This window comes from Pseudomonas sp. MT92 (assembly GCF_058792515.1).
In genome coordinates this window covers 168,731-226,401 of sequence record NZ_JBXAFA010000004.1, presented here as the reverse complement: position 1 = coordinate 226,401, position 57,671 = coordinate 168,731, and the positions used below count along the sequence as shown (strand labels likewise).

The following is a 57,671-nucleotide window of genomic DNA, read 5'->3' as shown; positions in this document are numbered from 1 at the left end:
ATTATGTACGTCAGCTCTACAACAAGCCTTTCAGCGTCTCCAGCGCGTGTTTGCAGTACTCATGAAAGGTTGGCGCCAACTGACCGATAGCCGACTCATCATTTTTCAGGGCCGCTTGTTCCAGTGATCTCAGAACGCCGGCCAAGGCACGAAAACCCAAAGAGTCGGCGCTTCCCGCCAAACGGTGGGCCAGATGTGCGATTTCAGTGAAGTCGTCGGCGTCAATCGCTTCGCGTAGCGCCTCGCGGTGTTGCAGGATCGAGTCGCGTAACACCGTCAGCAGCCCCTGCACTTTCTGTTCGCCGAGCAAGTTACGGTGTGTTTGCAGCAGCGGCCAGTCTATGGCGCCCTCTTCCAGCAGCGGTTTGGGCGCCATCAGCTGCCCGCCCATGACCTTGCGCAGAGAGTCCAGATTCAGCGGCTTGGCCAGCACGCCATCCATACCGGCGTCCAGATACCCACGAACCAGCGCCGGCTGCACACTGGCAGTCAGGGCGAAAATGCGTGCGGTACGATTCGGCCCGTCGAGGCTGCGGATCCGTTTGCATAATTCCACACCGGTCAGGCCCGGCAGATGCACATCCAGCAGTATCAGATCGAACCGTTGCGCGGCGCATTGGGCCAATGCCTGTTCAGCCTCTTCGGCCAGCCACACCTGATGGCCGTCCCGTTGCAGCAACCCCTGGGCCACTTCGCGATTGAGCGCCACGTCCTCAACCACCAGCACCTTCAATGCCGGCCCTGCCACTGTGATCGGTATTGGTGCGGTGACGCCTGCAGCGGGTTGCAACGTCAACTCGAACCAGAAGCAACTGCCCCGCCCGACTTCACTGGTGACACCGATGCTGCCACCCATTTGTTCGACCAGGTGTTTGCAGATCGCCAGCCCCAACCCGGTGCCGCCGTAGCGCTGTGCTACTTCTTCGCTGGCCTGGGTGAAGCGCTCGAAAATCCTCGCCTGCATTGGCGGGGCGATGCCGATTCCGTTGTCGGTGACACTCACCCGCAGACGATCGCCGCCAGGCCCTCCGGACTGCGCGAGCAACGCCACTTCGACACTGACCTCACCGCACTCGGTGAACTTGATCGCGTTGGCCAACAGGTTGCTCAAGACTTGCCGCAAGAATTGCTCGGCACCGTGGTGATACTCGGCAATGCGCTGATCCACCCGACATTGCAGGAGGGTGTCGTTATCCAGCGCCTTGGGCTCGAGCAGCGTCAGTACTTCATCGATCAATTGGCGAATCGAGAAATCCACCGGTTCGGGCAGGCTCGCGCCCTCCTCCAGTTTGGCGAAAAACAGCACTTCATTGAGGATGGTCAGCAATCCCTCGCCCGCCTTGTGCAAGGCATCCAGGCGTTTGCTGTCCAGCGGATCGAGGCTGGCGCCGCGCAACAACTCGGCCATGCCGAGAATACCGTTAAGGGGCGTGCGCAACTCATGACTCATGGTCGCCAGGAACCGTGACTTTGCCAGGTTGGCCGCTTCTGCTTCGTCCTTGGCGCGCATCAGGCTGGCGGTGCGTCGCTCGACCATTTTCAGCAACTCGTCACGGTTGTCCTGCAAGGCCAATCGATCGTTTTCACGGCGGTCGATATCGCTGAGGATGGCCCGGCGCATGTCGTCGAGGGCGTGGGCCACGGTGTCGATTTCGTCTTTGTGGACACTGCGCCGCTTGTGCAGGCGCAGCGGCTCATGCCATTCACCTGCGGCAATACGCCGGGCGAAATCAGCCATGACTTGCAGGTGACGGGTGACCAGGCGGTAGAACAACCAGGACAGCGCAATCGCAAGACCACACAGGAACGCCCCCATCCACAACAGGCTGGTCAACCCGGTGGCATACAGGCGCTGATACACCGCCCCCAAATCGGTGCTGACTTCCAGTTCGCCTAAATGCCGCAACGGGCCGGACGGCGGTTGGTAGTCCAAGGCGAAACGTTCGACGCGCAACGGCCCGAGCGGATCCGCATTGCCATGCAGCAAGTCGAAATCCGGGCTTTTCAAATGCACCCGCGCGACATCGGAGAAGTCCACCAGGCCGCGCAACTGCACATTCAGTTGCTCCTGGTTCAGGTCCCACAGGCTGCGCTCCAGGCTCGCCAGATAACCGGCGCGGATCAGCTCCATGCGCGAGTCGATGTCGCGCATTTCCCGACGGTATTCGATGTACAGCTGCACGGTACTGGCGAGCACGGTGAAGCACAGGCTGAATAACAGAATGAACAGCAGCAGGCGCCGCAACAGGCCACCGGGTCGCGGGCGCATCATTGTTCGTTCACCGGTAGGTTGATCATGTCGCGGTAAGTGACTTCGCTTTCATTGAGCAAGCGCTCGATGTCGCCGGCATCGACCATGCGCTGCAGTTGCGCATTGATCTGCGGCATATGACTGGCCAGCGGCGAGCGACGGGAAACCGCGACCCGCAGGTAGTCGACGCTCAGGGCCTTGGGCAGCGCGACGATGTCCTTGGCGCCCGCCAGGCTTTCGATGTAGAGCTGGCCGGTGCGGCGTTCCTGGGTGATGAAATCGATGCGCCCGCGAATCAGCTTGCCGAAGTTCTGGCGGCTGTCGGACACCCATTCGATGTTGTTGTTTTGCGCGACCATGCGATCGAATTCCACGCCGTAACTTTCACCGAACAGCAAGCCGCCACGGTAATGGGCCAGGTCTTCCAGGCGTTCGAATTGCACCGGGTGTTGGCGATTGATGAACAACGCGACCTCTTCGCGCAGCACCGGCACCGAGGAAAACAGCATGCTTTGTTCCCGTTGCGCGGTGCTGTAGGCCAGCACCACGTCGACCCGGCCTTCGGCGGCATCGAGCAGGCATCGTTTCCAGTTGCCCAGCACCACGGTTTCGACGTCGTAGCCCAACTCACCGAACAGCTTTTTCACCACACTCGGCGCCAGGCCACGGACCTGCTTGCCGTCGCTCCAGGAAATCGGCGGGTACACCGGATAATCGCAGTAGCGGACTTTTTCCCCGGCCAGGGCAATGCCCGCCAGCAGCGCCAACAGCAACCAGAGCGGTCGCCCCACGGCCGTCACGCCGCCAGGCTGGCAGTGAACAGGTAACCGGCGCCGTGGATGGTGATGATCAACTGCGGCTCGGCCGGGTCGTCGTGCAGTTTGCGGCGCAATCGGCCGACCAGCACATCGATGGAGCGGTCGTTGGGCACCCACTCGCGGTTGCGGATCTGGTCCATCAATTGGTCGCGGCTCAGGGTGTGGCCGCTGTTGCGCAGGAACACGCTGAGCAGTTGGTACTCGCCGTGGGTCAGCAGGGTTTCGCTACCGGAGGGATCGATCAGGCGCCGGCGGTCGGTGTCCAGCGACCAGTCGGCAAACTGTTTGACCGGTTTGGCGACCGCCGCCAAAGGCTGAGGCGTTTGCGCATGACGAACCCGGCGAATCAGGTTTTTCGCCCGGGACACCAGTTCCCGTGGATTGAGAGGTTTGATCACGTAGTCATCGGCACCGCATTCCAGGCCGACGATGCGGTCGATTTCGTCATTGCGCCCGGTGATCAGGATGATCCCGACCTCCGAACGCACCCGCAGCTCACGGGTCAGGGTCAGGCCGTCCTTGCCGGGCAAGCGGATATCGAGCATGACCAGATCCACGGTCTGGCTGGCCAGGAAGGTTTCGGCCAGTTCCGCCGTGGCTGCGCAATGAACCTCGTAGCCCTCCTGGGACAGGTAGGCGTGCAACAGTTCGCGAATCAGCGGATCGTCATCGACGATCAGTACCCGTGGCGTCATTACTGGATGTCCTGCCTGTGCCCGAAGGCGTATTTCTTATTAGAGTGTTTTTCTGCATCAGCGCCAGAGAGTAGCCATTGCTGAACAACCGATCAACAGCTGCTCGTCTGCACGCCGCTTGTTTTGATACAGAACCGTTGGCGACCGCCGGCCTGCAAACCATCGACCCAGGCCTCGCAAATCTGAATGCCCTGCTCCGGGGTAAAGGTGCCCGGGTTGAGTCCGGATTCCAGCCACAGACCGTCGAGCAAGGCACTGAGACTGATCGCGGCCAGTTCGCCATCGAAGTTTTCCCAGCCCTCTTCCTGCGCGAGTTCCATCAGCACTTTGCGCAAGATGCCGCGGTACTCGCCATAGGAATGATCGTGGGCCTGGTTGATCGCCTCGGCGGTTTTCACCGCGCCCCAGAACGCCAGCCAGGCGTCAATCAGTTGCGGGTCGAGCAACTCGGCGGAAAACGAGCCGCGAAAAAACGCCGACAAACGTTCGCGGGCGTTCGGTGCAGCCTGTTCCATGGCATCGCGCAGCAAGGTCATGACTCGCCCGGTGATCGCCATGTAGGCCTCGGCCACCAGTTCATCCTTGCCGGAATAGTGATGGCTGATCAGCCCCACCGAGACACCGGCCTCGGCGGAGATCTTGCGGATCGACGCACCCTGAAAACCGTGGCGCTTGAGGCACACCAGCGTCGCCTCGATCAGATTGGCCTTGCGCAACTCCGGTTCCATGCGGGAAAAACGGGCTTCCTGATTCATGGGTGACATGCTCCTGGATTCAATCATGGGGGCTCGCGTTACGCTTGAAAGCTGAACGACTGTACAGCAAGAGCCTGTCATGTCTCCAGTCTGGTGCTCAGTTCCGATACCCCGGTGCCACTCGCTCCAGCAAGCGCAACAACGCCGCCCAGGCCAATTGCATGGCATCCGGGTCGCTCAATTCACCTTCATCCAGCGGTCGGCCGGGGTCGTTGAACTGGCGCTCGGTATGTTCACAAACTTCAGCCGGTGGCAGCACCAATTCACCGGCTGCCTGCGCGGCCAGTTGGATTTCGCAGGCTTTTTCCAGGTAGTACATGCGCAAAAACGCTTGCCCCACGGTTTCGCCAACGGTCAACAAGCCATGGTTGCGCAGCATCAGCACCGGCTTGTCGCCCAGGTCCTGCACCAGCCGTTGCTGCTCGCTCATGTCCAGCGCCACGCCTTCATAGTCGTGATAGGCAACCCGACCGTAAAACTCCATGGAAATCTGATTCACCGGCAACAAGCCGCACTTCAACGCGGCCACCGCGCAGCCGGATTTTGTGTGGGTATGCAGCACGCATTGCGCATCTTCACGGGCGCCATGAATCGCGCTGTGAATCACAAAACCGGCCGGGTTCACCGGGAATGGCGACGGCTCAACGGCCTGACCACTGAGGTCGATTTTCACCAGATTGGACGCGGTGATTTCCTCAAACATCAACCCATAGGGATTGATCAGAAAATGATGTTCCGGGCCGGGAATACGTACCGAAATGTGGGTGAAAATCAGATCGGTCATGCGGTAATGCGCAATCAGGCGATAACAGGCGGCCAACTCTTCACGCAGGCGCTGTTCGGTAGCGCTGCGCTCGGGCGCGGCAGTCAGGTGGGTCTCGATTTCGTTCATTGTTTTAATCCTCCAGACGGGTCGGCCGGGCAGACAGTAAGGCTGGACGTGCAAGGACGTCCAGCCACAGGCGGTTATTTACTGGCCCAGGCGTTGAAGCGCTCTTCCAGCTCTTCGCCATGGTCAACCCAGAAGCCGACGTCCATCGACAACGCGCCCTTGAGGTTCTGCGGCGCCGTCGGTACCCATTGCGCGAGTTTATCGTCCAGGCGAGCGGCGGCCTCGGTATTGGTCGGGCCATAGGGAATCTGTTTCACGTAATTGACCTGGGCGTCCGGCTGGTTGGCGAAGGCGATAAAACGCTTGGCCTGATCGACGTGTTTGGACCCCTTGATGATCGCCCAGTAGTCCATGCCATACAGACTGCCGGGCCACACCAGCCCCAGATGACTGCCGGATTGCGCGGCGGCAGCGATGCGTCCGCTGTAGGTCGAGGTCATCACCACATCGCCGGCCGTCAGCCATTGCGGTGGCTGGGCGCCGGCCTCCCACCATTGGATGTAGGGTTTGAGCTGGTTCAGTTTGGCGAATGCTCGGTCCACGCCTTGCGGGGTATTGAGCACCTTGTACACGTCCTCGACTTTCACCCCGTCGGCCAGCAAGGCGAACTCCAGGTTGTACACCGCGCGTTTGCGCAAGCCGCGTTTGCCGGGGATTTTCTGCACGTCCCAGAAATCCGCCCATGAGGTGGGGGCCCGGGCCAGTTTGTCGGTGTCGTAGGCGATCGCCACACTCCACACCAACGCGGCCGAACCGCACTCCTGCGCGGCTTCGGGAATCAATTGATCGGCATGGCCCAGGCGGGTCCAGTCGAGGCGCTCATACATGCCCTCCTCGCAGCCACGCATCAGGTCCGGACCTTCGATCTGCACCACGTCCCAATCGACGTTGCCGGTGTCGACCATGACTTTGATTTTGGCCATCTCACCGTTGTATTCGCTCTGGATCACCTTGCTTTGATCCACCACGCTGAACGGTTGGAAGAACGCCACATCCTGGGCTTTTTGTCCGGCGCCGCCGTAACCGACCACCACCATCTCCGATGCCGCCTGAGCGCTGCCCAGGCCCATGGCCATGGACAACACCAAGGGATAAAAACCATGCTTGAGCGTTTTCGATTTCATCAGTGGTTCCTCGTGCAGGTGCCCGCCGAACTCAAGTCGGTGTGGCCCTTTTTTATTGTTGTGAGGTTCGCCCCAAGATGCGGGTGCCATTTCAAACTACTGCAAGGCCCAGTAAAAAAACAAGTTGATTTTTTACTTCGGGTAAATTTCTATAGAACAAAACAACAACACCAAATGCCTCTGTAGGAGCGAGCCTGCTCGCGATGGACCTGAGAGCGACGCGATCATCCAGGCAACACGCGTTATCGTTAACGTCCATCGCGAGCAGGCTCGCTCCTACAGGTCAGCCTGCCCGGAGTACCCGCACCATGCCGAGCCCGTCCCCAGCCTTTGCGCACCTGTTCGAACCCTTGCAGATCCGTGGCAAGCGCCTGAAAAACCGCATCATGTCCAGCGGTCACGACACCTCGATGCCCACCGACAACCTGGTCAACGAACAGTTGATCGCCTATCACCGGGCGCGGGCCGAAGGCGGTGTCGGGCTGATCGTGTTGCAGGTCGCCGGCGTGCATGACAGCGCGCGTTATACCTCCCATGTGCTGATGGCCACCGATGACGCCTGCATCGACGGCTACCGGAAAATCGCGCAAACCTGCCATGCCCACGGCACAGTGGTGTTGTCCCAGGTGTTCCATCCGGGGCGGGAAATCATGGAATCCAGCGATGGTTTGCTGGCCGTGGCCTACTCCGCCTCGGCGGTGCCCAACGAGCGTTTCCGGGTCATGCCGCGTGCGCTCGATCAGGGGATGATCGACGAGATCGTCGCCGGTTATGCCGCCGCAGCCCGGCGCCTGCATCAGGCCGGTATCGATGGCGTGGAAGTGGTCGCCAGCCACGGCTACCTGCCGGCGCAATTCATCAATCCACGGGTCAACCGCCGCACCGATGGCTATAACGGTGACCTGGAACAACGCCTGCGTTTCCTGCGTGAAGTGATTGCCGCCATCCGCGCCAGCACTGACGAGCAGTTCATCGTCGGCCTGCGCATTTCCGCCGACGAGCGTGACCCCGAAGGGCTGACCGAAGACGAGTCCCTGGCCGCCGTGCAATCGCTGCAAGCACAGCTCGATTACGTGCATATCGTCGCTGGAACCTCGGCCTCGTTGGGTGGCGCGGTGCATATCGTCCCGCCGATGGCGATCGAGGCCGCCTACCTGGCCAGGGAAGCCGGCACCTTCAAGGCGGGTTTGGACATCCCGTTATTCGTCACCGGGCGCATCAACCAGCCCCAGGAAGCCGAACTGATCATTGCCCGGGGCCAGGCCGATGTCTGCGGCATGACCCGCGCCCTGATCTGCGACCCGCAAATGCCCAACAAGACCGACGCCGGCCGCGCTGAAGACGTACGCGCCTGCATCGCCTGCAATCAGGCGTGTATCGGCCACTTCCACAAGGGCTTGCCGATTTCCTGCATCCAGCACCCGGAAACCGGACGCGAACTGATCTTCGGCGAGCGCCGACCAGCAAGCGCACGCAAACGCATCATGATTGCCGGCGGAGGCCCGGCCGGGATGAAAGCCGCGGCTGTCGCTGCCCAACGCGGGCACGAGGTGACGCTGTATGAAGCCAGCGCGCAACTGGGTGGCCAGGTGTTGCTGGCGCAATTGCTGCCACGGCGCAGCGAGTTCGGCGGCGCCAGCACCAATCTGCAACGGGAAATGGAACTGGCCGGGGTGCGCGTGGTGCGCAACACCCGGGTCGATCGCGCCCTGGTCGAACGGGAAAAACCGGACATGGTGATCGTCGCCACTGGCGCCGAACCTTACTGGCCGCATTTCGAACGCGGTGGTGAATTGCAGGTGGTGGACGCCTGGCAGGTGCTGCGCGACGAGGTGCAGGTCGGCCGGTCGGTGGTGGTGGTCGACTGGCGCTGCGACTGGATCGGCCCCGGCATCGCCGAGCGTCTGACCCGTGCCGGGCATCAGGTGCAACTGGCGGTCAACGGCACCCATTGCGGGGAAAACCTGCCGCTGTATGTGCGTGATCAAATGGCCGGCGAGCTGCACAAACTGGGGATTGCCATCACCCCTTACGCGCGTTTGTACGGTTGCGATGACAACACTGTCTACCTGCAACACACCGCCAGCGGCGAACCGATGCTGATGGAAAACATCGACACCCTGGTGCTGTGCCAGGGCCATCAGCCGGTGGATACCCTGGGGGCCGAACTGCAGGGCCTGGTGGAGTTCCGGCGCATTGGCGACTGCCTGGCGCCGCGAACGGCCGAAGAAGCGATTTATGAGGGCCTGAAAGTCGCGTGGGAGCTTTGAGGCTGTTTATACTCCGGGGCTTTGACTCCAAATGACTGCTCTTTGCAGGCGCGAGCACGCTCGCTCCTACAGGGGGCGGAGCGTAGCCACCGGCTCGGAATCGACCATGAGCAACAGCACCACCCCACAACCCGCCACCGCCAGCGCCGAACCGCATTTTCTCGGCACGCGGATTCGTGGCCTGCGTAAACGCCGTGGCATGACCCTGGCGGAGCTGGCGCAACAAAGCGAGCTGACCGCCGGCTACATCAGCCAGCTGGAGCGCAACCTCGCCTACCCGTCGATTCCGGCGTTGTTCAATATCGCCCGCAGCCTGGGGGTGACCATCCAGTGGTTCTTCGCCAGCGAAGCGGTCACCGCTCCCGAAGATGACGGCATTGTCGTGCGCAAGAACAGTCGCCTGAGCGTGCACTACGAAGACGGCATCATTGACCAGTTACTGACGCCACAGCCCAGTCAGCACCTGGAAATGCTGCATTCGCGTTTCCCTCCAGGCACCTACAGCCAGCAAAGCTACAGCCACGACGGCGAAGAAGCGGGTTACCTGCTCTCTGGGCGTTTCGAGTTGTGGGTCGGCGAGCGCTACTTTCAGCTCAACGAAGGCGACAGCTTCAGCTTCTCCAGCCAGGAGCCGCACCGCTACGGCAACCCTGGCGACGTCGATGCGGTGGTGATCTGGGTGATCACCCCGCCGACCTTCTAGCGACGCCCTCGGCCACTGGGCTGCGCGGCACTCACACGCTTGAGGGTGTCGCTGGGCAACTCCTTGAACAGCGCGCGATAGCTGCTGGAAAACCGCCCCAGGTGCCAGAACGACCAGTGCATCGCCACTTCGGCGACGGTGGTTTGCGACGGCGTGCTGATCAGCAACTCCCGGCGGGCGCTGTTGAGGCGACGCAGGCGCAACCATTGGGTCGGCGCCATGCCGGTGAACGTCTTGAACGCGTGCTGTAACTGGCGCAGTGAAACCCCGGCAACCTGGGACAGCTCCAGCAGATTGAGGTGTTCTTCCGGGGTATCCGCCGCCCATTCCCCGACCCGCTTCATGATTGCCCGCTCCCCCGCCCGGCGCTGCAACGCGCCCTGGTCCAGGCACACGCAGGCGTTGTCGAGGATGAACAGGCAATCGTCAAGCAACTGCTGGGTCAGCGCCTCGCGGCTCGGCGGATCGAAGGTCTGCGACAAGCGCGTCAGGGTGCCGCTGAGCCAGCGACTGAACAGCGCATTCTGCTGCGAATTGAGCGGGGCCATGAACAGCCCTTCGAGCCTGGCCACATCCAGCGCGTGACGCTGCACGAACTCCGGCCCGAACACCACGGCGATTTCCTGGTAGTTCTCGGGGGTGATCCAGATGTTGCGGCTTTCACCATTGAGCACATACAGCGCGTTGTCGCTGCGATCGAAGCAGAACGCCAGCGAGCCTTGCGGCGCACTGAAATTCTGCTCGACCCGGGTGTTCATGTGTTCCTCGTAAATCTCCACGCCTTGCAGGTCGAGATAGCGCACCAGACCGGCGAAATGCCCCGGTGACATTTGCTGGTAATGCTGGACCCAACCCGGTGTGGTGCGAATTTGCTCGGCCACATCGGCGGTATTGAACGCTTGAACCTGTAGCGGATTACAGACTGTCATGGCGTGGCCTTGCGCACTCTTTTGGTGCGCTTTGTGCTGCTTAAAGTGGATAGATGGAACGGCGAGGCTCGCCCAAGATAGTCGTCAACGCGCTACAGGGGAAGTGTCCGAAAGATGAAATCGGCTTCTCCTGGCGTTAATAAAACCAATAACGAGGTCTTTATGAATGTCCCTTTCGATCAGCTGTTCACGTGGCTGAAAGATCACAAGATTACCGAAGTCGAGTGCGTCGTCAGCGACCTGACCGGCATTGCACGCGGCAAAATCGCACCCACCAACAAGTTCCTGCATGAGCGAGGCATGCGCCTGCCGGAAAGTGTGCTGTTGCAAACGGTAACCGGGGACTTTGTCGACGACGACATCTACTACGACCTGCTCGACCCGGCCGATATCGACATGGTCTGCAAGCCGGTGTCCGACGCGGTGTACGTAGTGCCATGGGCCATCGAACCGACCGCCATCGTGATTCACGACACCTTCGACAAGTTCGGCAACCCGATCGAACTGTCGCCACGCAACGTGCTGAAGAAAGTCCTGCAGCTGTACACCGACAAGGGCTGGAAGCCGATCGTCGCGCCGGAAATGGAGTTCTACCTGACCCAGCGCTGCGAAGACCCGGACCTGCCGCTCAAGGCACCGATGGGCCGCTCGGGGCGGGCCGAAAGTGGTCGCCAATCGTTCTCCATCGATGCCGCCAACGAATTCGACCCGTTGTTCGAAGACGTCTACGACTGGTGCGAGCTGCAAGGACTGGACCTCGATACGCTGATCCACGAGGACGGCCCGGCGCAGATGGAAATCAACTTCCGTCACGGTGACGCCCTGGACCTGGCCGACCAGATCACGGTGTTCAAGCGCACCCTGCGCGAAGCCGCGCTCAAGCACAACGTGGCGGCAACCTTCATGGCCAAGCCGATTGGCGATGAGCCGGGCAGTGCCATGCACATTCACCAGAGCGTGGTGGAAATTGCCACCGGCAAACCGATCTTCGCCGATGAAGACGGCAACATGAGCGAGCTGTTCCTGCACCACATCGGTGGCCTGCAGAAATACATTCCGAAAGTGCTGCCGATGTTCGCGCCAAACGTCAACTCGTTCCGCCGCTTCCTGCCGGACACCTCGGCACCGGTGAACGTTGAATGGGGCGAAGAAAACCGCACTGTCGGCCTGCGTGTGCCGACCTCCAGCCCGGACGCGATGCGCGTGGAGAACCGCTTGCCGGGGGCCGACGCCAACCCTTACCTGGCCATCGCCGCCAGTCTGCTCTGCGGTTTCCTCGGCATGGTCGAGGGCGTCGAACCGAGCGCCGGCGTCCAGGGCCGCGCCTATGAACGTCGCAACCTGCGCCTGCCGATCACCATCGAGGAAGCGCTGTCGCAGATGGAAGAATGCGAAACCGTCGGCCGTTATCTGGGCAGCAAGTTCGTGCGTGGCTATGTCGCGGTCAAACGCGCCGAGCACGAGAACTTCAAGCGAGTCATCAGCTCCTGGGAACGTGAGTTCCTGATGCTCAGCGTCTGAGACCTGCTTCGCCCACACAGACCTCATCGCGAGCAGGCTCGCTCCCACATTTGAAACGCATTCCCCTGTGGGAGCGAGCCTGCTCGCGATGACGGCCGCCAGAACAATGAAGAAACGCCTGAAAATCCAATAATTCGAAGAGGTGTCGCTATGCGTCTATTGAAGTCCGTGGTTCCGGTCGCGCTGACTGTTTTGTTCAGCGCCGTGGCCCAGGCTCAGCCACAGGTCAGCGTCTACAACTGGACCGACTACATCGGCGAGACCACCCTCGCCGACTTCCAGGCCAAAACCGGGATCAAGGTGATCTACGACGTGTTCGACTCCAACGAAACCCTGGAGGGCAAACTGCTCGCCGGGCGGACCGGGTATGACGTGGTGGTGCCGTCGAACCACTTCCTCGCTCGCCAGGTGAAGGCCGGCGCGTTCCTCAAGATGGATCGCGAGCAACTGCCGAACTTCAAGAACCTCGACCCGAAACTGCTGGCCCTGCTGGAGAAAAACGATCCGGGCAACGCCCACTCGGTGCCGTACCTGTGGGGCACCAACGGCATCGGTTACAACGTCGACAAGGTCAAGCAGGTGCTGGGCATCGATCACATCGACTCCTGGGCCGTGCTGTTCGAACCGGAAAACATCAAGAAGCTCAGCCAGTGCGGCGTGTCGATCATGGACTCGGCGGATGAAGTGTTCCCGGCGGTGCTCAACTACATGGGCATGGACCCGCGCAGCGAAAACCCCGAGGACTACAAGAAAGCCGAAGCCAAGCTGTTGAGCATCCGTCCGTACGTCACTTACTTCCACTCCTCCAAGTACGTGTCGGACCTGGCCAATGGCGACATTTGCGTCGCGTTCGGCTACTCGGGTGATGTGTTCCAGGCCGCCAACCGGGCCAAGGAAGCCAAGAACAACGTGAACATCGCCTACGCCATTCCCAAGGAAGGCGCCAACCTGTGGTTCGACCTGCTGGCCATCCCGGCCGACGCCAGCAACCCGAAACAAGCCCATGCCTTCATCAATTACCTGCTCGATCCACAGGTGATTGCCAAAGTCAGCGCCTCGGTCGGCTACGCCAACCCGAACCCGCCCGCCAAGCAGTACATGGATGCGGAGCTGGTGAACAATCCCGAGGTTTATCCCTCCCAGGCAGTGCTCGACAAACTGTACATTTCCACCACCCCTCCACAGTCGATCATGCGTCTGATGACCCGTTCCTGGAGCAAAGTGAAGTCCAACCAATGAACCAGTACACCCAGGAACACACGCTCTCCTACTACGCCGCCTCGGCCAGGGGCATGGCGCCCCGGCCCGAGCTGGCCGGGGACCTGGTCGCGGATGTCTGTGTGATTGGCGGCGGCTTTACCGGCGTCAACACCGCCATCGAACTGGCTCAGCGCGGTCTCTCGGTGATTCTGCTGGAAGCCCGGCGAATCGGCTGGGGCGCCAGCGGGCGCAACGGTGGCCAGTTGATTCGCGGGATCGGTCATGACGTCAGCGGTTTCGCCCGGCACATCGGTGCCGACGGCGTACGCTATCTGGAGCAGGCCGGTGTCGAATCGGTGGCGCTCGTGGGCCAGCGTATCCGCGAGCATGGCATCGACTGCGACCTGCGCTGGGGCTTTTGTGAATTGGCCAACACCCCGGCGCAGTTCGCCGGCCTTAAAAGCGAATTCGCAGAGCTGAAAGAGTCGGGTTACGCCCATGAAACCCGCCTGATCGAACCGGGGCAGATCCGTGAGCAGGTGGTGAACTCCGGTGTGTATGCCGGTGGTTTGGTCGACATGGGCTCGGGGCATTTGCACCCGCTTAACCTGGTATTGGGTGAAGCGAGAGTCGCCGAATCCCTGGGCGTACAGATCTTCGAGCAGAGCCCGGTGCTGGAGCTGATCCATGGCAATACCGTACAGGTGCGCTGCGCCGGTGGTACGGTGCGTGCCGGCAGCCTGGTACTGGCCTGTAATGCACACCTGGAAGAACTTGAGCCGAAACTCAGCGGCAAAGTGCTGCCGGCGGGTAGTTACATCATCGCCACTGAACCCTTGTCCGCAGAGCTCGCTGCGCAGCTGATCCCGCATAACCTGGCCCTGTGCGACCAGAAAGTCGGCCTGGATTATTATCGGTTATCCGCCGACCGGCGCCTGCTGTTCGGCGGTGCCTGTCATTACTCGGGGCGCGATCCACGGGACATCTCAGCCTATATGCGTCCGCAGATGCTCAAGGTCTTCCCGCAATTGGCGAATGTGCGCATCGACTATCAATGGGGCGGCATGATCGGGATCACGGCCAATCGCTTCCCGCAGGTCGGGCGCTTGAGCCAGCATCCCAATGTGTTCTACGCCCAGGGTTATTCGGGCCATGGCCTGAACGTGACCCACTGGTGCGCCAGGTTGCTGGGTGAAGCGATTCACGCGGGTCACAGCCACGGCTTTGACGTGTTCAGCGCCGTGCCGCACATGACCTTCCCCGGCGGTCGCGTTCTGCGTTCGCCACTGCTGGCGCTCGGCATGTTGTGGTATCGCCTGCGTGAAGTGCTGGGCTAAGGTTGGCCTCAAGAGATAGACCCATCCTGTGGCGAGCCCCTCGCCACCGGTATCCGGCTGAGCAGCCAGTTTCATTCAGTCGTCAAATAGCCTTTCGATTTGCTCAATGGCCAGTCACTTCTATATTGAGGAGGTGCTCATTCATTCCTGCCTCCTGTCGAGCTTGGCCAATGGCGACGACTGCCCCACTGATCATTTGCGAGCACTGCGACTGTGTGTACGAGAAAGTCACGCTCGCCAAACACCAGAAAACCCTGTGCATCCGCTGCGGCGGGGTGCTGCAGCGCTATGACGGTTTGACGCTCCAGCAGCGTCTGGCATTGACCCTGACCGCGCTGATGCTGTGGATTTTCGCCAATTTCTACCCGGTCATGAGCATCAGTCTCAAGGGCCTGAAAAACAGCGCGACGCTCTGGGATTCGGTCATGGCCCTGAGTCTGGGACCCATCACGTTCATCGCCATGGTGGCGGCCATCGCCATGATCATCGCACCGATCTTTCAGCTGTTGCTGCTGATCTGGGTCCTCGGTTTCGCCCTCGCCGGCCAACGCTCGCCCGCTTTCAAGTTCTGCATGCGCTGGCTGGAAACCCTTCGGCCCTGGAGCATGCTGGAAGTCTGCCTGTTGGGGGCAATGGTCGCGGTGATCAAGCTCGCCGGCTTTCTCGATGTGTTGCCGGGCATCGGTCTGTTTGCCCTGGCCATCCTCAGCCTGATGATGATCCGCATTGCCGGGCGCGATATTCGCGAACTGTGGGACATCCTATGACAACACCTCCAGTCGCCCGAGAACTCGACCTGTGCCTGTGCCACAGCTGCGGACTGGCCTGCGACATGACCCACGAGCCCCACGAATGCGAGCGCTGCGGCGCTCCGCTGCACCGGCGCAAAACCAATTCGCTGACCCGCACCTGGGCCTACCTGTTCACGTCCCTGGTGTTTTACATCCCGGCCAACTTGCTACCGGTGATGAACACAAAGATGGTCGGCCATGGCGCCGACAGCACCATCATGAGCGGTGTGCTGGAGTTCTGGGAGGCCGGTGCCTGGGACATCGCCCTGATCATCTTTATCGCCAGTATCGCCGTGCCTGGCATCAAGTTCGTGGCCATTACCTTATTGCTGGTGACGGTGCAACGCGACAGCCACTGGGCGCGCAAGGAGCGATCACAGCTGTATCGCTTTGTCGAGGTCATCGGTTACTGGTCGATGCTCGACGTGATAGTGGTGGCCCTGGTGGCCTCGCTGGTGAAGTTTCAAGCCCTGGCCGATATCGAGCCACGGCCCGGCATTCTGTTCTTTGGCCTGGTGGTGGTGTTCACCATGCTGTCGGCGATGAGTTTCGATCCGCGCCTGATCTGGGATGAAAAACCGCAAGCCCCACACAATGAGGAGATCACGGATGAAGCAACTAGCCACTGACGGGGCACAGGTGCCTGGGCCGGCGCCGGTCAAGACCCGCCGCTTCAGCGTGTCACTGGTCTGGATCGTGCCGATTGTCGCGGTGCTGGTGGGCATTTCCCTGGTGGTGCACAGCATCCTGCAGGAAGGGCCGACCATCACCATCACCTTCAAGACCGGTGACGGCCTGACGGCGAACAAGACCGAGGTCAAATACCGCAACGTGGTGATTGGTCAAGTCTCGGACGTGGAACTGAGCAATGACCAGAAAAGCGTCAATGCGACCGTCAAGCTGGCCAAGCAGGCGGAAAGCTTTACCCGCGAAGACTCAAAATTCTGGGTGGTGCGCCCGCGTATCGGCGCTGGCGGCGTGTCGGGTATCGACACCCTGTTGTCCGGGGATTACATCGGCGCCGATATCGGCCAGGCCAATGCCCGGGCGAAAAATTTCAAGGGCCTGGAAAACCCGCCACCCATCACCTACGGCGAGCCCGGCAAGCGCTTCACCCTGCATACCCAGGACCTGGGGTCGCTGGATATCGGCTCTCCGGTGTACTACCGCAAGATCCCGGTCGGCCAGGTCGTGGCCTATGCCCTGGACCCTGACGGCAAGGGCGTGAACATCGACCTGTTCGTCCACGCCCCCAATGATCAGTACGTCACCGAGAACACCCGTTTCTGGAATGCCAGTGGTGTCGATGTGAACGTCGGCGCCAACGGCTTCGCGGTCAAGACCGAATCCCTGTCCGCCTTGCTGGTCGGCGGCATTGCCTTCCGTGCGCCTGAATACAGTCCCAACGACAAGCCTGCGGCCGAGGAATATACCTACGAACTGTTCGAGGACCAGCAAACCGCCCTGGCCCCACCCAACGGCAAGCCGCAGTACTTGGCCTTGCGCTTCGATCAGGCATTGCGCGGGCTCAAGGTTGATGCTCCGGTCGAATTCCAGGGCGTGGAGATTGGCAAGGTGGTCTCGGTCAATCTCGATTTCGACGCTCAAAAACACAGCTTCCCGGTCAATATCGGCATCGTGATCTATCCGCAACGCCTGGGTCAGGCTCACCAGAAAATGCTCAAGGCCTTGAAACATGACCCCAACGATGAGGCCGGCGGTGTGCGGTTGATCGGTTCCTTCATCGAAAACGGCCTGCGCGCCCAGGCTCGCACCGGCAATCTGTTGACCGGGCAGTTGTACATCGCCCTGGACTTCTACCCGAAAGCGGAAAAAGTCACCTTCGATGCCAATGCGCGCCCGGTCATGATTCCAACGATTCCTGGCAGTCTCGAACAATTGCAGGAAAAACTCGAAGCCATGGTCACCAAGATCAACCAACTGCCGATCGAACGCATTGCCAGCAATCTCGACAGCAACCTGGTTGAACTGCGCAAAAGCCTGGGGCAGTTCAATGCCAAGACTCTGCCTGGGGTGCATAACACGCTTACGGACGTGAGCAAGACCCTGCAAACAGCCAACTCGACGCTGCAATCGGCCCACTCCACCCTGGCTGATGATTCGCCACAACGGGAAAAACTGGACCAGACCCTGAACGAACTCGGGCGCACGTCACGTTCCTTACGTGATCTGGCGGACTACCTGGGACGGCACCCCGAATCCCTGATTCGCGGTCGCCCCGAAAACGCCGCCCCGATGGATCTGCAAGGACCACCGAGCAAATGACCACAGGAGCATCAACCATGGTTTTTCCACTGAAATTTGCGTTGATCGCTACGCTGGCATTGCTCGCCGCCTGTCGCAGCGATCCGATTCAGTTCCACACCCTGACCCCGGCTCAACTGAGCAGTCCGGGATCAACGACAGATATCCGGATTGAAAGCCTGATCGTCCCGCCTCAGGTCGATCGTCCGCAGATCGTCGTGCGCCAGGGCAATACGGGCATGGCGATCCTCGAAACCCAGTGGTGGGGGGCGAGCCTGGTGGATGAGTTACGCAGTGCCCTGCTTGATCAGATGGTCAACAGCAATCCGCAACGCAAACTCTCGGTGCGCCTGGAAGTACAGCGTTTTGATTCGATCCCAGGCCAATACGGACTCCTTGATGTGAAATGGCGTCTGCGCAACGGCGAGGAGATTCTGATGACCTGTCGCAGTACGTTGCAGACCCCTTCCGGGCCATCCATCGATGAGCTGGTGGCGGCACAACAGAACAACGTTAAACGCCTCGCTGCGCTGATCAGCCAGGCCGCCTCGGGGACCCGCTCGATTTGTCCGTCAGCCTGATCACCTGGCAGAGGCTGGGCGCTCAACGGTGACTGGATCGCCGTTGAGCCGGTTGATCTTCACTCAGCGCGACGGTGTCTCAAGCCCCGGTAAAAGATAAGAGTTACCAATAACAAGCAAAGTTATCCGTTTGAGCATCGTTGCGTTTTTTTCACATTCATTTCACCCCCCTGACACCTGCACGGATTTAGTTTTCACCGCGACTAAAACGCCCTCTTGGTTATGAGGCAATCATTCTGCGCAGTTTGAGTTCTGTCATTAACAGCACATTCAAATGCGCCTCTGCAGGTGGAAAGAACTTGATCAACAGCTTTTCGCACAAAGGGTCGCAGCCCCCCGTTCAGGCAAAGCGCCTGCTCAAATCGTTGCTGTCGCTCGGTGGTGTACTGTTGGTTGCCGCGCTGGTGACCGGTTTTGTCTGGTGGCAAAAATCCCCGGTCAATCTGGTGGACGCCGGAACGCAGGTCAGGACTCAACTGTTGCAGGAATGGGCCGCTGGCGAAGTGGTGGTTCTGGTGCGCCATGCTGAACGCTGTGACCGCTCAACCAACCCTTGCCTGGGGCCGCCTGACGGCATCACCCGCCTGGGCAGTGAAGCGGCCAAGGTGGTCGGGCAAGGCTTTCTGGCCCTGGGGATGACGCAGGCCGATGTCTTTTCCAGCCCGCTGACCCGTACGATGCAAACCGCACATTACATGTTTGGCAAAGACGCGCCGGCCCAGGATTGGTTAGCCACTTGTGGCAGTACCCTGCGCAATGACGTCGTGGCGCACAAGCGTGCCGGCCATAATCTGGTACTGGTGACGCACAGCGGATGCATCAGCGATTTTGAAGCCCAGACCGGTTTTAAACATGCCGCAACCAGTGAATATGGCAGTTCATTGTTCGTGCACATCGCGAACGATGGGGCGCTTCAGATAGTTGGCATTGTCAAGGCAGAAGACTGGCACTTGCTGTCTGATCAAAAACACTGAAACAACAATCATGCTTAGTTAAGCACGCACTTGTGAGTGCACTAGCCTTTATTGAGCGTTCGCCGAAACCAAATGATACATAATAAGTTCTGCACCGTCGGCGAACAACCTGAAACTGCCCATACTTGCAGGCAACTTCCGAGTACCAAGGACGAGCAATGACGCACCACCCTTCCTTACCCCGATCTGTTGACGGCTTGCCCCATAATGCCTCCCGGCCAATGCTTTTCAGTGAGCGCTGGATCCTGTGTGCGCTGGCTGTGGCGTTCGTGGCGTTCTACCTGCTGCCACTGATGACCCATGGCTTGTGGATTCCCGACGAAACCCGCTATGCCCAGATCAGCCAGGAAATGTTGCTGAGCGGTAATTGGGTCTCACCGCACTTCATGGGTATCCGTTACTTCGAAAAACCCATTGCCGGTTACTGGATGATCGCCATCGGGCAGGCGGTGTTTGGCGACAACCTGTTCGGGGTGCGGATCGCGTCGGCGTTGAGTACCGGCCTGAGCGTCTGGCTGGTTTACCTGATCAGCCGCCGTTTGTGGAACGATCCGCGCAAAAGTTTTGCGTGCGCGCTGTTTTACATGAGTTTCGGGCTGATCGCCGGCCAGGCCGGCTACGCCAACCTGGACCCGCAGTTTACGCTCTGGGTCAATTTGAGCCTGGTCATGCTGTGGTTCGCCATCGACAGTCGCACGAGCCGTGGTCGGCTGGTGGCCTGGGCGCTGTTGGGCTTTGCCTGCGGCATGGGCTTCATGACCAAGGGGTTTCTCGCCTGGTTGTTGCCGGCGCTGATCGCCCTGCCCTATATTCTCTGGCAGCGTCGTTTCAAGGAATTGTTGGGCTACGGCTCACTGGCGGTGCTCGTTGCGGTCATCGTGTGCCTGCCTTGGGTGCTTGCCATCCACCATCAAGAGCCGGATTTCTGGAACTTCTTTTTCTGGAACGAACACGTGCGCCGGTTCGCCGCCGATAACGCACAACACGCTCGTCCCTGGTGGTTCTACCTGCCAATGATGGTGGTTTCGAGTCTGCCGTGGGCAGCGTTGTTGCCAACGACCTTCATCCAGGCCTGGAAGAACAAACGCCAACCGGTCTTTGCTTTTCTCCTGCTCTGGCTGTTGTTGCCATTGGCCGTGTTCAGCATGAGCAGCGGCAAGCTGCCGACCTACATCATGCCGTGCCTGTTGCCGCTGGCATTGTTGATGGGACATGCCGTGACCGAATTGCTGGCCCATGCGCAAGGCCGGACGATTCGCTTCAACGGCTGGCTCAATGTCATCATTGCCACTGGCGCCTTGCTGGCTTTGCTCTACCTGCAAGCAACCAGGGAAATCTACGCGAATACCGAGATGTTCAGCCTGTCCATGGTGTACATCGTGCTGGTTGGCTGGATCATCGCCAACGCCTTGCAGATCTTGCGCCCCCTGGAGCTTTGGGCAATGCCGGCACTTGGCATCTGGCTGCTGGTCGCGCTGCTGCCTGCCGCCATGCCGAGCCAGATTGTCGACAGCAAAATGCCCGACCGGTTTATCGCCGAGCACCTGGACAGCCTGAAGCAGACCACGTCATTGCTCAGCAATGACCTGGGTGCGGCCTCGGCGCTGTCCTGGCTGGTCAAACGACCGCAGGTCGATCTCTACAATGTCATCGGCGAGTTGAAATACGGCCTCGAAGACCCGGCCATGGCTTCGCGCAAGGTAACCAAGGAAAACGTCGGGCAGTGGATGACCGAGGCGCGCAAAAAGGGTTCGGTCGGCGTGGTGATGCGGGTCAACAGTGTCGATGAAATTCAGGAAGTCGAATTACTGCCCATCGACGGCCAGCGTTTTCAACGCGGCAACCTGGAAGTGCTGATCTTCCCGCAAAGCCGGCCCTGACGGCGATTGATGTGAAAAACCGAGACCCTCGACGGGTTCTCGGTTTTTTTTGCGTCAGGGGTGCATTGGTTTTCGGGTCCAGGGCAACGCTGCGCGAACCCTTTGCGCAGAAGCCCGCGCTTGAGCCGTTACCGGCCTTCGCTGAAGCGTAAAATGACAGGAATTAACGATTTTTTTGACGTTTTTTTCTCATTCTCCGCACTACATTCGCCCGCCAAACATGCAAATGATTCCTATTGAACTACACTGAGCGACGCCCTATCCTCGTCAACTCTACGTGTTCGATCCTTAAAAGCCGGAGCTGCCACCGCATGATTTCCCGTTTGCCGTCATTCCTGAAAAAAGCCCTGCTGGCCACCGCCCTGGTGAGTGCCGGTCACGTGTATGCAGCCGACAGCGTCGGTATCGTGGTTTATAACGCGCAGCACGAAGGCCTGACCAAGGCATGGGTCGAAGGCTTTACCCAGGAAACCGGTATTCCCGTCACCTTGCGTAACGGTGATGACACCGAGATGGGCAATCAGATCGTGCAGGAAGGCGCCGCGTCGCCAGCCGATGTGTTCCTGACTGAAAACTCTCCAGCCATGGTCCTGGTCGATAACGCGGGTCTGTTCGCCCCTGTCGATAAAACCACCCTGGAACAAGTCGACTCCGCTTACCGCCCGGCCCACGGCAAATGGGTCGGGATCGCCGCACGCTCCACCGTATTCGTCTACAACCCGGGCAAGCTGCCGGAAACACAACTGCCGAAATCGATCATGGACCTTGCTGCGCCAGCCTGGAAAGGCCGCTGGGCCGCATCGCCGGGCGGTGCCGACTTCCAGGCCATCGTCGCCGCCATCCTGGAGCAGAAAGGTGAAGCCGCGACCCTTGAATGGCTCAAGGCAATGAAAACCAACTTCACCGCCTACCGGGGCAACAGCTCCGTGCTCAAAGCGGTCAATGCCGGGCAGATCGACAGCGGCGTGATCTACCACTATTACAGTCTGGTCGATCAATCCAAGACCGGTGAGAACAGCAAGAACACCGCTCTGCACTACTTCAAACACAAGGATCCGGGTGCCTTTGTCAGCATCTCGGGCGGCGGCGTCCTCGCCTCCAGCCAACACAAGGAACAAGCCCAGGCATTCCTCAAGTACGTGACGGGCAAGGAAGGCCAGGACACGCTCAAGAACGGCACTTCGTTTGAATACGCCGTGGGCAAGAATGCTCAATCCAACCCAAAACTGGTGCCTTTGCAGCAGCTTGACGCGCCAACTGTCGATGCTTCCAAACTCGACAGCAAGAAAGCCGTGGAGCTCATGACTCAGGCCGGACTACTTTAATTGTTGCCTGAAACCCTGCCGGTGGGTATCGCCGAGGCGATACCCACCCACCTGCGTCGCCGATCACGTGGCCGGTTCGCGAGCCGTGGCGGCGCGTGGGTCATCGGCTTGTCTGTGCTGGTTTCCCTGCTGGCGCTGCTCCCCATTGCGTTCGTCGTCGGCGTTTATCTGCAGACCGGCTGGTCCACCCTGGTGCCACTGGTGTTTCGGCCGCGCGTCGGCGAATTGCTGGTCAACACCGTGTTGCTGGTCGTTATCACCATTCCTTTGTGTATTGCTCTGGGGGTAGCGCTGGCGTGGCTGACAGAACGCACGAATTTGCCGGGACGACGCTGGTGGTCGTTGCTGGCCACCGCGCCGCTGGCGGTGCCGGCCTTCGTTCACAGTTACGCCTGGGTCAGCCTGGTGCCGCCGATACACGGCTTGTTCGCCGGGGTGCTGGTGTCGGTCATCGCCTACTTCCCGTTTCTTTACCTGCCGGTGGCCGCGACGCTGCGCCGACTCGACCCGGCCATCGAAGATGTTTCCGAGTCTCTCGGGCTCAAGCCCTGGGCAGTGTTTTTCCGCGTGGTGCTGCCGCAATTGCGCCTGGCCATTTGTGGCGGTGCCTTGCTGGTCGGCTTGCACCTGCTGGCCGAGTACGGCCTGTACGCGATGATCCGCTTCGACACCTTCACCACTGCGATCTTCGATCAGTTCAAGTCCACCTTCAACGGGCCTGCCGCCAACTTGCTGGCCGGTGTGCTGGCCCTGTGCTGCCTGGCGATGCTGACCGCTGAATCGGCCGCGCGCGGCCATGCGCGTTACGCCCGTGTCGGTTCAGGCAGTGCCCGGGAGCAACGGGTGGTGCAACTGAGCGCGCCTTTGAAGGCACTTGCGTTGTTCCTGCAGATCATCACCTGCGCCCTTGCGTTGGGTGTGCCGTTGTTCACCCTGGGTAAATGGCTGATTGCCGGTGGCGCCCAGGTTTGGGATTTGCCCGAGCTACTCCCGGCGCTGGAACAGACGCTGCTGTTGGGCGTGGCGGGGGCGGCGCTGACCACCTGCGCCGCGATCCCGATTGCCTGGTTGTCGATTCGCTCACCGGGCCGCCTGCAACGGCTGCTGGAAGGCTGCAACTACATCACCAGTTCGCTGCCAGGGATCGTCGTGGCGCTGGCATTGGTGACGGCGACCATCCACTTTGCCCGGCCGATTTACCAGACCACCATTACGGTGTTGCTGGCTTACCTGCTGATGTTCCTGCCTCGCGCCCTGGTGAGCCTGCGTGCCGGTATCGCCCAGGCGCCGGTTGAACTGGAAAACATGGCCCGCAGCCTGGGCCGCTCGCCCGCCCGGGCCCTGTGGCTGATCACCCTGCGCCTGGCCGCTCCGGGTGCTGCGGCGGGCGCCGCGCTGGTGTTCCTGGCAATCACCAATGAACTGACCGCCACCCTGCTGCTCGCCCCCAACGGTACGCGCACGCTGGCGACCGGGTTCTGGGCCATGACCAGCGAAATCGATTACGCCGCCGCAGCGCCCTACGCGCTGCTGATGATTGTCCTGTCGCTGCCGCTGACCGGGCTCCTTTATCACCAATCCAAGAAAACGGCTGGCCGATGAACGCTCTAGAACTGCATTCGATCTCTAAATCCTACGGTTCCCACCGGGCCCTGGATAACGTCAGCCTGTCGGTGCCGACGGGCAGCCGTACGGTGATTGTCGGCCCGTCGGGGTCGGGCAAAACCACGTTGCTGCGGATGATCGCCGGCTTCGAATTTCCCGATACCGGCCGCCTTACGCTCAACGGCCAGACGCTGGTCGATAGCACCCACGAGGTGCCGGCGCACCAACGCCTGATTGGCTATGTCCCACAGGACGGCGCCTTGTTTCCGCACATGACCGTGGCCGCCAATATCGGCTTCGGGCTGGCCAGCAAGGGCCGCGAACGGCAAGAACGCATTGCTGAATTGATGGACAGCGTTGCCCTTGACGCGCGCATGGCGGACCGCTGGCCCCATGAGCTGTCCGGTGGACAGCAACAACGGGTGGCGCTGGCGCGTGCCCTCGCCCAGCAACCGCGGCTGATGCTGCTGGATGAACCTTTTTCGGCGCTCGATACCGGCTTGCGCGCCGCCATGCGCAAACTGGTCGCGCGATTGCTGGCGGACGCCGGCGTGACCACCATTCTGGTCACCCATGACCAGAGCGAAGCCTTGTCCTTCGCCGATCAATTGGCGGTCATGCGTAATGGGCGGTTGGTGCAGTCCGGGCATCCCCTGGACCTTTACCGCTATCCCGAGGATGAAGAGACCGCGTTGTTTCTCGGTGACGCCGTGGTCATGCCCGCCCGAATCGAGGCCGGCTGGGCCCATTGCGATCTGGGTCGGATTCCGGTCAACAACCACCGCAACAACAGTTCGGCGCAAATCATGCTGCGGCCCGAGCAATTGCAGCTGGCCAGCGTCGTGCCCAACACGACAGAGGTTGCCGGTTGCAACGCGGTGGTGACCGAGCGTGATTTCAGCGGCAACACCTGTACGCTGACCGTGGAGCTGCAATCCTTGAGCCCCGACGACGCGCCAGGTCGATCACTGCTGGTGCGCAGCTCCGGCCTGTACGCGCCACCGACTGGCAGTACCGTTCAAGTCTCGACCATCGGTCACGCCCATGTCCTGAGCTGACCGTTCACCCTTCCCTTCAAAGGTCGAAGCGATCGACCGCCCGGCGCCGCTCATTGTCGTCACGTACATCGTAATTGGCCGTGGTCTGGATGTTGCTGTGGTGGGCGAGTTTCTGGGCAATCGACAAGTCATGCTCCTCGATGACCCGGGTGATGAACGAGCGGCGGAAGTCATGGGGCATGATCTTCACCCCTACCTGGGCGCCCCGCTGGCGGGCGATGTAATAGATCGCATGCTTGGTAATGCGCTCACGGGTGATGTGGCTGCCGCGCCGTATGCGGTTGAACAGAAAGGTGTCGTCGGCCTCGCCTTCCTTCAACTGTGATCGGCGCAGCTCCAGCCAGGCGTCGAGTTTGGCGAAGGCCCAGGCCGGGGCGTACTTGATTAACTGTTTGTTGCCCTTGGCGGTGACCCGAAGGCTGCGCTCGGTGAAGTCGATCTGATTCAAGTCCAGGTTCACCGATTCCGATTTGCGCATGCCCGAGCCATACAGAATCCCGATGATCGCCGCGTCACGCAGGCCCTGCGGTCGTGGATCGGCGGCACACACTTCCATCAGTTCCTGGATCAGCGTCCGGCGAAGATTGCGTCCCTGGGACAGGCGCGTGCCCGCGATGCCCTTGACCGAACGCATTTTCAGCAAGTGTTCCTGGCTGATCAGGCTCATGCGCCACGCCTCGTTCATCACACCGCGTACCGCATTGACGTACAGCGACGAGGTATTCGGTGCGTATCCATCGGCGCGCAGGGTGGCGACCAACGCAATCACATCTTCAGGTTGCAATTGATGCCAAGGGATCTCTTCGATGTTCACGTCTTCGAAGTCAAGACGATCGGCAGCGTCCTGCAGGACGTAACGCATGGTCAATTGGCTGGACGGCGCCAGTCGCGCCAGATACAGCGTCAGTGGATTGGTCTTGGGAATATTCGAGTCAACAACAGGTAAGTCAATCAAACGAAACGGCCTTGAATGAAAACAATTCAACGAAACAACTAAGGATGGAAAACAGACCATATACAGTGCGAGACTTCTGTCAGACTTTTCTGTTAAAAGCAGCGAGAAACCGTAAAAGTCTGAACAGTCGCTTAATAGCTTTTAGATAAACGATTCGCCGACCGTTTTTTCATGTTCCTTTCACAAAATCGGGCATACCCTCATGCGGCTCTGGCGACCCTCGGCATTTTTCCAACTTGCCGACCGTTGCAGAAAAAGTCAACGGGCGGTATTTCTAACCGACCTTAAGTAACTCGTTGACGTTTTTTTGCGTCTAGACTGCGACCGGGTCCATTTTTTTAGCCTCAACGGCTACACTTTTTTTCCGCCAAGAGGTGCGCATGAGTCAGGCTTTTCTTCCCTTCTCCCGTCCCAGTATCGGCGATGAGGAAATTGCCGCGGTAGAACAAGTCCTGCGCTCGGGCTGGATTACCACGGGGCCAAAAAACCAGGCGCTGGAAGAACACTTCGCCAATTATGTCGGTTGCCGTCATGCCGTGGCACTGTCCTCGGCCACGGGCGGAATGCATATCACTCTATTGGCACTGGGCATCGGCCCGGGCGATGAAGTCATTACGCCCTCGCAAACCTGGGTGTCCACCGCCAACATGATCAGCCTGCTGGGTGCGACTCCCGTTTTCGTCGACGTCGACCGTGACACACTGATGAGTGACGTGGCGAGCATCGAGGCGGCGATCACCCCGCGTACCAAAGCCATCATTCCCGTGCATTACGCCGGCGCTGCGTTCGATCTCGATCCGTTGTATGCACTCGCCGACAAGCACGGCATCACCGTGATCGAAGACGCCGCCCACGCGGCGGGTACGCGGTATAAAGGCCGCCATGTCGGTGCCCGGGGCACCGCGATTTTTTCGTTCCACGCCATCAAGAACATGACCTGTGCCGAAGGCGCGATGTTCGTGACCGACGATGAAGCCCTGGCCACGCAGGTACGCATGCTCAAGTTCCATGGCCTCGGTGTCGACGCTTACGACCGCCTTACCCATGGCCGCAAGCCCCAGGCGCAAGTCATGGAGCCGGGATTCAAGTACAACCTGGCCGACATCAATGCCGCCATCGCGCTGGTCCAACTGGAACGGCTGGACGAGATCAACGCCAAGCGCACGCTGCTGGCCAACACCTACCTGAAACGCCTGGAAGGCCTGCCGGTGCAACCGCTGGCCATTCCGGCCCATGCCCAGCAACACGCCTGGCACCTGTTCATTCTGCGTATCGATGCCGAGCGCTGCGGCCTCGACCGCGAAGCGTTCATGAAAGCCCTGCAGGAACAGAACATCGGCACCGGCATTCACTTCATCGCGACACACCTGCATACTTGGTATCGCCAGCGTTACCCTGACCTGTACCTGCCCAATACCGAATGGAACTCGGCCCGACTGTGTTCGATCCCGCTGTTCCCCGACATGACCACCGATGACGTCGAGCGCGTTGTCGGCGCCATAGAAAACTGCCTGGACACACGCCTGTGAGACCTTACCCAATCAACTTCGTTTCGATCGTGATTCCGGTCTACAACGAAGAAGACAGCCTGCCGGAATTGCTGCGCCGCACCGAAGCGGCGTGCGAGCAATTGCACCACCCCTACGAGATCGTACTGATCGACGATGGCAGTCGCGATGACTCCGCGCATATTCTGGAACAAGCCGCCTCCCGCCCCGACAGCCCGGTAGTGGCGGTCATTCTCAACCGCAACTACGGCCAGCACGCGGCGATCATGGCCGGTTTCGAGCAGTGCAAGGGCGACGTGGTGATTACCCTCGACGCCGACCTGCAAAACCCGCCCGAAGAAATCCCGCGTCTGGTGGCCCAGGCCGAACTGGGCTACGACGTCGTCGCCACCGTGCGTAACAACCGTCAGGACTCGGCCTTGCGCCGTTGGCCATCGAAACTGATCAACCTCGCCGTACAACGCTCCACCGGCGTGGCCATGAGCGACTACGGCTGCATGTTGCGCGCCTACCGACGCACCATCGTCGACGCCATGCTGGCCTGCCGCGAGCGCAGCACCTTTATCCCGATCCTGGCCAACAGCTTCGCCCGCCACACTACGGAAATCCTGGTGAACCACGCCGAGCGCGAACACGGCGAATCCAAATACAGCCCCATGCGCCTGATCAACCTGATGTTCGATCTGGTGACCTGCATGACCACCACGCCGCTGCGCCTGCTGAGCATCGTCGGCTTCGCGATGGCGGGCCTCGGCGTACTCTTCGCCTTCGCCCTGATCGTGCTGCGTCTGGCATTCGGTGCCGGCTGGGCCGGCGGTGGCACCTTTGTCCTGTTTGCCGTGCTGTTCGTGTTCACCGGCGGGCAATTCATCGGCATGGGCCTGCTGGGCGAATACCTGGGCCGCATGTACAGCGATGTCCGTGCCCGCCCGCGTTTCTTTATCGAAAAGGTGCTGCGTAGTCAGCCTGCCTCTCCTGTTTCCGTTGCCACCATCGATGGCCTCACCTCCACTTCTTCTGATCGGGTTCACCCATGAGCGCAAAAGCTGTTGTCTTCGCCTACCACGATATCGGTTGTGCCGGTATTGAAGCCCTGCTCGCCAGCGGTATCGAAATCGCCGCCGTATTCACCCACGCCGATGACCCCAAGGAAAACGCCTTCTACGGTTCCGTTGCGCAACTGTGTGCGAGCAAGGGCATTACCGTGCATGCACCGGAAGACGCCAACCATCCGCTGTGGATCGAACGTATCAGCAAGCTCGACCCTGACTACCTGTTCTCGTTCTACTACCGCAACCTGTTGAGCGAGCCATTGTTGGCCACCGCACGCAAAGGTGCATTCAACCTGCATGGCTCGTTGCTGCCAAGCTACCGTGGCCGCGCGCCGGCCAACTGGGTGCTGGTCAATGGCGAAACCGAAACCGGCGTGACCCTGCATCGCATGGTCAAGCGCGCCGACGCGGGTGCGATTCTCGCCCAGCGCGCCGTTTCGATCGAACGCAGCGATACCGCGCTGAGCCTGCACGGCAAATTGCGTCAGGCCGCCACCGACCTGTTGCGCGACACCCTGCCGTTGCTGCTGCAAGGCAAAGTCACTGAAACCCCGCAGGATGAATCCAAGGCCAGCGTATTCGGTCGCCGCACACCAGCCGACGGCAAGCTGGTATGGCAAAAACCGGCGGAAGAGCTGTTCAACCTGGTTCGGGCCGTGACCCAGCCTTATCCGGGCGCGTTCTGCGCGGTGGGCGAGCACAAGCTGATTGTCTGGAGTGCCGAAGTGGCCAAGGGCAATGAAGGCCAGGCCCCAGGCCGAGTGATCAGTGTCGATCCGCTGCGTATTGCCTGTGGCGAAGACTCGCTGGTGATCACCGCCGGTCAGCGCAACGACAACGGCCTGTACCTCAGCGGCCCGCAACTGGCCAACGAGCTGGGTCTGGTGGACGGTTCCGTGCTGCGCGGTGCCGAATCCGGCCGCGCCCCGCGTCGCACCCGCGTGCTGATCCTTGGCGTCAACGGTTTCATCGGCAACCACCTGTCCGAGCGTCTGCTGCGTGATGATCGCTACGAGGTTTATGGCCTGGACATCGGTTCCGACGCCATCGACCGTCTGCGCAGCCATCCGAACTTCCACTTCGTCGAAGGCGACATCAGCATTCACTCCGAGTGGATCGAATACCACATCAAGAAGTGCGACGTGGTCCTGCCGCTGGTGGCCATTGCCACCCCGATCGAATACACCCGCAACCCGCTGCGCGTGTTCGAACTGGACTTCGAGGAAAACCTGAAGCTGGTGCGCTACTGCGTCAAGTACAACAAGCGCGTGATCTTCCCGTCGACGTCGGAAGTCTATGGCATGTGCCAGGACAAGAACTTCGACGAAGACGCCTCGAACCTGATCGTTGGCCCGATCAACAAGCAACGCTGGATCTACTCGGTCTCCAAGCAGTTGCTGGACCGCGTCATCTGGGCTTACGGCGCCAAAGGCCTGAATTTCACCCTGTTCCGTCCATTCAACTGGATGGGCCCGCGTCTGGACCGTCTGGATTCGGCACGTATCGGCAGCTCCCGCGCCATCACCCAGCTGATCCTCAACCTGGTGGAAGGTACGCCGATCCGCCTGTTCGACGGCGGCGAGCAGAAACGCTGCTTCACCGACATCGCCGACGGCGTCGAAGCGCTGGCGCGGATCATCGACAACGACAACGATGTCTGCAACGGTCAGATCATCAACATTGGCAACCCGGACAACGAAGCGAGCATCCGTCAACTGGGCGAAGAGCTGCTGCGTCAGTTCGAAGCTCACCCACTGCGCGACAACTTCCCGCCTTTCGCCGGTTTCCGCGACGTGGAAAGCAAGGCGTTCTACGGTGCCGGTTACCAGGACGTGGAACACCGCAAGCCAAGCATCGCCAACGCCAAGCGCCTGTTGAACTGGGAGCCAACCGTGGAAATGCGCGAAACCATCGGTAACACCCTGGACTTCTTCCTGCGCGAAGCCATGCTCGAAATCGCGGACAAGCGCTGATGCAGGCAGGCCTACGCATCGATGTCGACACTTACCGAGGCACCCGTGAGGGGGTGCCCCGGCTGCTGGAAATGCTGGACGAGGCACAGGTCAAGGCGACGTTTTTCTTCAGCGTCGGCCCGGACAACATGGGGCGCCACTTGTGGCGCCTCATCCGTCCACAATTCCTCTGGAAAATGCTCCGCTCAAACGCGGCCGGCCTCTATGGCTGGGACATCCTGCTGGCCGGCACTGCATGGCCGGGCAAACCGATTGGTCGCGATCTCGGGCACCTGATGCGTCAAGCCCGTGACGCCGGCCATGAAGTCGGCCTGCATGCCTGGGATCACCATGGCTGGCAGGCCAATGCCGGGCGCTGGAGCGACGCGCAATTGATCGAGCAGATTCGTCGTGGCGTGGACACCCTCAGCGACATCCTCGGGGCAAAGATCGAATGTTCAGCCGCCGCCGGCTGGCGCGCGGATGAGCGCGTGATCGAGGCCAAGCAGCGCTTCGGCTTTCGCTATAACAGCGATTGTCGCGGTCAGAGTCTGTTCCAGCCGAAACTGGCCGATGGACGCCTCGGTGCGCCACAAATCCCCGTGGATCTGCCGACTTTCGACGAAGTGGTCGGTCCGAACGTCGCCGCCAAAGACTTCAACAGCTTTATCCTTGACCGGTTCACACCGGAAAAACTCAACGTCTACACGATACATGCCGAAGTAGAAGGGATTCTGATGGCCAATGATTTCCGCCAACTGCTGAGCGATGCGCGGCAGCGAGGCATTCACTTTCAACCCTTGGGCGACCTGCTGCCCGACACCCCTGACAGTTTGCCGACCGGTCGCGTGGTACGCGGCACACTCGAAGGTCGCGAAGGCTGGCTGGGAGTGCAAGGCGCATGAGCAAACGCTGGGCATTCCCGCTATTGCTGGCCCTTGTGGCGCTGGCCTACCTGCTGCCTCTGGGAACCCACGGCCTGTGGATTCCCGATGAAACCCGCTACGCCCAGATCAGCCAGAACATGCTGCTGAGCGGCAACTGGGTGTCGCCGCATTTCATGGACGTGCGCTATTTCGAAAAACCGGTCGCCGGCTACTGGATGATTGCCATTGGCCAGGCGCTGTTCGGTCAAAACCTGTTCGGTGTGCGTTTCGCCTCGGCGCTGAGCACGGCCTTGAGCGTACTGCTGTGCTACCTGATCGCACGGCGGATGTGGAACGAGCCGCGCAAGAGTTTCGCCTGTGCGCTGCTGTACATGAGCCTTACGGTGATCGCCGCCCAGGCCGGATACGCCAACCTCGATCCGCAATTCACCTTCTGGGTCAACCTGAGCCTGGTTGCCTTGTGGTTTGCTGTCGATAGCGCCAGCCGCGGTCAACGTCTGATCGCCTGGGCAGTGCTGGGGCTGGCGTGTGGCATGGGTTTCATGACCAAGGGTTTTCTCGCCTGGCTGTTGCCGGTGCTGATCGCCCTGCCCTGGATGCTCTGGCAAAAGCGCTGGCGCGAGTTGCTGGTCTACGGCCCGGTGGCGATTGTCGTGGCCGTGGTGGTCAGCCTGCCGTGGGTCCTCGCGGTGCATGCCCAGGAGCCCGACTACTGGCGGTTCTTCTTCTGGCACGAACATATCCGCCGCTTCGCCGGGGAAGACGCCCAGCATGATGCGCCGTGGTGGTACTACCTGCCGTTGCTGGTGGGGTTCAGCCTGCCGTGGGTGGCGTTGCTGCCGCCAGCGTTGAAACAGGCGTGGCAGACTCGTCGCCAGAGCAACATCGCGTTTCTGTTGCTGTGGCTGTGGATGCCGCTGATTTTCTTCAGCCTCAGTAAAGGCAAGCTGCCGGCTTACATCCTTCCGTGCCTGCTGCCGTTGGCCCTGCTGCTGGGTCACACCCTGGCCGATCGCCTGAAACTGGAGCAAGGCCGGATCCTCGGTATCAACGGGATTCTCAACCTTGCACTGGGTGTGATCACCCTGCTCGCCCTGGTCTACCTGCAGCTTAAAAAGCCGCTGTACGACCATGAACTGCACAACCTGGTGCTGGTGTTTATCGGTCTGATCGGCTGGATCATGGCCAACCTGCTGCAAGCCTTCAGGCCACTGCAATGCTGGGGGGCTCCGGCCTTTGGCAGCCTGCTGCTGATCGGCCTGCTGCCGGCCGGCCTGCCCAACTCGGTGGTTGCCAACAAGACGCCTGATCAGTTCATCCTCGATCACGCGCAGGAACTCGGCCAGAGCGCCAGGTTGCTGAGCAATGATCTGGGAGCGGCTTCGGCCCTGGCCTGGCGAACGAAGCGCCCGGACGTGTCTTTCTACAACACGGTCGGCGAATTGAAGTATGGCCTTGCCTACCCTGACTCGTTGAAGCAGCGCGTCAACTCCGATCAGATCCAGCAATGGATGCTCGAAGCCCGTCAACAAGGCCCGGTCGGCGTGGTGATGCGGGTCAAGGGTGACGACGAACTGCACGAGCTCGAACAATTGCCCAAGGAAGGCAAGCGTTATGAGCAAGGCAATCTGGTCATTTTGATTATTCCTCAGGCCGCGCCATGAGCCTGATGCTGCTGCTGCTCGCTTGCCTGCTGACATGCCTGGGCCAGGTGGCCCAGAAGTACGCCGTGGAAAGCTGGCGCGGACAACCCTCGAGCTGGGCGCAGAAACTGCGCTCGCCGTGGCTGTGGCTGGCGCTCGTCTCGCTCGGGCTGGGCTTGCTGGTCTGGTTGCTGGTGCTGCAGCGTCTCGAGGTGGGCATCGCCTACCCGATGTTGAGCCTCAATTTCGTGCTGATCACCCTGGTCGCACGCTTCGTTTTCCATGAAACCATCGACCGCCGTCACTGGCTGGGTGTAGCCCTGGTGATCGGTGGCGTGGCACTGCTGGGACAACACGCATGAACCCGCGTCGCGGAATCACCTTCGCCCTGGGCAGCGTGCTGTTGGTCAGTTCGGCGCAGTTGGGCATGCGCTGGAGCATGAGCCATCTGCCGTCGCCTGAACAATGGCTCAGCGCCCCGATCGACCTGGCAGCGGTTGCCGTGGTGCTGGCCGCCGTCCTTGCCTATGCCCTTTCAATGCTCAGTTGGCTCCTCGCCCTGCGTGACCTGCCCCTGGGCCGGGCCTACTCGCTGCTGAGCATCAGCTACGCGCTGGTGTACCTGTTGGCCGCCAGCCTGCCGCTGTTTCACGAAGATTTCAGCCTTTCAAAAAGCCTTGGCGTCGCCCTGGTCATCCTGGGTGTCATCACCATTAATTCTCGACCTGCAAGTGCGCCCGAACTTAGGAGTGCCTCATGAAAATCAGTGTGTTTGGTAGCGGTTATGTTGGCTTGGTGCAAGCCGCCGTCCTGGCGGAAGTTGGCCACGACGTGGTCTGCATGGATATTGACGAGAAAAAAGTCAAGTTGCTGCAACAAGGTCATGTGAGCATTTTCGAGCCGGGGCTTGCCAGCCTGGTGCGCGAAGGCCTGGACGGCAAACGGTTGCAATTCACCAGCGATGAAAAATTCGCGGTACAGCACGGCCAGGTGTTGTTCATCGCGGTCGGCACACCGTCCCGCGAGGATGGCTCGGCGGATCTGCGTTACGTCTTGTCCGTGGGCGACGCCGTCGCGCGGCACCGCGAACAACCGCTGATTCTGGTGGAGAAATCCACTGTACCGGTCGGCACAGGCGATTCCCTGCGTGCACACATCGAACAATGTCTGGCCAAGGACGGGCGTTCGCTGCAGTTCGATATCGTCTCCAATCCGGAGTTCTTGAAAGAAGGCTCGGCCGTGTCCGATTGCCGTCGTCCGGACCGCATCATCATCGGCTGCGAGCGCGATGAAGTGCGCGATGTGATGCGCGACCTGTATGCCCCTTTCAACCGCAACCATGACCGGGTCATGTTCATGGACCTGCGCAGCGCCGAGCTGACCAAGTACGCCGCCAACTGCATGCTGGCGACCAAGATCAGCTTCATCAACCAGATCGCCGAACTGGCCGAACACCTGGGCGCCGACATCGAATCGGTTCGTCTGGGCATCGGCGCCGACTCCCGTATTGGCTACCACTTCATCTACCCGGGTTGCGGCTACGGCGGTTCGTGCTTCCCCAAAGACATGCGCGCCCTGATTCACAGTGCCGAAGAGGCCCACTGCTCCAACGATCTGTTGCAAGCGGTGGAAGCCATCAACGAGCGGCAGAAACACAAGCTGTTCGAACGCATCAACGCGTTCTACAAGGGCGATCTGAAGGGCAAGACCTTTGCTCTCTGGGGCCTGGCATTCAAACCCAACACCGACGACATGCGTGATGCGCCGAGCCGGGTCCTGCTGGAATCGCTGTGGGCGGCTGGCGCCAATGTGCGTGCGTTCGACCCCGAAGCGATGCAGGAAACCCAGAAACTGTATCCCGATGAAGCGAAGCTGATGCTGATGGGCACGCCGGAATCTGTGCTGACCGGTGCCGATGCACTGATCATCTGCACCGAGTGGCAGCAATTCAAGGCACCGGATTTCGACCTGATCCGCCAGCGCCTCATTGCCCCGGTGATCTTCGACGGACGCAACCTGTACGACGCCGAACGCCTCTCCCGTGGCGGCTTCCTGTACTTCCCGATGGGCCGTGGCGAATCGCGCAAGTTGCCAATCCCGCATCAGCAATGGCCGTCCGCCCCACTCGACGCCTCAGCCTAATGTCGCTGTCCATCCGCCAACAGTCCTGCGTCGTGGGACTGTTGGCCCTGCTGTTGTTCATCGCCGGGGCATACCAGCAAGCGCCAATCGGTTTCGATTCGCGCTTCGTGCTGTTTGCCCAGGAGATGCTGCGACACGGGCCGTCGTTTTTCCCTACCACCTATGGTCAGCCCTACGCTGACTACCTGGGGCTTTCAACGCTGTTCATCTGGCTGACGGCCCTGCCGTTCGGCCAAGTCACCAGCCTCAGTGCCTGGTTGCCAAGCGCCATCGCCGGGGCGGTCATCGTCACGCTGATGTACCGTCTGGTCGCACCGGTTTCCAGCCGATGGGCGTTGCTGAGCATCGCCCTGATGTTGCTGACCAACACCTTCATCACCGAAGCGCGCGCGGTTTCCCAGGACTTGATGCTCGCGGCGGTGGCATTTGCCGTGTTTTATCTGGGCTACGCCGCCGATCACTTCTCGGCACCCCGTCGATGGTTACTGATCTTCGCCTTGTTGCTGTTGGGTTTCGGCCTGCGCGGGCCGATCGGGCTGGTGATTCCCACCGGCATGCTGTGCAGCTACTTCCTGCTCAATCGTCAATGGCAGCGGTTTTTCGGCTTCGGCCTGACGGCCGCCGTATTGCTGGTCCTGTGTGTCGGCGCGCTACTGTGGATGGCCAAAGCCAGTGGCGGGCCGGTCTTCATGCAGGACGTGATTCGCATGCAGTTCATGGGGCGCATGGACGGTAGCGAAGGCGTCAGCGGCTCGCTCTACTACTTCACCAGTTCGATGGGCAACTATGCGCTGGCCTATCCTCTGGCGCTGCTGGCATTGCTGGGACTGGCCCTTAACAAACCGCGCGACACCGGGCCGGCAGTGCGATTGCTCCAGTATTGCGCTGCAGCCGGGTTGATCGTGATGCTCGGGCTTTCGATTCCCCAGGCGAAAAAAGCCCGCTACCTGCTGCCGATACTGCCCTTTGTGGCGATCATTGCAGCGTATCCCTTTGCGGTGGCCCAGGGTCGGGTGTTCGGTTGGCTACGCGGCTTGATGCAAGGTTTGTGGCTGCTGATGCCGGCGTTGTTTATCGGCGGACTGCTGGTAGCTCAGCGACGGTTTGATCAACACTTGCCCAACCTTGCTACGGTGTTAGTGATCCTGGGGGCGTTACAAGTGCTTGCAGTGGCGATCCTTGCCAAACCGCACTGGCGCCCGCAAACCCTGGCCGTTTGTTCGGTCCTGGCGTTGTGGTCGGTGTACATCCTGATGTTTGAACCGCTCGAACGGCAGATGTACGACACCCGGACCTTCAGTCGTGCGGCCTTTGCACAGGTGCAAAAAGACCCGGCGCCACTGGTGCTGCATGCCCTGGGCAAGGACGCCAAGGCCATCAAGTTCATGGTCAATATCGAGCAGGACGTGCAACCGGTGTTCACCGAGTCGGCTCAAGAGCTGGACAGCCTTCAGGGGCCGTTGTGGTTGATGATGGACGCCAAGGACTACAACGCCCTGCACGGCACCCCCTTGGGCGCTTTGCCACCCGTGCTGACCGGGCGTTTCGACAAGAACGACTTCGTTCTGCTGCATCGCCCCTGATAGAAGGACCGAAGTCACGGGGCGCTTTCGGATGGCCTTTCACCGCTAGCTGTTGAAGATCGAGCTTGTTCTTCAACAGCTAGCGGTGGCGTGTTAAACAGGAGGCTTACCGCAGCTGTTTTCGAATAAGGACATTCACCCCGTGGCCGCTTACTCCCTCGTTATCCGCCGGTTGCTGATCTGCTCGCTGACCATCGTCATCAGCCGGGCGATCACCAGCCCCATGCTCACGCTGTTCCTGAGCAACAAACTCGGCCTCAACCAACAGGACGTTGGCCTGCTGCTGGGCATCGCGGTGTTCATCGCAACCTTGCTCACGCTCTACGGCGGTTACATCATCGATCGCCTGGAAAAACGCCGTCTGCTGATCCTGACGATGCTATCCAGTGCCATCGGCCTGGTCCTGTTGACCCTGGCCGAAAACCTTTACCTGACCACTGTCATCCTGGTGGTCACCGAAACCGCTTCGGCGCTGTTCCTCATCGGTTCAAAGGCGATCCTCAGCGAAAACCTGCCGGTGGGCCAACGGGCCAAGGCGTTTTCCCTGAGCTACACCCTGACCAACATTGGCTACGCCATCGGCCCGATGCTCGGCGTGGTGATTGCCGGGATTTATCCGATCGCGCCGTTCCTGATCGCCGGCGCCATCGCCTTTTTCAGCATCTTTCTACTGACCGGCGTTGCCAGGGACCCGGCGCTGCCCCCTGTAATCGGACAGGCGCAGAGCTTCCTCAACACCCTGCTCACCCTGAAAAACGACCGCACCCTGATCATGTTCACCTGCGGTTGCCTGCTCAGTACGGTCGTGCACGGGCGCTTTACCTTTTATCTGTCGCAGTACCTGCTGGTCACCAGCGACGACCAGAACACCCTTAAAGTCATGGCGGCCCTGCTCGCCTGCAACGCCATCAGCGTGATCCTGTTGCAGTATCAGATCGGCCGTTTCCTCAAGCGCGAGCATCTGCGCCACTGGATCGTCGGCGGAACGGCCCTGTTCATTCTTGGGTTGATCGGCTTCAGCCTGGCCGACAGCCTGGTGGGCTGGTGCGTGGCGATGTTTATCTTCACCCTTGGCGAAATCATCATTTACCCGGCCGAGTTTCTTTTCGTCGACACCCTGGCCCCGGCTGAACTGCGTGGCAGCTATTACGGCGCACAAAACCTGGCCGCCCTGGGCGGTGCACTCAGCCCGGTGATTTGCGGCTTCCTGCTGATGCACACCCCGGCGCCCACCATGTTTTATGCCCTGAGTGTCCTCGCAGCCTTGGGCGGGGTGCTGTGCTTCATGAGCGGCCGTCGCGTGGTAATACATCAGAAATAATGAACTGAAGCTTCATTAATATGAATTTGTCAGCATCAGGAATCACCGGCACACTGTGCTCGTTCCTCCCCCAACAGTTGGAACAACTTCAAGGGCTTTCCGGGCTTCCCCCGGTAAGCCTTTTTTTTTCCTCGATTTTGCTCAAGGGAACGCACTCCGCCATGCTCGCTCGCTGGTTACCTGCCGCCATCAACACCCGCCCCTCTGAATGGAGCCGCGCCGCCATCGGCATGGCCTTGGGCACCCTGCTCAGTGTCTGGTCGTGTGGGCAGGTATTCGGTATCGAGGTGGCACAACATCTGATCGGACCGTTAGGGGCGTCGGCGGTGTTGCTCTTTGCCGTATCCTCAGGGGCGCTGGCGCAACCCTGGTCGATTCTCGGCGGCTACCTCAGCGCCGCGGTGGTGGCGCTGTTGGTGGCGCACGTACTCGGTCGCACCTTGACCAGCGCCTGCCTGGCGGCCGGCATGGCCCTGGTCCTGATGTGCTGGCTGCGCTGCCTGCATCCACCGGCTGGCGCCCTCGCCTTGACGCTGGTGCTGGCAGACCCGGCGACCATTGCCCTGGACTGGAAAGCCCTCGGCCCGGTGATGCTCGGCGCCTCGATCATGTTGTTCTGCGCCCTGGCCTACAACAACCTGACGCGCATCCGTTACCCCAAGCGTGCCAACGAACCGGTGGCCGTGGTGCCTGCCGATCATCCGCCAACTGACCGCCAGGCGATCACCGCCGAGGACCTGAAAAGGGCCCTCGCCGATATGGAGGCGTTCTTCGACGTCACGCCCGAAGACCTTGAACAATTGATTCATACCAGTGAGTTACACGCCAAACGTCGCAGTATTGGTGAAGTACTGAGCCGCAGCGCCTGAACACGTCGTTGTCGGCCACAGGCGTCGATGGTTGCCATGCAAAAATGCAGTAAGCACCTGCACATTTCCCGGTTGTACATCACAAATTTGCACTGTTACGATCCTGCATCGCTCGCGCGCGAGCTTCTCAATAAAGAACAATAAAAGCAGGGAGTTAGTGATGACTGCTCAGGTTTCTTCTCCGGGGACTCAGTCCATGGATGCCATGCAAAACGACGTGCTGGCCGAGGTTCGCAACCACATTGGTCACCTGACCCTCAACCGCCCCACCGGCCTCAATGCCCTCACACTGGACATGGTCCGCACCCTGCAGCGCCACCTCGATGCCTGGGCGCAGGACCCGCAGGTGCACGCGGTTGTCCTGCGCGGCGCCGGCGAGAAAGCCTTCTGTGCCGGCGGTGACATTCGTTCGCTCTACGACAGTTTCAAAAACGGCGACACCCTGCATCAAGACTTCTTCGTCGAGGAATACGCCCTTGACCTCGCGATCCACCATTACCGCAAACCGGTGCTGGCCCTGATGGACGGTTTTGTCCTCGGCGGTGGCATGGGCCTGGTGCAAGGTGCGGATTTGCGGGTGATCACCGAAAAAAGCCGTCTGGCCATGCCGGAAGTCGGGATCGGTTACTTCCCCGACGTTGGCGGCAGTTACTTCCTGCCGCGCATTCCCGGCGAACTGGGGATTTACCTGGGCGTCAGCGGCGTGCAGATCCGTGCGGCCGATGCGCTCTACTGTGGCCTCGCCGACTGGTATCTGGACAGCAGCAAACTGGGCACGCTCGACGAAAAACTCGATCAACTGGAGTGGCGCGATACGCCACTGAAGGACCTTCAGGGCCTGCTGGCGAAACTCGCGGTGCAACAGCTGCCCGACGCGCCGCTGGCGGCGTTGCGTCCGGCCATCGATCACTTCTTCGCCCTGCCTGATGTGCCGAGTATTGTTGAGCAACTGCGCGCCGTGACGGTCGCCGACAGCCATGAATGGGCCACGACCACCGCCGACCTGCTGGAAACCCGCTCTCCACTGGCCATGGGCGTGACCCTGGAGATGCTGCGGCGCGGTCGACGCCTGAGCCTGGAACAATGCTTCGCCCTGGAGCTGCACCTGGACCGCCAGTGGTTCGAGCGCGGCGACCTGATCGAAGGCGTGCGCGCCTTGCTGATCGACAAAGACAAACAACCACGCTGGAACCCGCCGACCTTGCAGGCGCTGGACGCCGGGCATGTTGCGAGTTTCTTCCAGGGTTTCGATGAGAGCGGGAGCTGAGTCATGCACGATATCGAATTGAGTGAAGAGCAAGTGATGATCCGCGACATGGCCCGGGACTTCGCCCGTGGCGAAATCGCCCCCCATGCCCAGGCTTGGGAGAAAGCCGGCTGGATCGACGATGGTCTGGTGGCGAAGATGGGCGAACTGGGCCTGCTGGGCATGGTGGTGCCCGAGGAATGGGGCGGTACCTATGTCGACTACGTGGCCTACGCCCTGGCCGTGGAAGAAATCTCGGCCGGCGACGGCGCGACCGGCGCCTTCATGAGCATCCACAACTCGGTGGGCTGCGGGCCGGTGCTCAACTACGGCACTGAAGAACAAAAACAGACCTGGCTCGCGGATCTGGCCAGCGGCCAGGCCATCGGCTGTTTCTGCCTGACCGAACCCCAGGCCGGCTCCGAAGCGCACAATTTGCGCACCCGCGCCGAACTGCGTGACGGTCAATGGGTGATCAATGGCGCCAAGCAGTTTGTCAGCAACGGCAAACGGGCAAAACTGGCGATCGTGTTCGCGGTGACCGACCCGGACCTGGGCAAACGCGGTATCTCGGCGTTTCTGGTGCCCACCGATACCGCAGGCTTCATCGTCGATCGCACGGAACACAAGATGGGCATCCGCGCCTCCGACACCTGCGCGGTCACCCTCAACGACTGCCGCATTCCAGAGGCCAACCTGCTCGGCGAACGCGGCAAGGGCTTGGCCATCGCCCTGTCCAACCTTGAAGGCGGACGCATCGGCATCGCCGCCCAAGCGCTGGGCATTGCCCGCGCGGCCTTTGAAGCGGCGCTGACCTACGCCCGCGAACGCGTGCAGTTCGACAAGCCGATCATCGAGCACCAGAGCATCGCCAACCTGCTGGCCGACATGCACATGCAATTGAACGCCGCACGGTTGTTGATCCTGCACGCGGCGCGCCTGCGTACAGCCGGCAAACCCTGCCTGTCGGAGGCCTCGCAAGCCAAACTGTTCGCCTCGGAAATGGCCGAAAAGGTCTGCTCCTCAGCGATTCAGATTCACGGCGGCTATGGCTACCTGGAAGATTATCCGGTGGAGAAGTACTACCGAGACGCGCGAATCACACAGATCTACGAAGGATCGAGCGAGATTCAGCGGATGGTGATTGCACGGGAACTGAAGAACTACCTGGTGTGAAGCTTTAAAAGCACCGCTCCCACATTGGACCTCAGTGTTTATGAGATCCCTTGTGGGAGCGAGCTTGCGATGGCGTCAGCAAAAACGCCGTATTACTTGCCGACGAACTGCGCCTCACGCTTGGCAATGAACGCGGCCATGCCTTCCTTCTGATCCTGCGTCGCAAACGCTGCGTGGAACACCCGACGCTCGAAACGCACGCCTTCCGACAGGCTCACCTCAAACGCACGGTTGACGCTCTCCTTGACCATCATGGCGATCGGCAGCGATTTTTTGGCGATCAGCGTCGCGACTTTCAGGGCTTCCTCCAGCAGTACATCGCTTGGCACGATCCGCGCCACGATTCCGCAACGCTCCGCCTCCACGGCATCGATCAAACGCCCGCTCAGGCACATTTCCATGGCCTTGGCCTTGCCCACGGCGCGGGTCAGGCGCTGGGTGCCGCCCATGCCTGGCAGCACGCCGAGGTTGATTTCCGGCTGACCGAACTTCGCGTTGTCGCCGGCCAGGATGAAATCGCACATCAGCGCCAGTTCACAGCCGCCGCCCAGGGCGAAACCGTTGACCGCCGCGATGATCGGCTTGCGACGGTTGGCCACGCGATCGCTGTCGCTGAACAGGTCATCGAGGTAAATCTGCGGGTAGGTCAGCTCGGACATTTCCTTGATGTCGGCACCGGCGGCAAAGGCTTTTTTCGAGCCGGTCAGCACGATGCAACCGATGTTCGAATCGGCTTCCAGGGCATCGAGGGCGTGGTTCAGCTCGCCGATGATTTGCGAATTCAGGGCGTTCAACGCTTGCGGGCGGTTCAAGGTAATGAGGCCTACACGGCCATGGGTTTCCAGCAGAATCGTTTCGTAGCTCACAGATGGACTCCTTCTCAAAGATTGCGCGAAATAACCATGCGCTGAATGTCGCTGGTGCCTTCGTAGATCTGGCACACCCGCACGTCGCGGTAGATCCGCTCCAGCGGAAAGTCGTTCAGGTAACCGTAACCGCCAAGGGTCTGCAACGCCGAGGAGCAGACCTTCTCGGCCATTTCCGAGGCGAACAGCTTGGCCATCGACGCTTCGACCAATGCCGGTTTGCCGCTGTCACGCAGGGCGGCAGCGTAATACACCATTTGCCGGGCAACCGCAATTTGGGTCGCCATGTCGGCCAACCGAAAAGCCACCGCTTGATGCTCGATGATCGGCTTGCCGAAGCTCTCGCGTTCGCGGGCGTAGTCACGGGCTGCTTCGAAGGCCGCGCGGGCCATGCCCACCGATTGCGAGGCGATGCCGACACGGCCGCCTTCGAGGTTGGCCAGGGCGATCTTGTAGCCTTCGCCCTCCTCGCCCAATCGATTGGCCACCGGGACCTTCACGTCTTCGAAAAGGATCTGGCAGGTGTCGGAAGCGTGCTGGCCGAGTTTGTCTTCGACCCGCGCGACGGTGTAGCCCGGCGAATCGGTCGGCACGATCAGCGCGGTGATCCCGCGTTTGCCGGCACTTGGATCAGTGACCGCAAACACAATCACCACCCCGGCGTTTTGCCCGGAGGTGATGAATTGTTTGCAGCCATTGAGCACATAGTGATCGCCTTCCAGGCGCGCACGGGTTTTCAAACCGCTGGCATCGGAGCCTGCCTGGGGCTCGGTCAACGCGAAGGCGCCCAGCATCGCACCGCTGGCGAGGGGCTTGAGGAAACGTTCTTTTTGCTCGTCGTTGCCGTAGTTGAGGATCGGCACGCAACCCACCGAGTTATGCACGCTCATGATGGTCGAACAGGCCCCGTCGCCGGCGGCAATTTCTTCCAGGGCCATGGCGTAGGCCAGGTAGCCGGTGTCGCATCCGCCCCACTGCTCCGGCACCAGCATGCCGAAGAAGCCCAGTTCGGCCATCTCGCCGATGGCCTCCTTGGGGAAACGGTGCTCGCGGTCCCATTCGGCGGCGAACGGCTTCAGCCGTTCCTGGGCGAATTGCCGGGCCATGTCGCGGATTTGTTGTTGGTCGTCATTGGGGATCATGACCAGTCCTTATTTAGGTTGAATCACAAAACCTGTAGGAGCGAGCCTGCTCGCGATGGATGCAAGGGCACCACGTTTATCCAGACAGCCCGCGTAATTGTTTAAGTCCATCGCGAGCAGGCTCGCTCCTACAGGGGGGCGGTGTCAGTACAGGCATTCCACGGCCATGGCCGTGGCTTCACCGCCGCCGATGCAGATGGCCGCCACGCCACGTTTCAGGCCTTTCTGGCGCAGCGCCGACAGCAGGGTCACCAGAATCCGAGCGCCGGAGGCACCGATCGGGTGGCCCAGGGCGCAGGCACCGCCGTGCACATTGACCTTCTCGTGGGGAATTTCCAGTTGGGTCATGGTCACCAGGCTGACCACGGCAAAGGCTTCGTTGACTTCGACCAGATCGACCTGGTCCAGCGACCAACCGGTTTTGTGCATCAGTTTTTTGATCGCGCCGACCGGTGCCACCGGGAACAGGCCCGGCGTATCGGCAAACGCCGCATGACCGTGAATCACTGCCAGCGGCTTGAGGCCGCGCTTGTCCGCCTCGGAACGGCGCATCAGCACCAGTGCTGCAGCGCCATCGGAGATCGAGCTGGAGTTCGCCGCCGTCACCGTACCGCCCTCGCGGAACGCCGGTTTCAACGAGGCGATTTTGTCCAGCTTGGCTTTGGGTGGCTGCTCGTCGTTGCTGATCGTCACCTGCTCTTTGCCAACGGTCACGGTCAGCGGCACGATCTCGTCCTTGAAGTTGCCATCCTTGATCGCCTGCTGGGCGCGAGTGGTCGAGGCGATGGCGAAGGCGTCCTGGGCTTCGCGACTGAAACCGTTGGTTTCGGCGCAGTCTTCGGCAAAGGTGCCCATCAGGCGGCCCTTGTCGTAAGCGTCTTCGAGGCCGTCGAGGAACATGTGATCGAGCACGCGGCCGTGGCCCATGCGGTAACCGCTGCGAGCGCGGTCCAGCAGGTACGGCGCGTTGGACATGCTTTCCATGCCGCCCGCGACGACCACCTCGGCGCTGCCGGCAACCAGCATGTCGTGAGCCAGAATCGCCGCTTCCATCCCCGAACCGCACATCTTGTTCAGGGTGGTGCAACGGGTCGATTTATCCAGCCCGGCGCCCAGCGCAGCCTGGCGCGCCGGGGCCTGGCCGAGGCCGGCGGACAGGACGCAGCCGAACAACACTTCTTCGACCGCTTGCGGGGCGATACCGGCGCGCTCCACGGCGGCCTTGATGGCGGCCGCACCGAGTTGCGGCGCGGTCAGGCTTTTCAGCTCGCCCTGAAAACCACCCATCGGGGTGCGGACGGCGCTGACGATGACGATTGGATCGTTGGAAAGGCTCATGACAATTCCTCTTATTTGGCGGCCATGCGCAAGGCACCGTCGAGACGGATCACCTCACCGTTGAGCATGCTGTTTTCAATGATATGCCTGACCAGCTCAGCGTACTCGGCCGGTTTGCCCAGACGCGGCGGGAACGGCACGCCGGCGGCCAGGGAATCGCGCACTTCCTGGGTCATGCCCGCCATCATCGGGGTTTCGAAAATGCCCGGGGCGATGGTCATCACACGGATGCCGAAACGCGCCAGCTCACGGGCGGCGGGCAAGGTCAGGCTGACGATGGCACCTTTGGACGCCGCGTAGGCCGCCTGGCCGATCTGGCCATCGTAAGCGGCGGCGGATGCCGTATTGATGATCACGCCGCGCTCGCCATCGGCGTCCGCCTCGGTTTCGGCAATCGCCGCCGAGGCCAGGCGCAGCATGTTGAAGCTGCCGATCAGGTTGACGTTGATCACCTGGCTGAAGCTGGACAGCGCGTGCGGACCGTTCTTGCCGAGGATCTTCTCGCCGCGCACGATGCCGGCGCAGTTGACCAGGCCATTGAGGCCGCCAAAGGCCTTGACCGTCGCCTGCACCGCCGCTTCAGCCGCAGCTTCGTTGCTGATGTCCGCCACCACGCTTTGCGCGCCGAGGCGTTGGGCCTGGGCGGCGACGGCTTCGGCGTTCATGTCCACCAGCATCACCTTGGCGCCGGCCGCAACCAGCATTTCAGCGGTGGCTGCACCCAGGCCGGAGGCGCCACCGGTGACGAGAAAAACCTTGTTTTCGATCTGCATCATTGTTTCCTTGGATTCAAGCTGAAACGTTCTTCGCGGCAGCCTCTTGAGCCTTCGCGATTTCCTGGTTGCGCAAGATAAAGCGCTGCAATTTGCCGCTTGGGGTTTTCGGCAACTCGCTGACAAATTCGATTTCACGGGGGTACGAGTGCGCGGCCAAGCGCTTGCGCACATGTTGACGCAGCTCTTCGGCCAGCGCCGGCGTGGCGCGGTATTGCTCGCCGATCACGACGAAGGCCTTGACCAGCTCGGTGCGTTCCGGATCGGGTTTGCCGACCACCGCCGCTTCGATCACCGCCGGGTGCTCGATCAACGCGCTTTCCACGTCAAATGGCCCGACACGGTAGCCGGAGGTGGTGATCACGTCGTCACTGCGACCGACGAAGCTGATGCTGCCATCCGGGTTCCACTCCACGGTGTCGCCGCTCAAGTAGTAGTCGCCGACGAAGGCTTTGGTCGGCGCGCCTTCGTAACCGGCGAACCAGCACATCGGCGATTGGTTGCGGTCGATGGCCAGGATGCCCGGCTGGCCGACGCCCAGTTCCTTGTACTGTTCGTCCAGCACCACAATACGGTGGCCCGGCGAAGCGTAACCGGCGGCCCCCATATGAATCGGGTGCTCCAGGCCATGGTGATTGCACAACACCATGCCCAGTTCGGTCTGGCCGTAATGGTCGTGAATGACCACGCCAAGGTTATCGGCGAACCAGCGGATCACTTCCGGGTTCAGCGGCTCGCCGGCGCTGCTGACGATACGCAGATTGCCTTTGATCGACTTGGCGAACTCGTCGCCCCCGGCGATCAGCAAGCGATAAGCCGTTGGCGATCCGGTGAGGTTGGTGATCCCGTACTTGTTGATCACCCGGCAGGTGCTTTCCAGGGTGAACGGGCCATCGTAGAAGGTGATCGGATGACCCATCGACATCGGCCCGGTGACACCAAAGTAGATGCCGTAGGCCCACCCCGGATCGGCAACGTTCCAGAACGCGTCTTCGGGGCGCAAATCCACGGCATCCCGGGTGTAACTCTGGAATGCGACGATGGCCTTGAGTGGCACCGACAGCGCTTTCGACGGGCCGGTGGTGCCCGAGGTGAACATCAGCAGAAAGGGGTCTTCACCGGTCAGCAGCACCGGTTCGCAGACATTGGAGAAATTGGCCAGTTCGGCCCAGAAGCTGTAATCGCCATGGACAATGCCCTGCCCCTTGGGGCCGCCGACGGTGACGATGGTCGGGCAGTCGGCGACTTCTGCGAGTTTCGAGCGGTTGACCGCATCGGTCACCACCACTTTGGCGCCGGAGCTGCCCAATCGATGTTCGATGGCTTTCGGCCCGAAGGCCGTGAACAGCGGCTGATAGACCGCGCCAATGCGCCAGGTGGCGAACACGGTAATCAGCAGTTCGATGTTACGTGGCAACAGGCCGGCGACCTTGTCGCCCTTCTGCACGCCCTGGGCCAACAGGAAGTTGGCGAAACGCGCGGCCTTGTCCTGCAAGTCGCTGAAGGTGTAGGTCGCGCTGGTGCCGTCGCGGCCTTCCCAGAACAGCGCGATCCGACCCGGCAAGGCATGCCGGTCGCAGCACTCGATGCAGGCGTTGAGGGCAGTCAGATCGCCAGCGAGTACGGCGTCGACGGTGTGCTGATAATTGAACTGTGATGTAGCAGACAAGTAATCGCGCATTGCCAGAATCCCTCTGTATTTTTATTAGGTTGGGGGAACCGTAACTAACGGGGAAATACTCGCTCTGCGGGGGGATCGGGACAATGGTCAAAGTTATCAAGTTGCGTGACTGGTTTGGCCAAGATCCGGTAGGTGGCGCCTCTGTCAGGAAGCTTCGTTGAGAATCAAACTGCGGTAATGCCCCGGATTGGACCCCGACCACTTGCGAAACGCTTTGTAGAACGAACTTGCATCGGCAAACCCCAGGCGCGTGGCGATTTCCGCGAAGCTGATGGCCGGTTCCGCCAGCCAGACGATGGCCAGTTCCTTGCGCACGCTGTCCTTGAGCCCTTGATAGGTTTGCCCTTCCTCGGCCAACCGCCGACGCAGGGTCGAGGCCGACATGCACAGGCGTTGCGCCAGGGCTTCGGTTTCCGGCCAGCGTTCGGCCGGCAGTTGCCGCAGATCGTGCTTGATGCGGCTGGCCAGGCTCTGCGGGTCGCGGTACTTGACCAGAATGTTCGCCGGCGCATGGGCCAGGAAACGCTTGAGCTCTTCGGCGCTGCGCTTGATCGGCGCATCCAGGCAATCGGCGGAGAAAATCATCCGCGTGCGTGGACGGTCGAATCGCAGGTTTTCGGAAAACATCACCTGGTAGTCGTCGCAGAAGTCCGGTTGCGAGCAGCGCAACTCGATGGCCAGGATCGGAATCCGCCGCCCCGCCAGCCAGCAGGCCACGCCATGCACGATCATCCAGTAGGTGAAATAGGTGAAGGCCCGGCGCGGCTCTTGTTCATCTTCCAGCAGCACGATTTCCGCCAGGCTCTGTTGGCGGACCAGTTCCGCGGGCAGGTGTTCGAGCATCAGTGACAGGAAGCCCAGGCCACTGGTGAGGCCCGCCGCCAGACTCGGCTGGACCATGGCGCAACGACAAAGAAACTCCAGGCTGCCGGACTTGAGCTTGCGCGGGTCCATGCCGAAAAACTCGTCATCGCCGCGCCGCGCCAACAGACGCCACAACCGGGCGTAAGCGGTGGCCGGTACCCGTGCATCACTGGTGTGCAGCAGGAGCGGATCGATACCGACCTTGATCAACACCTCTTCGGTGGCAACGCCCGGGGCGCAACTTTGCAACAGCGCTTCTCGCACCAGTTGAATGGAGATGGTGTCTTTTTCCGCCATGGAGCGAGGCAAACCCTGTTCTTGTTTGAGTGGTGGGCATATTAGCGCAGCCGCCAACGCCGCGCCCCTGTAGCAGCGAGCCCGCTCGCGATGGAGGTCAGGGCACCGCGTTCATCCAGGCCGCCCACGTCATCGTTGACCGCCATCGCGAGCAGGCTCGCTCCTACAGGGGGCGGAGTGATTTTGCGGGTTGTTCAGCATATGTTCAGGTAATTGGCAATCAATGCCATTTGGTAATGAGTTTCATTATGTTACACCTTAGCACCCTATCCAATTCTCACACGGTGCTGAATGCTCGTTCCTTTTCTGATCATGCTGCGCGAAGGCATTGAAGCCGCGTTGATCGTTGGCATCATCGCCAGCTACCTCAAACAGACCGGCCGTGGCCAGTGGATGCCTGCCGTGTGGATCGGCGTGTTCCTCGCCGCCGCCCTCGCCCTGCTGGTGGGCGGTGGCCTGGAACTGGTGAGCGCCGAGTTTCCGCAGAAACAGCAGGAACTGTTTGAAGGCGTGGTCGGCCTGGTGGCGGTCGGCATTCTCAGTTCGATGGTGTTCTGGATGCGCAAAGTGGCGCGTTCGATCAAGCACTCGCTGCACGCCTCCCTCGATCACGCGCTGACCGGGTCCAGGCATCAGGTCACCGCGCTGATCGCCATGGTGTTTTTCGCCGTGGCGCGTGAAGGCCTGGAAACGGTGTTCTTCCTGCTCGCGGTGTTCCAGCAAAGCGAAGGTCCGGCGGCCCCGATCGGAGCCCTGCTCGGGCTGGTCCTGGCGATCATCGTTGGTTGGCTGATCTACACCGGCAGCCTGCGCCTGAACCTCGGCGCGTTTTTCCGCTGGACCGGTCTGTTCATCCTCGTGGTGGCGGCCGGCATTCTCGCCAACTCGGTGCAGGCGCTGCACGAGGCCGGGGTGTGGAATCACCTGCAAACCGTGCTTTTCGACATCAGCGCGACACTGCCAATGGACGGTCCGCTGGGGTCGGTGCTGGCCGGCATGTTCGGTTACCAGGATGCCCCGACCGTCAGCACCCTGGGTGCCTATCTGATTTATCTGACCGTGGCGCTGGTGATGTTCTTTACGCCAGCCCCCGCGCCTGTTGCGCCCCTCCCTAGGCGCGAGCCTGCTCACGAGGGTCGTGAACGATAACGGTAAAACCGGATGTCCTGCGGCGCCTGCAGTTTTTTCGCGAGCAGGCTCGCTCCCACAGGATTCGTTTGAATAACCAGCCAGACAGTCTTCCTCCATTTCCAGCCAGTAAGGGCAACCATGCCAAATCAAGCCCCCACCCAGGCTTCCCCTCCCCGCGCCTTGCGCTGGGCAGTGGCCGGCTCGGTGATCGTGATGATCGCTGCCGGCGGCCTGTTCTATTACGCCTCGAAAGTGGCCGCTGGTAAGCGCCAGGCGAGCCACGACGAAGTGCTGGTGACCATTCACCCGCACAGCTGCGAGCCGAATGCCCTGACGGTTCCGGCTGGCCATGCCAGCTTCCGCATCGTCAATCGATCCGATCGCGCCGTCGAATGGGAAATCCTCGATGGCGTGCTGGTGGTCGAAGAGCGGGAGAACATCGCGCCCGGCCTGAGCCAGGTGATCAACGCCAACCTGTTGCCCGGCGACTACGCCATCACCTGCGGTCTGCTGAGCAACCCGCGCGGCACCTTGCACGTCACGCCGACGGCGGCGTCGGAAGCGGCGGCCAAGGCCAGGCCGTCGATGGTGGCGTTCGTCGGGCCGCTGTCGGAGTTCCGTGTGTACCTGAGCAGCCAGGGCACGGCGCTGATCAAAGCCGTCACCGCCCTTGAGCAAGCCATCGCCGACGGTGATCTGAGCCAGGCCCAAGCCTTGTACGTCCCGGCCCGTGTCGCCTATCAACGCCTGGCCCCGGCCGCCCAGCGCCTGGCCGAGCTGGACAACGGGATCAACGCCCGTGCCGATTACTTCGAACACCGCGAGCAAGACACCGGGTTTGTCGGTTTCCATCGACTCGAATACGCGCTGTTCCAGCAACGCGACCTCGAGGGTCTGGCACCGGTTGCCCAGCGCCTGTCGGCGGACGTGACCACCCTCAAGCAACAGCTGCTGGCCCAGTCCCTGCCACCGGAGCAACTGGTGAGCCTTGTCGTGCGCAACCTCAACGGCATCGCCGAGGTGCGCGCCCGCAGCGGTGAAGAAGAACGTTACAGCCACACCGACCTGAATGGCTTCGCCGCCAATGTCGATGCCGCACGCAAGGTCGTCGACCTGCTGCGTCCGTTGCTGGCCAAATCCGCCGCCGACCTGCTGCCGCAGATCGACAGTGCGCTCAGCGCGTTCGACACCGAACTCAACGGTTTCAAGATCAAGGACGGCTACGCCAGTTACGACAGTGTCGGCACAGCGCAACGCCAGGAGATCGCCGACAAGGCCAAGGCACTGGCCGCTGCACTCGATGGAATCGACCCCGCCCTTGGCCTTTCTGGCCTGTCAGCAGAAGACGACTGATCAATGAACGACTCAAAGCAATTCAACCTCCAGCGGCGCCGGGTATTGATGGGCATGGGCGCAGCCGGTGTCGCCCTGGCCGGCTCCGCGCTGAGCTGCCCGGCCATGGCCGCCAGTCCGGCACAGGTCACCGAGGCGCCGAGCAGCGACCACACGCAAGACCACCACGAATTCCACGGCAAGCACCAGACTGGCATCGTCACTCCGCGCCCGGCGTCCGGCATGCTGGTGTCGTTCGATGTGCTGGCCAGCGATCGCCAAGACCTGGAGCGACTGTTTCGCACCCTCAATGATCGCATCGCGTTTTTGATGAAAGGCGGTCCGGTCACCCAGGTCGATCCGAAGTTGCCACCGGTGGATTCAGGCATTCTCGGCCCGATCGTGACCCCGGATAACCTGACCATCACCGTGTCGGTCGGCGCCTCGTTGTTCGATGAACGCTTTGGTCTGGCCCACGCCAAACCCAAGCGCCTGATCCGCATGGTCGGTTTTCCCAACGATGCCTTGGAGGCCGACTGCTGCCATGGCGACCTGAGCCTGCAGTTCTGCTCCAACACCACCGACACCAACATCCACGCCTTGCGCGACATCGTCAAAAACCTTCCGGACCTGCTGCTGGTGCGTTGGAAACAGGAAGGCAGCGTGCCGCCCCAGGCCCCGGCAAAACCCGGTGTGCCGGCGCAGAGCGCGCGCAACTTCCTGGGCTTTCGTGACGGCTCGGCCAACCCCGACTCCAGCAATGCCAACACCATGGACAGCATCGTCTGGGTTCAACCCGGCAGCGACGAGCCGGCCTGGGCCGCCAACGGCAGCTATCAGGCGGTGCGGATCATCCGCAACTTCGTCGAGCGCTGGGACCGTACACCGTTGCAGGAACAGGAAAGCATTCTCGGCCGGGTCAAGAGCAGCGGCGCGCCCATGGGCGGCACCCATGAGTCGCAAGTGCCGGACTACAGCAAGGACCCGCACGGCAAGTTGACCAGACTCGACGCGCATATCCGCCTGGCCAACCCGCGCACCGCCACGACCCAGGCCAACCTGATCCTGCGCCGGCCGTTCAATTACTCCAACGGCGTGAACAAGAACGGCCAACTGGACATGGGCTTGCTGTTCATCTGCTACCAGGCCGACCTGGAGAAAGGCTTTATCACCGTGCAAACCCGACTCAACGGCGAGCCACTGGAGGAGTACCTGAAGCCGGTCGGTGGCGGCTATTTCTTCACCCTGCCCGGTGTCACCGGCGACCAGGATTTCATCGGTCGCTCACTGCTTGCCGCCACCCATCCAACAACCGCGTAACCATCCCCCAACACGGAACCGTCCCATGAAACAGTCGCCACTTGCGTTACTGCTGACCCTAGGCTTGCTGACCACTCCGCTTGCGGCTTCCGCGGCGACTGCGCCACTGGCGTTGGTGCAACCGATTTCGGACTACAAGATCTACGTCACCGAGCAACTGGATGAACTGGCCAGCCACACCCGGCAGTTCACCGATGCGGTGAAAAAAGGTGATCTGGCCACCGCGAAAAAACTCTATGCGCCGACCCGGGTTTACTACGAATCGATCGAACCGATTGCCGAACTGTTCAGTGACCTCGATGCGTCCATCGACTCCCGCGTCGATGACCACGAAAAAGGCGTGAAAGCTGAAGACTTCACCGGGTTCCACCGCATCGAATACGCGCTGTTTTCGCAAAACAGCACCCAGGGCCTGGGCGAACTGGCGGACGGTCTGAACAAAGACGTCGAAGACCTGCAAACCCGCGTCGCCGGCCTGACGTTCCCGCCGGAAAAAGTGGTTGGCGGCGCCGCTGCGTTGCTTGAAGAAGTGGCCGCCACCAAGATCTCCGGCGAAGAAGATCGCTACAGCCACACCGACCTCTATGACTTCCAGGGCAACATCGACGGCGCGAAGAAAATCGTCGACCTGTTCCGCCCGTCAATCGAAAAACAGGACGCGGCATTCATCGCCAAAGTCGACAAGAACTTTGCCACGGTGAACAGGATTCTGGCCAAGTACAAAACCGCGAACGGCGGTTTCGAGACTTACGACAAGGTGAAGGAAAACGACCGCAAGGCGCTGGTCGGGCCGGTGAATACCCTGGCGGAGGATCTATCGACCTTGCGTGGAAAACTGGGTCTGAACTGAGTGTCGTAGCGACTGGAAGCGCCTCATCGCGAGCAAGCTCGCTCCCACGGAGTTTTGAGTCGAACCCCAATCACGTGATCGACATTAAACCCTGTGGGACCGGGCTTGCCCGCGATGGCGTCAGCCGCCGCGCTACCGTTTTTACAGGATACGGTAGAGTAAGCGCTCAATACGCACCCGGCTCACACGCTTGAGAAACTTCGCCACCCCTGCCGGGTAATCCGGCAAGGTTTGCAGGTCCTGGAACCGCTCGATACGCCGGGTGTGCTGGAAAATCTGCGCCAGTTCCGTGCGCCGCGGTGCCTGCAACTCGCCTTTCGGATCATCGATCAGCAAGCCGTTTTCCAGATCGAGACGAAACGCCCGAGGGTTGAGGTTGTTGCCGGTCAGCAAGGTGTAGCGCTGATCGATCCACATGCCCTTGAGGTGATAGGTGTTATCGCCGTCCAGCCACAGGTGCAGGTTCAACTGGCCACTGTCGATGTTGCGTTGATGGCGCTTGGCGAACCGGCGCAGGCTGATTTCGTACAGGTACGGCAGCGCCGAAATCACTTTGAACGGCTCGCTCGGCGGAATATAGAAGTCGTTAGCGGTCTTGTCGCCGACCACGATGTCGATCTTCACCCCACGGGCCAACGCCCGGTTGACCTCCCGAATCACCGCCAATGGCAGATTGAAATAGGGCGTGCAGATAGTCAGCTGCTGCTGGGCGCTGGCGATCAGTTCGCAAATCACCCGGTTCAACGGGTTGTTCTTGCCGACGCCGAGCAAGGGGCTGACCGACAGGCCGGTCTTGTCCGTGGTGCCCTGTGTCGTGTCATACGCCGCATGCTTGAGTCGGCTGCGCAGGTCGCCGATGTCATTGCGCAGGCTGCGGGTGGTCGGCAGGTTCGGCAGATCCAGGCGATGCACGGCCTTGGAAGCCACCAGGCCGTGTTGAACCAGATGCTGCATCGAATCGGCCAGGTCACGGTTCTGCAACAGGTGATAACGGTCGTAGCGGTACTTGTCGAATTTGTGCAGGTAGACGTTGTTCAGGCTCGCACCGCTGTAGATCACGCAGTCATCGATCACGAAACCCTTCAGATGCAGCACGCCGAACAGTTCGCGGGTCTGCACCGGCACGCCGTACACCGGCACTTCACTGGCGTGGGTGCGGGTCATTTCCTGATACCAGGCCGAGTTGCCCGGTTGCTTGCCCGCGCCGATCAGGCCGCGCTGGGCGCGCAACCAGTCGACGACCACCACCACGTCCAGTTCCGGACGCGCCCGTTTGGCGGCGTGCAAGGCATCGAGAATTTCCTGACCGGCCTCATCCTGTTGCAGGTACAGCGCAACGATGTAAATACGCCGGGTTGCACTGGCGATTTTTTCCAGCAGGCAACGGCGGAATTCGGCAGCACCAGAGAGGAAGGTGACGGCATCGGCGGTCAGCGGAAAACTGCGCAGTTTGGGCAGCAGAGAGCGTTTGAAAAGCGACGGCATAGGGCTCGCAGTGGGTCGAATCCAAAGAGGTCGAGAGCTTACACCATGGATCGGTTCGGGTCTTGTGGCTGTCTGTCCTGACCTCATCGAAGGCCAGCCAATGATGGCGATTTCTTCACTGGCAAAAATAATGATTGACCATGGAGAACGATCGTTCTACTGTTCGAGCCATGAACGAAATCACAAGCAACGACACACGCGACATCATTCTGGACGTCACCGAAAAGCTGATCTACAAAAGTGGCATCGCCGCCACGGGCATGGATCTTCTGGTGAAGACCGCCGGCGTCTCCAGAAAGAGCGTCTACCGCTACTTCGCCAACAAGGAGGCGCTGACCGTCGCCGCCCTGCAACGCCGGGATCAGCGCTGGATGCACTGGTACAGGAGTGCGGTCGACCAGGCCGATACTCCAACGGACCGGCTGCTCAATCTGTTTACCGTGCTCAAGTCCTGGTTCTGTTCCGAAGGCTTTCGCGGCTGTGCGTTCATCAATACCAGCGGTGAGACCGGTGATCCGCAAGACCCGGTTCGCCTGGTCGCCAAAGACCACAAACAGAAGCTGCTCGACTACGTGTGCGAGCTGTGTACCGACTATGGCGCCGAAGATCCGCAGACGCTCGCCAAGCAGTTGCTGATCCTGATTGACGGGGCCATTACCGTCGCACTTGTCATGGGTGACAACAGTGCCGCCGATCATGCGCAATGTGTGGCGCGCAAGTTATTGGCGCTGTAACTGCTTAATCAAGACCGACAACGTTGTTGAACGTTCATTTGATACGGAGATATCCAATGTCTAACGCTGAAGTTCGTCCGCCATTGCCGCCCTTTACCCGTGAATCCGCCATCGAAAAAGTCCGCCTGGCCGAAGACGGCTGGAACTCCCGCGATCCGCAGCGTGTGTCGCTGGCCTATACCCTGGACACCCAATGGCGAAACCGCGCCGAGTTCGCCCACAACCGCGAAGAGGCCAAAGCCTTCCTGACCCGTAAATGGGCCAAGGAACTGGACTATCGCCTGATCAAGGAACTCTGGGCGTTCACTGACAACCGCATCGCCGTGCGTTATGCCTATGAATGGCACGACGATTCGGGCAACTGGTTCCGTTCCTACGGCAACGAAAACTGGGAGTTCAACGAGGACGGCCTGATGGCCCGGCGCTTCGCCTGCATCAACGACCTGCCGATCAAGGAAAGCGAGCGCAAGTTCCGCTGGCCGCTGGGCCGCCGCCCGGATGATCACCCGGGCTTGTCCGACCTGGGCTTGTAACACTGGCCCCTGGCAGGCGCTGGCAAGCCAGTACCTGCCGGGGTTGAGGTGCTCAGGCGACCGCTGCGGTCTGCCGGGACAACGCTTCGGCCTCCAACGCCCTTACCAGTGGTAGTACCCGCTGGCCGAAATACTCCACTTCTTCCTGAAAGTGCAGAAACCCTGCCAGTACCAGATCCACGCCCACCGCTTTGAGCGCCACGATTCGTTCGGCGATCTGTTGTGGCGTGCCGATCAGATTGGTCTTGAAACCATCGTTGTATTGCACCAGTTCCTCAAACGTCGATTTCGCCCAGTTGCCCTCGCCCTCCGGCGATGCCCGGCCGGCTTGCTTCGCCGCGTCGCCGAAGGCATTCACCGCCTCCGGGTCGGCCTGATCGATGATCTGTGCCAGCACTTCCCGCGCCTCCTCTTCGGTGTCGCGGGCGATCACGAAGGCGTTCACCCCGATCTTGACTGAATGATTGTTCGCCGCAGCCTTGACGCGAATGTCATCGACCTGAGCCTTGATGCCTTCCGGGGTGTTGCCGTTGGTGAAATACCAGTCCGACACCCGCGCGGCCATGTCCCGCGCGGCACGGGAACTGCCACCCTGGAAGATTTCCGGACGCCCCAGGGGTTTGGGTTTGAGGCTGTAGTTATCGAAGCGGTAGAAGTCACCGCGAAAGGTGAAGTTGTCCTGGGTCCAGATGCCTTTGAGTGATCGGATGAACTCTTCGGAGCGGCGATAGCGCTCATCGTGTTCCAGCCAGTGTTCGCCGATGGCCTGGAACTCGCCCTTGAACCAGCCGCTGACGACATTGATCGCCACCCGGCCGTTGGTGAGTTGATCGATGGTAGCCAGTTGCTTGGCCGCCAGCGCCGGTTGCCAAGGGCCCGGCAGGATCGCAGCGATGACTTTGAGCCTGGTCGTTGCCGCCAGCAGGGCATGGCTGAAGGCGACCGATTCATGCTGGTACTCGGCGCCGTAACCGGCGGTGAAACGAATCTGTGTCAGGGCATATTCGAACCCCGCCTCTTCTGCCAGCTGTGCCAGCTTGCGGTTGTAGTCGATACCCCAGTGGGTACGTTGTTCGATCTTGCTGACCACCAGCCCACCGCTGACGTTCGGCACCCAGTAGGCAAATTTCACGGCTTGCTGACTCATTGGCGTTTCCTCGGGACATTAGGGTATGTCCTGGGGCATGAGCAGCAAGCGTGCCAGCCCTGAAGTGAGCACGGTGGCGAGGGAGCTTGCTCCCGCCGGGCTGCGCAGCGGCCCCGGATTTCGCTGAGCGCTGCGCACTCAAGCGCGAGCAAGCTCCCTCGCCACAAAAACCGCCTCACCCGGACAATTTGCTGATGCACTGTTGGCCCGGCAACAGTTGAAACCACCGCCAACTCAAGGGCGCCCAGTAAATCCGCACAGGACGGGTCCGGCATGGACCCTGCAATCGTCCCTGGCAGACGCAATGCTTTTTCTGCCCAGCTAAGGAGTTGTCCCATGACCGAACACCAGGTAATCAACCCGCTGTCCACCGGCGCCGACTATCAAACCCTCGCCGCGAAGTACCGACCGATTTTCCAGCGCATTGCCGACGGCGCCCTCGAACGTGAACAGTCGCGCACCCTGCCCTATGAGCCGATTCAATGGCTCAAGGACGCCGGATTCGGCGCAGTACGGGTACCGATTGAATACGGCGGCGGTGGCGCTTCGGTGCCACAGTTGTTTGAGCTGCTGATCGAACTGGCGGAAGCCGACTCCAACGTTCCCCAGGCACTGCGCGGCCACTTCGCCTTTGTCGAGGATCGTCTCAACGCCCCATACGGCCCGTCGCGGGATATCTGGTTCAAACGCTTCGTCGAGGGAGACATCGTCGGTTGCGCCTGGACTGAAATCGGTGCCGTCGAGGTTGGCGATGTCGTGACCAAAGTCACGCCCCATGGCGATCAATGGCGGCTCAACGGTGAGAAGTTCTACAGCACCGGCAGCCTGTTCTCCGACTGGATTGACGTCTACGCCCAGCGCAGCGACACC

50 protein-coding genes (1 of these 50 cut by a window edge) are annotated in these 57,671 nt (G+C 60.8%); 34 read left to right on the top strand and 16 right to left on the bottom strand.

The window, feature by feature from the left end:
* Window positions 1-16 precede the first annotated feature (16 nt).
* The 6 genes from AC1Q6D_RS09390 to AC1Q6D_RS09365 all read right to left on the bottom strand — a co-directional run bounded on the left by AC1Q6D_RS09390 (window position 17) and on the right by AC1Q6D_RS09365 (window position 6,535).
* Entirely contained in the window at window positions 17-2,272 is a 2,256-nt protein-coding gene (locus AC1Q6D_RS09390) for an ATP-binding protein (protein WP_103403089.1), read from the bottom strand.
* The gene (locus AC1Q6D_RS09385) at window positions 2,269-3,042 is read right to left on the bottom strand and encodes a substrate-binding periplasmic protein (protein ID WP_103403209.1); all 774 of its coding nucleotides are present in this window, start codon (window positions 3,040-3,042) and stop codon (window positions 2,269-2,271) included. Before AC1Q6D_RS09385 ends, AC1Q6D_RS09390 begins: the two co-directional genes overlap by 4 nt.
* Before the next feature lie 5 nt (window positions 3,043-3,047).
* Window positions 3,048-3,764 carry a response regulator gene (locus tag AC1Q6D_RS09380; RefSeq protein ID WP_103403088.1) on the bottom strand — a complete coding sequence of 239 codons (717 nt, stop codon included), beginning with the start codon at window positions 3,762-3,764 and terminating at the stop codon, window positions 3,048-3,050.
* Window positions 3,765-3,856: 92 nt separating this feature from the next.
* A complete protein-coding gene (locus AC1Q6D_RS09375; protein WP_103403087.1) occupies window positions 3,857-4,519 on the bottom strand; it encodes a TetR family transcriptional regulator C-terminal domain-containing protein in 663 nt (220 codons plus the stop codon).
* 97 nt (window positions 4,520-4,616) lie between these two features.
* On the bottom strand, window positions 4,617-5,411 hold the full coding sequence (locus AC1Q6D_RS09370) for a class II aldolase/adducin family protein (RefSeq protein WP_103403086.1): 795 nt from the start codon (window positions 5,409-5,411) through the stop codon (window positions 4,617-4,619).
* Window positions 5,412-5,485: 74 nt separating this feature from the next.
* Window positions 5,486-6,535 carry an ABC transporter substrate-binding protein gene (locus AC1Q6D_RS09365; RefSeq protein ID WP_103403085.1) on the bottom strand — a complete coding sequence of 350 codons (1,050 nt, stop codon included), beginning with the start codon at window positions 6,533-6,535 and terminating at the stop codon, window positions 5,486-5,488.
* A 308-nt stretch (window positions 6,536-6,843) separates the two neighbouring features.
* Between AC1Q6D_RS09365 and AC1Q6D_RS09360 the strand changes: the two genes are divergently transcribed.
* Window positions 6,844-8,805, top strand: a complete 1,962-nt coding sequence (locus AC1Q6D_RS09360) for an oxidoreductase (RefSeq protein ID WP_103403084.1) — start codon at window positions 6,844-6,846, stop codon at window positions 8,803-8,805.
* A 106-nt stretch (window positions 8,806-8,911) separates the two neighbouring features.
* On the top strand, window positions 8,912-9,508 hold the full coding sequence (locus AC1Q6D_RS09355; protein ID WP_103403083.1) for a helix-turn-helix domain-containing protein: 597 nt from the start codon (window positions 8,912-8,914) through the stop codon (window positions 9,506-9,508).
* Here the strand turns inward: AC1Q6D_RS09355 and AC1Q6D_RS09350 are convergent.
* Window positions 9,505-10,437: a helix-turn-helix domain-containing protein gene (locus AC1Q6D_RS09350; protein ID WP_103403082.1), complete on the bottom strand. Its 933-nt coding sequence runs from the start codon at window positions 10,435-10,437 to the stop codon at window positions 9,505-9,507. The two genes, AC1Q6D_RS09355 and AC1Q6D_RS09350, sit on opposite strands and share 4 nt — an antisense overlap.
* Window positions 10,438-10,599: 162 nt before the next feature.
* Between AC1Q6D_RS09350 and AC1Q6D_RS09345 the strand changes: the two genes are divergently transcribed.
* The 12 genes from AC1Q6D_RS09345 to AC1Q6D_RS09290 all read left to right on the top strand — a co-directional run bounded on the left by AC1Q6D_RS09345 (window position 10,600) and on the right by AC1Q6D_RS09290 (window position 24,974).
* Window positions 10,600-11,958 (top strand): glutamine synthetase family protein, encoded by a 1,359-nt coding sequence (locus tag AC1Q6D_RS09345; RefSeq protein ID WP_103403081.1) that lies wholly within the window; start codon window positions 10,600-10,602, stop codon window positions 11,956-11,958.
* 150 nt (window positions 11,959-12,108) lie between these two features.
* Window positions 12,109-13,197, top strand: a complete 1,089-nt coding sequence (locus tag AC1Q6D_RS09340; protein WP_103403080.1) for a polyamine ABC transporter substrate-binding protein — start codon at window positions 12,109-12,111, stop codon at window positions 13,195-13,197.
* The gene (locus AC1Q6D_RS09335; RefSeq protein WP_103403079.1) at window positions 13,194-14,495 is read left to right on the top strand and encodes an NAD(P)/FAD-dependent oxidoreductase; all 1,302 of its coding nucleotides are present in this window, start codon (window positions 13,194-13,196) and stop codon (window positions 14,493-14,495) included. The genes AC1Q6D_RS09340 and AC1Q6D_RS09335 overlap by 4 nt, the downstream gene beginning before the upstream one ends.
* 170 nt (window positions 14,496-14,665) lie before the next feature.
* Window positions 14,666-15,262 carry a paraquat-inducible protein A gene (locus tag AC1Q6D_RS09330; RefSeq protein WP_103403078.1) on the top strand — a complete coding sequence of 199 codons (597 nt, stop codon included), beginning with the start codon at window positions 14,666-14,668 and terminating at the stop codon, window positions 15,260-15,262.
* Window positions 15,259-15,915 carry a paraquat-inducible protein A gene (locus AC1Q6D_RS09325; protein ID WP_103403077.1) on the top strand — a complete coding sequence of 219 codons (657 nt, stop codon included), beginning with the start codon at window positions 15,259-15,261 and terminating at the stop codon, window positions 15,913-15,915. Before AC1Q6D_RS09330 ends, AC1Q6D_RS09325 begins: the two co-directional genes overlap by 4 nt.
* Entirely contained in the window at window positions 15,896-17,572 is a 1,677-nt protein-coding gene (locus AC1Q6D_RS09320) for a PqiB family protein (RefSeq protein WP_103403076.1), read from the top strand. Before AC1Q6D_RS09325 ends, AC1Q6D_RS09320 begins: the two co-directional genes overlap by 20 nt.
* A gap of 17 nt (window positions 17,573-17,589) precedes the next feature.
* Window positions 17,590-18,132, top strand: a complete 543-nt coding sequence (locus AC1Q6D_RS09315) for a PqiC family protein (RefSeq protein WP_103403075.1) — start codon at window positions 17,590-17,592, stop codon at window positions 18,130-18,132.
* A 299-nt stretch (window positions 18,133-18,431) separates the two neighbouring features.
* Window positions 18,432-19,106: a lipopolysaccharide core heptose(II)-phosphate phosphatase PmrG gene (pmrG, locus tag AC1Q6D_RS09310; RefSeq protein WP_103403074.1), complete on the top strand. Its 675-nt coding sequence runs from the start codon at window positions 18,432-18,434 to the stop codon at window positions 19,104-19,106.
* 221 nt (window positions 19,107-19,327) lie between these two features.
* On the top strand, window positions 19,328-20,986 hold the full coding sequence (gene arnT, locus AC1Q6D_RS09305) for a lipid IV(A) 4-amino-4-deoxy-L-arabinosyltransferase (RefSeq protein WP_256590127.1): 1,659 nt from the start codon (window positions 19,328-19,330) through the stop codon (window positions 20,984-20,986).
* 311 nt (window positions 20,987-21,297) lie between these two features.
* Window positions 21,298-22,311 carry an iron ABC transporter substrate-binding protein gene (locus AC1Q6D_RS09300; RefSeq protein WP_103403072.1) on the top strand — a complete coding sequence of 338 codons (1,014 nt, stop codon included), beginning with the start codon at window positions 21,298-21,300 and terminating at the stop codon, window positions 22,309-22,311.
* A 3-nt stretch (window positions 22,312-22,314) separates the two neighbouring features.
* Entirely contained in the window at window positions 22,315-23,913 is a 1,599-nt protein-coding gene (locus tag AC1Q6D_RS09295) for an ABC transporter permease (RefSeq protein ID WP_103403208.1), read from the top strand.
* On the top strand, window positions 23,910-24,974 hold the full coding sequence (locus AC1Q6D_RS09290; RefSeq protein ID WP_103403071.1) for an ABC transporter ATP-binding protein: 1,065 nt from the start codon (window positions 23,910-23,912) through the stop codon (window positions 24,972-24,974). The genes AC1Q6D_RS09295 and AC1Q6D_RS09290 overlap by 4 nt, the downstream gene beginning before the upstream one ends.
* Window positions 24,975-24,990: 16 nt before the next feature.
* Here the strand turns inward: AC1Q6D_RS09290 and AC1Q6D_RS09285 are convergent, their stop codons facing one another.
* The gene (locus AC1Q6D_RS09285) at window positions 24,991-25,929 is read right to left on the bottom strand and encodes a site-specific integrase (RefSeq protein ID WP_103403070.1); all 939 of its coding nucleotides are present in this window, start codon (window positions 25,927-25,929) and stop codon (window positions 24,991-24,993) included.
* A 380-nt stretch (window positions 25,930-26,309) separates the two neighbouring features.
* Here AC1Q6D_RS09285 and arnB point away from each other — a divergent pair, with 380 nt between their 5' ends.
* The 13 genes from arnB to AC1Q6D_RS09220 all read left to right on the top strand — a co-directional run bounded on the left by arnB (window position 26,310) and on the right by AC1Q6D_RS09220 (window position 41,308).
* The gene (gene arnB / locus AC1Q6D_RS09280) at window positions 26,310-27,458 is read left to right on the top strand and encodes a UDP-4-amino-4-deoxy-L-arabinose aminotransferase (RefSeq protein WP_103403069.1); all 1,149 of its coding nucleotides are present in this window, start codon (window positions 26,310-26,312) and stop codon (window positions 27,456-27,458) included.
* Window positions 27,455-28,474, top strand: coding sequence for an undecaprenyl-phosphate 4-deoxy-4-formamido-L-arabinose transferase (arnC, locus tag AC1Q6D_RS09275; protein WP_103403068.1), 1,020 nt, complete (start codon window positions 27,455-27,457; stop codon window positions 28,472-28,474). The genes arnB and arnC overlap by 4 nt, the downstream gene beginning before the upstream one ends.
* Entirely contained in the window at window positions 28,471-30,462 is a 1,992-nt protein-coding gene (arnA, locus tag AC1Q6D_RS09270; RefSeq protein ID WP_047529306.1) for a bifunctional UDP-4-amino-4-deoxy-L-arabinose formyltransferase/UDP-glucuronic acid oxidase ArnA, read from the top strand. Before arnC ends, arnA begins: the two co-directional genes overlap by 4 nt.
* Complete coding sequence (arnD, locus tag AC1Q6D_RS09265) at window positions 30,462-31,346, top strand: 4-deoxy-4-formamido-L-arabinose-phosphoundecaprenol deformylase (protein WP_103403067.1); 885 nt, start codon at window positions 30,462-30,464, stop codon at window positions 31,344-31,346. The genes arnA and arnD overlap by 1 nt, the downstream gene beginning before the upstream one ends.
* Window positions 31,343-32,992: a lipid IV(A) 4-amino-4-deoxy-L-arabinosyltransferase gene (gene arnT, locus AC1Q6D_RS09260; RefSeq protein WP_103403066.1), complete on the top strand. Its 1,650-nt coding sequence runs from the start codon at window positions 31,343-31,345 to the stop codon at window positions 32,990-32,992. Before arnD ends, arnT (AC1Q6D_RS09260) begins: the two co-directional genes overlap by 4 nt.
* Window positions 32,989-33,333: a 4-amino-4-deoxy-L-arabinose-phosphoundecaprenol flippase subunit ArnE gene (gene arnE, locus AC1Q6D_RS09255; RefSeq protein ID WP_103403065.1), complete on the top strand. Its 345-nt coding sequence runs from the start codon at window positions 32,989-32,991 to the stop codon at window positions 33,331-33,333. Before arnT (AC1Q6D_RS09260) ends, arnE begins: the two co-directional genes overlap by 4 nt.
* Window positions 33,330-33,731 (top strand): 4-amino-4-deoxy-L-arabinose-phosphoundecaprenol flippase subunit ArnF, encoded by a 402-nt coding sequence (gene arnF / locus AC1Q6D_RS09250; protein WP_047529314.1) that lies wholly within the window; start codon window positions 33,330-33,332, stop codon window positions 33,729-33,731. The genes arnE and arnF overlap by 4 nt, the downstream gene beginning before the upstream one ends.
* Window positions 33,728-35,113 (top strand): UDP-glucose dehydrogenase family protein, encoded by a 1,386-nt coding sequence (locus AC1Q6D_RS09245; RefSeq protein ID WP_103403064.1) that lies wholly within the window; start codon window positions 33,728-33,730, stop codon window positions 35,111-35,113. The genes arnF and AC1Q6D_RS09245 overlap by 4 nt, the downstream gene beginning before the upstream one ends.
* Window positions 35,113-36,696, top strand: coding sequence for an ArnT family glycosyltransferase (locus AC1Q6D_RS09240; RefSeq protein ID WP_256590111.1), 1,584 nt, complete (start codon window positions 35,113-35,115; stop codon window positions 36,694-36,696). The genes AC1Q6D_RS09245 and AC1Q6D_RS09240 overlap by 1 nt, the downstream gene beginning before the upstream one ends.
* Before the next feature lie 142 nt (window positions 36,697-36,838).
* Window positions 36,839-38,017 (top strand): MFS transporter, encoded by a 1,179-nt coding sequence (locus AC1Q6D_RS09235; RefSeq protein WP_103403062.1) that lies wholly within the window; start codon window positions 36,839-36,841, stop codon window positions 38,015-38,017.
* Window positions 38,018-38,178: 161 nt separating this feature from the next.
* Window positions 38,179-38,886, top strand: coding sequence for an HPP family protein (locus AC1Q6D_RS09230; RefSeq protein WP_103403061.1), 708 nt, complete (start codon window positions 38,179-38,181; stop codon window positions 38,884-38,886).
* 160 nt (window positions 38,887-39,046) lie between these two features.
* Window positions 39,047-40,153 (top strand): enoyl-CoA hydratase/isomerase family protein, encoded by a 1,107-nt coding sequence (locus AC1Q6D_RS09225; protein ID WP_103403060.1) that lies wholly within the window; start codon window positions 39,047-39,049, stop codon window positions 40,151-40,153.
* A gap of 3 nt (window positions 40,154-40,156) precedes the next feature.
* Window positions 40,157-41,308, top strand: a complete 1,152-nt coding sequence (locus AC1Q6D_RS09220) for an acyl-CoA dehydrogenase family protein (protein ID WP_103403059.1) — start codon at window positions 40,157-40,159, stop codon at window positions 41,306-41,308.
* Window positions 41,309-41,400: 92 nt separating this feature from the next.
* Here the strand turns inward: AC1Q6D_RS09220 and AC1Q6D_RS09215 are convergent, their stop codons facing one another.
* The 6 genes from AC1Q6D_RS09215 to AC1Q6D_RS09190 form a co-directional block, all read right to left on the bottom strand.
* Complete coding sequence (locus AC1Q6D_RS09215; RefSeq protein WP_103403058.1) at window positions 41,401-42,174, bottom strand: enoyl-CoA hydratase; 774 nt, start codon at window positions 42,172-42,174, stop codon at window positions 41,401-41,403.
* 14 nt (window positions 42,175-42,188) lie between these two features.
* Window positions 42,189-43,316 carry an acyl-CoA dehydrogenase gene (locus AC1Q6D_RS09210; protein ID WP_047529329.1) on the bottom strand — a complete coding sequence of 376 codons (1,128 nt, stop codon included), beginning with the start codon at window positions 43,314-43,316 and terminating at the stop codon, window positions 42,189-42,191.
* A 144-nt stretch (window positions 43,317-43,460) separates the two neighbouring features.
* Window positions 43,461-44,654 (bottom strand): acetyl-CoA C-acyltransferase, encoded by a 1,194-nt coding sequence (locus tag AC1Q6D_RS09205; RefSeq protein ID WP_103403057.1) that lies wholly within the window; start codon window positions 44,652-44,654, stop codon window positions 43,461-43,463.
* Between the two features lie 11 nt (window positions 44,655-44,665).
* Window positions 44,666-45,427: an SDR family NAD(P)-dependent oxidoreductase gene (locus AC1Q6D_RS09200; RefSeq protein ID WP_090461966.1), complete on the bottom strand. Its 762-nt coding sequence runs from the start codon at window positions 45,425-45,427 to the stop codon at window positions 44,666-44,668.
* A gap of 16 nt (window positions 45,428-45,443) precedes the next feature.
* The gene (locus tag AC1Q6D_RS09195; RefSeq protein WP_103403056.1) at window positions 45,444-47,108 is read right to left on the bottom strand and encodes an AMP-binding protein; all 1,665 of its coding nucleotides are present in this window, start codon (window positions 47,106-47,108) and stop codon (window positions 45,444-45,446) included.
* A gap of 144 nt (window positions 47,109-47,252) precedes the next feature.
* Window positions 47,253-48,269 (bottom strand): AraC family transcriptional regulator, encoded by a 1,017-nt coding sequence (locus AC1Q6D_RS09190; protein ID WP_103403055.1) that lies wholly within the window; start codon window positions 48,267-48,269, stop codon window positions 47,253-47,255.
* A 291-nt stretch (window positions 48,270-48,560) separates the two neighbouring features.
* Here AC1Q6D_RS09190 and efeU point away from each other — a divergent pair, with 291 nt between their 5' ends.
* The 4 genes from efeU to efeO (AC1Q6D_RS09170) all read left to right on the top strand — a co-directional run bounded on the left by efeU (window position 48,561) and on the right by efeO (AC1Q6D_RS09170) (window position 52,902).
* Window positions 48,561-49,418: an iron uptake transporter permease EfeU gene (efeU, locus tag AC1Q6D_RS09185; protein WP_103403054.1), complete on the top strand. Its 858-nt coding sequence runs from the start codon at window positions 48,561-48,563 to the stop codon at window positions 49,416-49,418.
* Window positions 49,419-49,538: 120 nt separating this feature from the next.
* Entirely contained in the window at window positions 49,539-50,753 is a 1,215-nt protein-coding gene (gene efeO / locus AC1Q6D_RS09180) for an iron uptake system protein EfeO (protein WP_103403053.1), read from the top strand.
* Between the two features lie 3 nt (window positions 50,754-50,756).
* The gene (efeB, locus tag AC1Q6D_RS09175) at window positions 50,757-52,052 is read left to right on the top strand and encodes an iron uptake transporter deferrochelatase/peroxidase subunit (RefSeq protein ID WP_103403052.1); all 1,296 of its coding nucleotides are present in this window, start codon (window positions 50,757-50,759) and stop codon (window positions 52,050-52,052) included.
* A gap of 25 nt (window positions 52,053-52,077) precedes the next feature.
* Entirely contained in the window at window positions 52,078-52,902 is an 825-nt protein-coding gene (efeO, locus tag AC1Q6D_RS09170) for an iron uptake system protein EfeO (protein WP_103403051.1), read from the top strand.
* A 141-nt stretch (window positions 52,903-53,043) separates the two neighbouring features.
* Here the strand turns inward: efeO (AC1Q6D_RS09170) and pssA are convergent, their stop codons facing one another.
* Window positions 53,044-54,387, bottom strand: coding sequence for a CDP-diacylglycerol--serine O-phosphatidyltransferase (pssA, locus tag AC1Q6D_RS09165; RefSeq protein WP_103403050.1), 1,344 nt, complete (start codon window positions 54,385-54,387; stop codon window positions 53,044-53,046).
* A 170-nt stretch (window positions 54,388-54,557) separates the two neighbouring features.
* On the opposite strand from pssA, the gene AC1Q6D_RS09160 reads away from it, so the two are divergent.
* Together AC1Q6D_RS09160 and AC1Q6D_RS09155 are read left to right on the top strand one after the other, a co-directional pair.
* Window positions 54,558-55,121 carry a TetR/AcrR family transcriptional regulator gene (locus AC1Q6D_RS09160; protein WP_103403049.1) on the top strand — a complete coding sequence of 188 codons (564 nt, stop codon included), beginning with the start codon at window positions 54,558-54,560 and terminating at the stop codon, window positions 55,119-55,121.
* A 56-nt stretch (window positions 55,122-55,177) separates the two neighbouring features.
* Window positions 55,178-55,654, top strand: coding sequence for a nuclear transport factor 2 family protein (locus tag AC1Q6D_RS09155; RefSeq protein WP_047529351.1), 477 nt, complete (start codon window positions 55,178-55,180; stop codon window positions 55,652-55,654).
* Between the two features lie 52 nt (window positions 55,655-55,706).
* On the opposite strand, the gene sfnG is transcribed toward AC1Q6D_RS09155, so the two are convergent.
* Window positions 55,707-56,801, bottom strand: coding sequence for a dimethylsulfone monooxygenase SfnG (gene sfnG / locus AC1Q6D_RS09150; RefSeq protein ID WP_103403048.1), 1,095 nt, complete (start codon window positions 56,799-56,801; stop codon window positions 55,707-55,709).
* Window positions 56,802-57,137: 336 nt separating this feature from the next.
* On the opposite strand from sfnG, the gene AC1Q6D_RS09145 reads away from it, so the two are divergent.
* On the top strand, window positions 57,138-57,671 hold the beginning of the coding sequence (locus AC1Q6D_RS09145; RefSeq protein ID WP_103403047.1) for an acyl-CoA dehydrogenase family protein. It continues 705 nt past the right edge of the window; only the first 534 of its 1,239 coding nucleotides appear in the window; its start codon is at window positions 57,138-57,140; its stop codon lies off the right edge, out of view.

Coding starts and splice junctions, on each gene's coding strand:
- AC1Q6D_RS09190 (WP_103403055.1), bottom strand. CDS start 48,269: ATGGCGGAAAAAGACACCATCTCCATTCAACTGGTGCGAGAAGCGCTG.
- AC1Q6D_RS09370 (WP_103403086.1), bottom strand. CDS start 5,411: ATGAACGAAATCGAGACCCACCTGACTGCCGCGCCCGAGCGCAGCGCT.
- arnT (WP_103403066.1), top strand. CDS start 31,343: ATGAGCAAACGCTGGGCATTCCCGCTATTGCTGGCCCTTGTGGCGCTG.
- efeO (WP_103403053.1), top strand. CDS start 49,539: ATGCCAAATCAAGCCCCCACCCAGGCTTCCCCTCCCCGCGCCTTGCGC.
- sfnG (WP_103403048.1), bottom strand. CDS start 56,801: ATGAGTCAGCAAGCCGTGAAATTTGCCTACTGGGTGCCGAACGTCAGC.
- arnD (WP_103403067.1), top strand. CDS start 30,462: ATGCAGGCAGGCCTACGCATCGATGTCGACACTTACCGAGGCACCCGT.
- AC1Q6D_RS09155 (WP_047529351.1), top strand. CDS start 55,178: ATGTCTAACGCTGAAGTTCGTCCGCCATTGCCGCCCTTTACCCGTGAA.
- AC1Q6D_RS09355 (WP_103403083.1), top strand. CDS start 8,912: ATGAGCAACAGCACCACCCCACAACCCGCCACCGCCAGCGCCGAACCG.
- arnT (WP_256590127.1), top strand. CDS start 19,328: ATGCTTTTCAGTGAGCGCTGGATCCTGTGTGCGCTGGCTGTGGCGTTC.
- AC1Q6D_RS09365 (WP_103403085.1), bottom strand. CDS start 6,535: ATGAAATCGAAAACGCTCAAGCATGGTTTTTATCCCTTGGTGTTGTCC.
- AC1Q6D_RS09335 (WP_103403079.1), top strand. CDS start 13,194: ATGAACCAGTACACCCAGGAACACACGCTCTCCTACTACGCCGCCTCG.
- arnA (WP_047529306.1), top strand. CDS start 28,471: ATGAGCGCAAAAGCTGTTGTCTTCGCCTACCACGATATCGGTTGTGCC.
- arnE (WP_103403065.1), top strand. CDS start 32,989: ATGAGCCTGATGCTGCTGCTGCTCGCTTGCCTGCTGACATGCCTGGGC.
- pssA (WP_103403050.1), bottom strand. CDS start 54,387: ATGCCGTCGCTTTTCAAACGCTCTCTGCTGCCCAAACTGCGCAGTTTT.
- AC1Q6D_RS09340 (WP_103403080.1), top strand. CDS start 12,109: ATGCGTCTATTGAAGTCCGTGGTTCCGGTCGCGCTGACTGTTTTGTTC.
- AC1Q6D_RS09195 (WP_103403056.1), bottom strand. CDS start 47,108: ATGCGCGATTACTTGTCTGCTACATCACAGTTCAATTATCAGCACACC.
- AC1Q6D_RS09380 (WP_103403088.1), bottom strand. CDS start 3,764: ATGACGCCACGGGTACTGATCGTCGATGACGATCCGCTGATTCGCGAA.
- AC1Q6D_RS09325 (WP_103403077.1), top strand. CDS start 15,259: ATGACAACACCTCCAGTCGCCCGAGAACTCGACCTGTGCCTGTGCCAC.
- AC1Q6D_RS09230 (WP_103403061.1), top strand. CDS start 38,179: ATGCTCGCTCGCTGGTTACCTGCCGCCATCAACACCCGCCCCTCTGAA.
- AC1Q6D_RS09245 (WP_103403064.1), top strand. CDS start 33,728: ATGAAAATCAGTGTGTTTGGTAGCGGTTATGTTGGCTTGGTGCAAGCC.
- AC1Q6D_RS09210 (WP_047529329.1), bottom strand. CDS start 43,316: ATGATCCCCAATGACGACCAACAACAAATCCGCGACATGGCCCGGCAA.
- AC1Q6D_RS09345 (WP_103403081.1), top strand. CDS start 10,600: ATGAATGTCCCTTTCGATCAGCTGTTCACGTGGCTGAAAGATCACAAG.
- AC1Q6D_RS09320 (WP_103403076.1), top strand. CDS start 15,896: ATGAAGCAACTAGCCACTGACGGGGCACAGGTGCCTGGGCCGGCGCCG.
- AC1Q6D_RS09300 (WP_103403072.1), top strand. CDS start 21,298: ATGATTTCCCGTTTGCCGTCATTCCTGAAAAAAGCCCTGCTGGCCACC.
- AC1Q6D_RS09160 (WP_103403049.1), top strand. CDS start 54,558: ATGAACGAAATCACAAGCAACGACACACGCGACATCATTCTGGACGTC.
- AC1Q6D_RS09315 (WP_103403075.1), top strand. CDS start 17,590: ATGGTTTTTCCACTGAAATTTGCGTTGATCGCTACGCTGGCATTGCTC.
- AC1Q6D_RS09330 (WP_103403078.1), top strand. CDS start 14,666: ATGGCGACGACTGCCCCACTGATCATTTGCGAGCACTGCGACTGTGTG.
- AC1Q6D_RS09390 (WP_103403089.1), bottom strand. CDS start 2,272: ATGATGCGCCCGCGACCCGGTGGCCTGTTGCGGCGCCTGCTGCTGTTC.
- efeU (WP_103403054.1), top strand. CDS start 48,561: ATGCTCGTTCCTTTTCTGATCATGCTGCGCGAAGGCATTGAAGCCGCG.
- AC1Q6D_RS09205 (WP_103403057.1), bottom strand. CDS start 44,654: ATGAGCCTTTCCAACGATCCAATCGTCATCGTCAGCGCCGTCCGCACC.
- arnF (WP_047529314.1), top strand. CDS start 33,330: ATGAACCCGCGTCGCGGAATCACCTTCGCCCTGGGCAGCGTGCTGTTG.
- efeO (WP_103403051.1), top strand. CDS start 52,078: ATGAAACAGTCGCCACTTGCGTTACTGCTGACCCTAGGCTTGCTGACC.
- AC1Q6D_RS09220 (WP_103403059.1), top strand. CDS start 40,157: ATGCACGATATCGAATTGAGTGAAGAGCAAGTGATGATCCGCGACATG.
- arnB (WP_103403069.1), top strand. CDS start 26,310: ATGAGTCAGGCTTTTCTTCCCTTCTCCCGTCCCAGTATCGGCGATGAG.
- AC1Q6D_RS09375 (WP_103403087.1), bottom strand. CDS start 4,519: ATGAATCAGGAAGCCCGTTTTTCCCGCATGGAACCGGAGTTGCGCAAG.
- AC1Q6D_RS09350 (WP_103403082.1), bottom strand. CDS start 10,437: ATGACAGTCTGTAATCCGCTACAGGTTCAAGCGTTCAATACCGCCGAT.
- AC1Q6D_RS09240 (WP_256590111.1), top strand. CDS start 35,113: ATGTCGCTGTCCATCCGCCAACAGTCCTGCGTCGTGGGACTGTTGGCC.
- AC1Q6D_RS09200 (WP_090461966.1), bottom strand. CDS start 45,427: ATGCAGATCGAAAACAAGGTTTTTCTCGTCACCGGTGGCGCCTCCGGC.
- AC1Q6D_RS09290 (WP_103403071.1), top strand. CDS start 23,910: ATGAACGCTCTAGAACTGCATTCGATCTCTAAATCCTACGGTTCCCAC.
- AC1Q6D_RS09360 (WP_103403084.1), top strand. CDS start 6,844: ATGCCGAGCCCGTCCCCAGCCTTTGCGCACCTGTTCGAACCCTTGCAG.
- efeB (WP_103403052.1), top strand. CDS start 50,757: ATGAACGACTCAAAGCAATTCAACCTCCAGCGGCGCCGGGTATTGATG.
- AC1Q6D_RS09225 (WP_103403060.1), top strand. CDS start 39,047: ATGACTGCTCAGGTTTCTTCTCCGGGGACTCAGTCCATGGATGCCATG.